The organism is Sinomicrobium soli, assembly GCF_003285545.1.
Lineage (GTDB): Bacteria > Bacteroidota > Bacteroidia > Flavobacteriales > Flavobacteriaceae > Sinomicrobium.
Window position 1 is genome coordinate 1 of sequence record NZ_QLNV01000008.1, and the last position, 57,671, is coordinate 57,671.

44 protein-coding genes, 2 tRNA genes and 1 other RNA gene are annotated in these 57,671 nt (G+C 48.6%); 31 read left to right on the top strand and 16 right to left on the bottom strand.

Features of this window, described 5'->3' with window-relative positions; all coding sequences use genetic code 11:
• Nucleotides 1-387: 387 nt before the first annotated feature.
• Nucleotides 388-461 (bottom strand) — tRNA-Met (locus DN748_RS11570).
• Between the two features lie 151 nt (nucleotides 462-612).
• On the opposite strand from DN748_RS11570, the gene DN748_RS11575 reads away from it, so the two are divergent.
• Both DN748_RS11575 and DN748_RS11580 read left to right on the top strand, forming a co-directional pair.
• A complete protein-coding gene (locus tag DN748_RS11575) occupies nucleotides 613-996 on the top strand; it encodes an START-like domain-containing protein (protein ID WP_112371997.1) in 384 nt (127 codons plus the stop codon).
• Nucleotides 997-1,051: 55 nt separating this feature from the next.
• Nucleotides 1,052-1,909, top strand: coding sequence for an aminotransferase class IV (locus tag DN748_RS11580; RefSeq protein WP_112372188.1), 858 nt, complete (start codon nucleotides 1,052-1,054; stop codon nucleotides 1,907-1,909).
• 75 nt (nucleotides 1,910-1,984) lie between these two features.
• Here the strand turns inward: DN748_RS11580 and DN748_RS11585 are convergent, their stop codons facing one another.
• The 5 genes from DN748_RS11585 to DN748_RS11605 form a co-directional block, all read right to left on the bottom strand.
• A complete protein-coding gene (locus tag DN748_RS11585) occupies nucleotides 1,985-2,545 on the bottom strand; it encodes a YqgE/AlgH family protein (protein WP_112371998.1) in 561 nt (186 codons plus the stop codon).
• A gap of 131 nt (nucleotides 2,546-2,676) precedes the next feature.
• Complete coding sequence (locus tag DN748_RS11590) at nucleotides 2,677-2,949, bottom strand: HU family DNA-binding protein (protein ID WP_112371999.1); 273 nt, start codon at nucleotides 2,947-2,949, stop codon at nucleotides 2,677-2,679.
• Between the two features lie 186 nt (nucleotides 2,950-3,135).
• A complete protein-coding gene (gene fmt, locus DN748_RS11595) occupies nucleotides 3,136-4,083 on the bottom strand; it encodes a methionyl-tRNA formyltransferase (RefSeq protein WP_112372000.1) in 948 nt (315 codons plus the stop codon).
• A gap of 21 nt (nucleotides 4,084-4,104) precedes the next feature.
• A complete protein-coding gene (locus DN748_RS11600) occupies nucleotides 4,105-6,021 on the bottom strand; it encodes a RecQ family ATP-dependent DNA helicase (RefSeq protein ID WP_112372001.1) in 1,917 nt (638 codons plus the stop codon).
• A gap of 78 nt (nucleotides 6,022-6,099) precedes the next feature.
• Nucleotides 6,100-6,660: an AAA family ATPase gene (locus DN748_RS11605; RefSeq protein WP_112372002.1), complete on the bottom strand. Its 561-nt coding sequence runs from the start codon at nucleotides 6,658-6,660 to the stop codon at nucleotides 6,100-6,102.
• A gap of 181 nt (nucleotides 6,661-6,841) precedes the next feature.
• Here DN748_RS11605 and DN748_RS11610 point away from each other — a divergent pair, with 181 nt between their 5' ends.
• From DN748_RS11610 to murA, 3 genes are all read left to right on the top strand, one after another.
• Nucleotides 6,842-7,129 carry a DUF493 family protein gene (locus DN748_RS11610; RefSeq protein ID WP_112372003.1) on the top strand — a complete coding sequence of 96 codons (288 nt, stop codon included), beginning with the start codon at nucleotides 6,842-6,844 and terminating at the stop codon, nucleotides 7,127-7,129.
• A 111-nt stretch (nucleotides 7,130-7,240) separates the two neighbouring features.
• Nucleotides 7,241-7,894, top strand: coding sequence for a DUF4290 domain-containing protein (locus DN748_RS11615; protein WP_112372004.1), 654 nt, complete (start codon nucleotides 7,241-7,243; stop codon nucleotides 7,892-7,894).
• Between the two features lie 77 nt (nucleotides 7,895-7,971).
• Nucleotides 7,972-9,282 (top strand): UDP-N-acetylglucosamine 1-carboxyvinyltransferase, encoded by a 1,311-nt coding sequence (gene murA, locus DN748_RS11620; RefSeq protein ID WP_112372005.1) that lies wholly within the window; start codon nucleotides 7,972-7,974, stop codon nucleotides 9,280-9,282.
• Nucleotides 9,283-9,820: 538 nt separating this feature from the next.
• Here the strand turns inward: murA and DN748_RS11625 are convergent.
• Nucleotides 9,821-11,995 carry an endonuclease MutS2 gene (locus DN748_RS11625; RefSeq protein ID WP_112372189.1) on the bottom strand — a complete coding sequence of 725 codons (2,175 nt, stop codon included), beginning with the start codon at nucleotides 11,993-11,995 and terminating at the stop codon, nucleotides 9,821-9,823.
• Nucleotides 11,996-12,220: 225 nt separating this feature from the next.
• On the opposite strand from DN748_RS11625, the gene pyrR reads away from it, so the two are divergent.
• The 8 genes from pyrR (at nucleotide 12,221) to DN748_RS11665 (ending at nucleotide 19,611) form a co-directional block, all read left to right on the top strand.
• Nucleotides 12,221-12,760, top strand: coding sequence for a bifunctional pyr operon transcriptional regulator/uracil phosphoribosyltransferase PyrR (gene pyrR, locus DN748_RS11630; protein ID WP_112372190.1), 540 nt, complete (start codon nucleotides 12,221-12,223; stop codon nucleotides 12,758-12,760).
• Nucleotides 12,761-12,854: 94 nt separating this feature from the next.
• Complete coding sequence (locus tag DN748_RS11635; protein WP_112372006.1) at nucleotides 12,855-13,784, top strand: aspartate carbamoyltransferase catalytic subunit; 930 nt, start codon at nucleotides 12,855-12,857, stop codon at nucleotides 13,782-13,784.
• 3 nt (nucleotides 13,785-13,787) lie between these two features.
• Entirely contained in the window at nucleotides 13,788-14,123 is a 336-nt protein-coding gene (locus tag DN748_RS11640) for a ribonuclease Z (protein WP_112372007.1), read from the top strand.
• A gap of 128 nt (nucleotides 14,124-14,251) precedes the next feature.
• The gene (locus DN748_RS11645; protein WP_112372008.1) at nucleotides 14,252-15,157 is read left to right on the top strand and encodes a ribonuclease Z; all 906 of its coding nucleotides are present in this window, start codon (nucleotides 14,252-14,254) and stop codon (nucleotides 15,155-15,157) included.
• Between the two features lie 177 nt (nucleotides 15,158-15,334).
• Nucleotides 15,335-15,982: a pyridoxamine 5'-phosphate oxidase gene (pdxH, locus tag DN748_RS11650; protein WP_112372009.1), complete on the top strand. Its 648-nt coding sequence runs from the start codon at nucleotides 15,335-15,337 to the stop codon at nucleotides 15,980-15,982.
• A 56-nt stretch (nucleotides 15,983-16,038) separates the two neighbouring features.
• Nucleotides 16,039-16,524 (top strand): SixA phosphatase family protein, encoded by a 486-nt coding sequence (locus tag DN748_RS11655; RefSeq protein ID WP_112372010.1) that lies wholly within the window; start codon nucleotides 16,039-16,041, stop codon nucleotides 16,522-16,524.
• 1 nt (nucleotide 16,525) lies between these two features.
• The gene (gene ppk1, locus DN748_RS11660) at nucleotides 16,526-18,628 is read left to right on the top strand and encodes a polyphosphate kinase 1 (RefSeq protein ID WP_112372011.1); all 2,103 of its coding nucleotides are present in this window, start codon (nucleotides 16,526-16,528) and stop codon (nucleotides 18,626-18,628) included.
• An 89-nt stretch (nucleotides 18,629-18,717) separates the two neighbouring features.
• A complete protein-coding gene (locus DN748_RS11665) occupies nucleotides 18,718-19,611 on the top strand; it encodes a Ppx/GppA phosphatase family protein (protein ID WP_112372191.1) in 894 nt (297 codons plus the stop codon).
• A gap of 44 nt (nucleotides 19,612-19,655) precedes the next feature.
• On the opposite strand, the gene DN748_RS11670 is transcribed toward DN748_RS11665, so the two are convergent.
• The 3 genes from DN748_RS11670 to ffs all read right to left on the bottom strand — a co-directional run bounded on the left by DN748_RS11670 (nucleotide 19,656) and on the right by ffs (nucleotide 24,944).
• On the bottom strand, nucleotides 19,656-23,387 hold the full coding sequence (locus DN748_RS11670) for an AAA family ATPase (protein ID WP_112372012.1): 3,732 nt from the start codon (nucleotides 23,385-23,387) through the stop codon (nucleotides 19,656-19,658).
• Between the two features lie 104 nt (nucleotides 23,388-23,491).
• On the bottom strand, nucleotides 23,492-24,736 hold the full coding sequence (locus DN748_RS11675; RefSeq protein ID WP_112372013.1) for an exonuclease SbcCD subunit D: 1,245 nt from the start codon (nucleotides 24,734-24,736) through the stop codon (nucleotides 23,492-23,494).
• Nucleotides 24,737-24,845: 109 nt separating this feature from the next.
• Nucleotides 24,846-24,944: signal recognition particle sRNA small type (gene ffs / locus DN748_RS11680), an RNA gene on the bottom strand.
• 106 nt (nucleotides 24,945-25,050) lie between these two features.
• Here ffs and DN748_RS11685 point away from each other — a divergent pair.
• Nucleotides 25,051-26,085, top strand: a complete 1,035-nt coding sequence (locus DN748_RS11685) for a glutaminyl-peptide cyclotransferase (RefSeq protein ID WP_112372014.1) — start codon at nucleotides 25,051-25,053, stop codon at nucleotides 26,083-26,085.
• A gap of 138 nt (nucleotides 26,086-26,223) precedes the next feature.
• Here the strand turns inward: DN748_RS11685 and pepE are convergent, their stop codons facing one another.
• Nucleotides 26,224-26,967, bottom strand: coding sequence for a dipeptidase PepE (pepE, locus tag DN748_RS11690; protein ID WP_112372015.1), 744 nt, complete (start codon nucleotides 26,965-26,967; stop codon nucleotides 26,224-26,226).
• A 154-nt stretch (nucleotides 26,968-27,121) separates the two neighbouring features.
• On the opposite strand from pepE, the gene DN748_RS11695 reads away from it, so the two are divergent.
• The 4 genes from DN748_RS11695 (at nucleotide 27,122) to DN748_RS11710 (ending at nucleotide 31,087) form a co-directional block, all read left to right on the top strand.
• Nucleotides 27,122-27,847: a carboxypeptidase-like regulatory domain-containing protein gene (locus DN748_RS11695; RefSeq protein WP_112372016.1), complete on the top strand. Its 726-nt coding sequence runs from the start codon at nucleotides 27,122-27,124 to the stop codon at nucleotides 27,845-27,847.
• A gap of 57 nt (nucleotides 27,848-27,904) precedes the next feature.
• Complete coding sequence (locus DN748_RS11700; RefSeq protein WP_161554546.1) at nucleotides 27,905-28,657, top strand: peptidase associated/transthyretin-like domain-containing protein; 753 nt, start codon at nucleotides 27,905-27,907, stop codon at nucleotides 28,655-28,657.
• A gap of 53 nt (nucleotides 28,658-28,710) precedes the next feature.
• Entirely contained in the window at nucleotides 28,711-30,789 is a 2,079-nt protein-coding gene (locus DN748_RS11705; protein ID WP_112372018.1) for a M1 family metallopeptidase, read from the top strand.
• A 225-nt stretch (nucleotides 30,790-31,014) separates the two neighbouring features.
• Nucleotides 31,015-31,087 (top strand) — tRNA-Pro (locus DN748_RS11710).
• Nucleotides 31,088-31,216: 129 nt separating this feature from the next.
• Here DN748_RS11710 and DN748_RS11715 read toward each other — a convergent pair.
• Nucleotides 31,217-31,897, bottom strand: a complete 681-nt coding sequence (locus tag DN748_RS11715) for a 2'-5' RNA ligase family protein (RefSeq protein WP_112372019.1) — start codon at nucleotides 31,895-31,897, stop codon at nucleotides 31,217-31,219.
• A gap of 263 nt (nucleotides 31,898-32,160) precedes the next feature.
• Between DN748_RS11715 and DN748_RS11720 the strand changes: the two genes are divergently transcribed.
• Complete coding sequence (locus tag DN748_RS11720; protein WP_112372020.1) at nucleotides 32,161-32,490, top strand: hypothetical protein; 330 nt, start codon at nucleotides 32,161-32,163, stop codon at nucleotides 32,488-32,490.
• Between the two features lie 222 nt (nucleotides 32,491-32,712).
• Nucleotides 32,713-33,894 carry an alpha/beta hydrolase-fold protein gene (locus DN748_RS11725; RefSeq protein WP_112372021.1) on the top strand — a complete coding sequence of 394 codons (1,182 nt, stop codon included), beginning with the start codon at nucleotides 32,713-32,715 and terminating at the stop codon, nucleotides 33,892-33,894.
• A 20-nt stretch (nucleotides 33,895-33,914) separates the two neighbouring features.
• Here DN748_RS11725 and DN748_RS11730 read toward each other — a convergent pair whose 3' ends face one another.
• A complete protein-coding gene (locus DN748_RS11730; protein WP_161554547.1) occupies nucleotides 33,915-37,856 on the bottom strand; it encodes a hybrid sensor histidine kinase/response regulator transcription factor in 3,942 nt (1,313 codons plus the stop codon).
• Between the two features lie 340 nt (nucleotides 37,857-38,196).
• Between DN748_RS11730 and DN748_RS11735 the strand changes: the two genes are divergently transcribed.
• From DN748_RS11735 to DN748_RS11775, 9 genes are all read left to right on the top strand, one after another.
• Nucleotides 38,197-41,205, top strand: a complete 3,009-nt coding sequence (locus tag DN748_RS11735; protein WP_112372023.1) for a SusC/RagA family TonB-linked outer membrane protein — start codon at nucleotides 38,197-38,199, stop codon at nucleotides 41,203-41,205.
• 13 nt (nucleotides 41,206-41,218) lie between these two features.
• A complete protein-coding gene (locus DN748_RS11740) occupies nucleotides 41,219-42,676 on the top strand; it encodes a RagB/SusD family nutrient uptake outer membrane protein (RefSeq protein WP_112372024.1) in 1,458 nt (485 codons plus the stop codon).
• Between the two features lie 29 nt (nucleotides 42,677-42,705).
• Nucleotides 42,706-43,941: a hypothetical protein gene (locus tag DN748_RS11745; RefSeq protein ID WP_112372025.1), complete on the top strand. Its 1,236-nt coding sequence runs from the start codon at nucleotides 42,706-42,708 to the stop codon at nucleotides 43,939-43,941.
• A gap of 49 nt (nucleotides 43,942-43,990) precedes the next feature.
• The gene (locus DN748_RS11750; protein WP_161554548.1) at nucleotides 43,991-45,373 is read left to right on the top strand and encodes a glycoside hydrolase family 2 TIM barrel-domain containing protein; all 1,383 of its coding nucleotides are present in this window, start codon (nucleotides 43,991-43,993) and stop codon (nucleotides 45,371-45,373) included.
• A 123-nt stretch (nucleotides 45,374-45,496) separates the two neighbouring features.
• The gene (locus tag DN748_RS11755; protein ID WP_201741471.1) at nucleotides 45,497-47,125 is read left to right on the top strand and encodes an FAD-dependent oxidoreductase; all 1,629 of its coding nucleotides are present in this window, start codon (nucleotides 45,497-45,499) and stop codon (nucleotides 47,123-47,125) included.
• 85 nt (nucleotides 47,126-47,210) lie between these two features.
• Nucleotides 47,211-48,569 carry a glycoside hydrolase family 2 TIM barrel-domain containing protein gene (locus tag DN748_RS11760; protein WP_161554549.1) on the top strand — a complete coding sequence of 453 codons (1,359 nt, stop codon included), beginning with the start codon at nucleotides 47,211-47,213 and terminating at the stop codon, nucleotides 48,567-48,569.
• A gap of 10 nt (nucleotides 48,570-48,579) precedes the next feature.
• A complete protein-coding gene (locus tag DN748_RS11765; protein WP_201741472.1) occupies nucleotides 48,580-50,913 on the top strand; it encodes a glycoside hydrolase family 3 N-terminal domain-containing protein in 2,334 nt (777 codons plus the stop codon).
• A 117-nt stretch (nucleotides 50,914-51,030) separates the two neighbouring features.
• A complete protein-coding gene (locus DN748_RS11770) occupies nucleotides 51,031-53,025 on the top strand; it encodes an FAD-dependent oxidoreductase (RefSeq protein ID WP_112372028.1) in 1,995 nt (664 codons plus the stop codon).
• A 67-nt stretch (nucleotides 53,026-53,092) separates the two neighbouring features.
• Nucleotides 53,093-54,550 (top strand): carbon starvation CstA family protein, encoded by a 1,458-nt coding sequence (locus tag DN748_RS11775; RefSeq protein WP_112372029.1) that lies wholly within the window; start codon nucleotides 53,093-53,095, stop codon nucleotides 54,548-54,550.
• 38 nt (nucleotides 54,551-54,588) lie between these two features.
• On the opposite strand, the gene DN748_RS11780 is transcribed toward DN748_RS11775, so the two are convergent.
• Both DN748_RS11780 and DN748_RS11785 read right to left on the bottom strand, forming a co-directional pair.
• A complete protein-coding gene (locus DN748_RS11780; protein ID WP_112372030.1) occupies nucleotides 54,589-54,849 on the bottom strand; it encodes a SemiSWEET family sugar transporter in 261 nt (86 codons plus the stop codon).
• Nucleotides 54,850-54,869: 20 nt separating this feature from the next.
• A complete protein-coding gene (locus DN748_RS11785; protein ID WP_112372031.1) occupies nucleotides 54,870-55,718 on the bottom strand; it encodes an SDR family oxidoreductase in 849 nt (282 codons plus the stop codon).
• Nucleotides 55,719-55,936: 218 nt separating this feature from the next.
• On the opposite strand from DN748_RS11785, the gene DN748_RS11790 reads away from it, so the two are divergent.
• Together DN748_RS11790 and DN748_RS11795 are read left to right on the top strand one after the other, a co-directional pair.
• Complete coding sequence (locus DN748_RS11790; protein WP_112372032.1) at nucleotides 55,937-56,161, top strand: hypothetical protein; 225 nt, start codon at nucleotides 55,937-55,939, stop codon at nucleotides 56,159-56,161.
• Nucleotides 56,162-56,187: 26 nt separating this feature from the next.
• The gene (locus tag DN748_RS11795; RefSeq protein ID WP_112372033.1) at nucleotides 56,188-56,634 is read left to right on the top strand and encodes a hypothetical protein; all 447 of its coding nucleotides are present in this window, start codon (nucleotides 56,188-56,190) and stop codon (nucleotides 56,632-56,634) included.
• 148 nt (nucleotides 56,635-56,782) lie between these two features.
• Here DN748_RS11795 and DN748_RS11800 read toward each other — a convergent pair whose 3' ends face one another.
• A complete protein-coding gene (locus DN748_RS11800; RefSeq protein WP_112372034.1) occupies nucleotides 56,783-56,992 on the bottom strand; it encodes a dodecin family protein in 210 nt (69 codons plus the stop codon).
• Between the last annotated feature and the right edge of the window lie 679 nt (nucleotides 56,993-57,671).

Consider the following 57,671-nt stretch of genomic DNA (forward strand, 5'->3'; position numbering starts at 1 on the left):
TTAGACATCGTTCGTTTTGTGGTCAAAATTAGAACACTATACTATACCGGGAAAGATGTACTTAGACGGACGGATACTATGTACGCGCGGTAGATTTCGGTAAGAATGGTTATAAGGTTTTTGACGGAAGTCCAATGGTAGCTCAAGATCCCGGTGTCACAAATGTTTATAACCATGACGAAAGTGGTGTGGAAGCATTGGATCGGGATGGAAACCTTGGGATAGTCTCTGATAACCCGGAAATTGCAGATATCTTCAAAGGTCTCAAATAAAAATCACCACCGCGAAGGTTATTAATATGAGGCAGGTATATGGGTTTTGAGAATTCCCCCAGTACCCAACATGAAAAAAGGCTCCCGATTTCCCGGAAGCCTTGTCATTACCGAGTAGCGAAGACGGGATTTGAACCCGTGACCTCAGGGTTATGAATCCTGCGCTCTAACCACCTGAGCTACCTCGCCATCTTCATCGGGGATAAACTCCGATTAGCGGCTGCAAATATAGAAACAAAATCGGGTATGACAAACACCTTTGGGAAAAAATATTTTATACTATAAATTTAGGTTTTATGGGAGAAATGGTTATATTGTCCAACTCAAAATACGAACAGATATGCAGGACAAAATAAAATACGAACTCGAGTTTCAGATACAGTCTTCTCCCCAGCTTTTATATCAATATATATCGACCCCGTCGGGATTGTCGGAATGGTTTGCCGACAATGTGAATTCAAGGGGAGAAATGTATACGTTTATATGGGACGACAGTGAAGAAAAGGCCAAACTTGTCCGCAAGAAAAGCGGTGAATCCGTAAAGTTCAAATGGGTTGCGGTCGAGGATGACTCGTTTTTCGAATTTAAGATCGTAGTAGACGAGATTACCAAGGACGTATCCCTGATGATCACGGATTTTACCGAAGAAGACGAACTGGACGAGGCCAGGATGCTCTGGGAAAACCAGATCGCGGATCTCAAGCATGTTCTCGGTTCTGCGTAATGATATTTGTGCATTAACCAGTATATTTGCCCTGAATTTAATTCGGGGTTTTTTTATGATCAATTTTAACGGTGAACTACTGCCTGACACCTCCCTTTTCCTGAACCAGCAGAACAGGGCTTGGCGTTATGGCGACGGACTTTTTGAGACGATAAGGGTGGTCAATTCCAAAATATTCTTCTGGGAGGAGCACTACCTGAGGCTGATGGCCTCCATGCGGATACTGCGTATGGAGATCCCCATGAATTTTACGATGGAATACCTGGAAGGCGAAATAGGGCGGACCATTTCGGAGAACAGCCTGAATACCGCAGCGGTTAGGGTTCGCCTCGGGGTATACAGGAAACCGGGAGGGCTCTATCTTCCGCAGTCGAGAGGAGTGGAATACGTGATAGAGACGGCACCTTTAAAAAATCCTTTTTATACCCTGGAAGAGAAAGGGGAAACCGTTGAACTTTTTAAGGATCACTGGGTGAGTTCGGGATTGCTTTCCACGCTCAAGAGCAACAACCGGATTATCAATGTGCTGGCTTCCGTTTACGCCGATGAAAACGGGTATGACAACTGTTTGCTGCTCAACGAAAAGAAAAATGTGGTGGAGGCTATTAACGGGAATATCTTCCTGGTAAAAGGAAACACGATCAAAACACCGCCGTTGAGCGATGGTTGTATTAATGGTGTCCTGAGGAAACAGCTGATCGGGATCATATCAAAAATGGAAGATTACACCCTGGAAGAAGCTTCGGTATCGCCTTTCGAACTGCAGAAATCCGATGAGCTCTTTACCACGAATGTCATCAGGGGTATCTGTCCGGTATCGGCTTATAGGAAGAAACGGTTTGCCACCGGTGTGAGCCGTAACCTTCTGGCAAAACTCAACCTTCACGTCCGCCTCGGAGGAGACAACCGGTAAATGCCCTTGGAGTCATTGGGTTAATGTGTTATTCAGGCAACTCAATAACCTAATAACTCAATAACTTAGTAACTTTTAATTCAGATTGGGGTTTTCAGGCGCATTGGACCAGAGGAGGTAATCTCCTCCGAATTCGATCATTTTCTCTTTCCAGAAGGAAGAGGCCGCTTTCCTGATGACGTTGGTTTTATAGGTGTTCTCGGCAACTATCCACGAATTGGACTGCAACTCTTTCTCGAGTTGCATGATTTCCCATCCTGCATAGCCCAGGAAGAACTTGATATCGCCACTCTTGATGTCCCCGTTGTTTATCAGCCCCGTGATCACTTCGAAATCGCCGCCCCAGTATATGCCGTGCGATATTTCGATACTGTTGGATATAAGCTCCGGGACCCTGTGAATGAAATACAGGTTATCCTGCTCTACGGGGCCCCCGTTATATACCTTGAGAGGCCGGTCTATACCGGGAACAATGTCATTGAGGCGAAAGGCGAGGGGTTTGTTGAGAATAAACCCTATGGAACCCTGTTCGTTGTGTTCGGCCAGCAGTACTACAGATCTGTTAAACGACACATCACCTATAATGGAGGGTTCGGCTATCAGCAGATGTCCTTTCTTGGGTTTTAAGGCAATCATAGGCACTTCTTTCCCCTAAATCTAAAGAAAAAATCAATAAAAACAAATTTTCCGACAGGGAAAGTGGGAGTAAATGATAAAAAAAACACCCGCATGGCAGGTGTTCCGAACATGTATTTTAAAGGGACTGACTAATTTACGGCCTTACTCAATTCTGCCCCTGCTTTAAATTTAACCACTTTTTTGGCTGCGATTTTAATGGTTTTTCCGGTTTGGGGATTACGTCCTTCACGGGCTGCTCTTTTGGAAACAGACCATGAACCGAATCCTACCAGGGATATTTTGTCTCCTTTTTTCAACGTTTTTTCAACGCTTCCCAGGAAAGATTCCAGAGCCTTCTTTGCTGCAGCCTTGGTGATACCGGCATCAGCAGCCATGGCATCGATTAATTCCGTTTTGTTCATAATATTAAGAATTTAAAAATTAATTGTTGGTTAAACATCGTTTAAAAGGTTACACAAATTTATACGGATTTCGTTATAACGCAAGTAAAACCGGGGTAAATCCCCCTTTTTGTTAATAACTTCGAAAAATTGTTGATAACGTGTAAGTTTTTTCTGCGGTAAATAAGCTTGTACAACCGCATGAGTTTAGTTTACAGTACATTCCGTGCTGAAAGTATAGCCGTTGAGCAGGTCTGAAACCGCCATTTTCCGCTTTCCCGGAAGCTGTACTTCCCGCAGGTGAATATACCCCCCCTTTACAGGGATCTTAAGGCTGTTCCTGGAACTGATAAGCTTTTTTTCCGGTTCATTATGGGAGGTAACCTCCATCACCGCATCCAGTATCTTCACTGGGATCTCTTCCCCGCGATCATCAAATACGGTCCACGCCCCCGGATAGGGACTCAAACCGCGTATATGATTGTATATTTCCCCGATGGGGCGATCCCAGTCTATCCTGCAGGTCTCCTTGTGGATCTTTTCGGCCTTCTTTAATACTTCGGGTTCGCGCTGTTTCTGCGGACGTACCCTGTTTTCAGCAATGGCCTGTACGGTATTGAGTACCAACCGGGCCCCTATGGTCATGAGTTTGTCGTGCAGGGCTCCTGCATTATCATCAGGAGCGATATCGGTCTTGTCGTACATGATGATCTCGCCGGTATCGATCTTGTCATCTATAAAAAAGGTGGTGACCCCGGTCACTGTTTCCCCGTTCATGATGGCGCGGTTGATGGGGGCTGCCCCGCGGTAATCGGGCAGCAGTGATGCATGAAGGTTAAAGGTGCCGAATTCGGGCATCTGCCAGACTTCCCGGGGCAACATCCTGAAGGCGACCACTACCTGCAGGTTGGCATTCAGGGCACTCAATTCGTCCAGGAAGCCGGGATCCTTGAGGTTCGAAGGCTGAAGGACCCTGAGGTGCTGTGAGACGGCATATTTCTTGACCGCCGGCTGTTGCAGTTTTCGCCCTCTCCCCGCGGGTTTGTCGGGGGCGGTAACCACGCCGGCAATACGATAATTGTTCTCTACAAGTATTTTCAGGCTCTCCACCGCAAAATCGGGGGTTCCCATAAAAACAATATTGAGGTTTCGCATACGTCTTGTTTTTTATCGGTTTCAATCAGGTTTTACCTGGTATTGGTTTTTGTCGTTAATACTTATTCTGCCTTCTTCGAGCAATCCCTTCAGTACCCGGAGGATATATTGTTCCCTGAAGGTAAGTGTTTCGGTCAGATCCCTGGAGCTCAGGGGCGCTGTTTTCAGCATCTTGAGAATTTCTTCCGCGATGATATTCCATATTCCGGCCGGAATACGGTCGTTCTTATGGCTTACGCATACCGAGCATATACCGCAATCCGGAGTATCTGTCTCCCCGAAGTAAGACAGTATCTGCCGGCTTTTACAGGTCTTGTTGTCACTGATATACCGTATTACGGAAGCTATTTCTTCCTGCTTCTGGCGGTTCTGCTTTTTGATCTCCCTGGCGATCATATTGATGGTTATATCGTCTTCCCTCGGTACGAGAAAGGTGATCCTCGCATCGGTGTTTTCGGCCTGGTAGGCGATTATCCCGTCTTTTTCCAGCTGTTCCAGGACAGTCAGTATTTCCTTCTCCGGGGTGTTCAGTTTTTTTGCGATCAGTTGCGGTACGATACGGGTCTCGCCTTCAAATACGCCACCATAGGTTCGCAGGATGGCCTGGGTGGCCCGAGCCGCTCCGGGATTCTTCTCCAGGTAGTGAAAAAGCCTTCCCGAAGATACCGTAAACCGGAGGGTTGTTTTTCTGCCAAACTGCTCCGAAAGCGAGATCACGGAATTCCTGTCGAGCAGTTTCAGGCTGTTGTACGTACGTGGCGGGCTCAACCGGTAGGTTGTGCAGAAACTGTTGAAATTAAAGGAAAATTCGGTGTTTTCCCCTTCTCCGTAGGGGATCTGGAAATAATTGTTCAGCTTGTGGTATATCAGCTTTACAAATGCAGTGTCCGGCAGCTGTTCCAGGAACTGCTTTTTCAGTACTGACTCATCCCCGCGATGTTTCAGTATTACGGCAAATGCCTTTTCGCCGTTTCTTCCCGCCCTTCCTGCTTCCTGGTAATAGCTCTCCATGTTTTCCGGAAGGTTCATATGGATTACGGTCCTGACATCCGGTTTGTCTATCCCCATGCCGAAAGCATTGGTCGCTACCATGACCTGTATGTTCCCGCCCAGCCAGAGGCGCAGTTTTTCCTCCTTATCGGCAGCGGGGATGCCCCCGTGAAAAAAACCGGCCGTAATGCCGTTGGCTTTCAGGTGTTCCGATATTTCAACGGTGGCCTTCCTGTTTCGTACGTATACAATGGAAGACTCCGGGTTTTTGTGCAATATCCGGAGAAGACGGTATAACTTGTCTTCTTCCTCAAATACCATATAAGCTATATTGGGCCTGGCAAAAGATTTCCTGAATACCGCTGCATCCTGAATATGAAGATTTTCCAGGATATCGTCGACAACCTTTCCGGTTGCGGAAGCCGTAAGCGCCACCAGAGGTACATCGGGAAACATTTCTTTAAGAATGCCGCAATTGCGGTAGGCGGGCCGGAAATCGTTTCCCCATTGCGATATACAGTGTGCCTCATCGATGGCTATCAGGCTTACCGGCATCTGTTTCAGGCGTTCTATAACCAGTTCCTGCTGTAATCTTTCGGGGGAGAGGTACAGGAATTTGTAATTTCCGTATATACAGTTGTCCAGGGTAGTGTCTACTTCCCCGTATGGCATTCCGCCGGTCAGTGCGGCGGCTTTTATGCCCCTGCTTTTCAGGTTTTCTACCTGGTCGCGTATCAGGGCTATGAGCGGAGATATTACGATACAGATGCCTTTTCCGGCCAGGGCCGGAACCTGGAAACAGACCGATTTTCCCCCGCCGGTGGGCAGTAATACGAGGGCATCCCGGCCGTCTGCAAGGGCATTGATGACCTGTCGCTGGGGGTGCCGGAAAGATTCGTGCCCCCAATACTTCTGTAATATGTGCAGTGGTTCTGTCGTGGTGCTCAGGGATTAATTATACATTGTTATAGATGTTGTTACGGCACTTCGGGACCTGTATATACGCCACCCGGACCAATAGCGTACTTACATCATGCCCGGACTGTGGTTGCCGCAGGTGTGCAGGATAAAATCCGCCCGGTCCTTAACCGTACCTGTCGGTACTTCCACAGGGTGATGCCCGTATGCAATATAGGCAGATTTTATGAAATTGTGAATAGCCCTGGCCTGCCCGAAATCTTCATAACGCTCGTTATCCGATACGTAAATGGCTTCCCAGGGAGGGAACAGGAATACCGTGTCGTACCTGCATTGCCTGCAGGTTTCGGCAAAGGACGGAGGGTAATCGGCTTCGGCATAGTGCATATAGGCGATGACATCGTGTACTCCCCGGTCGAGAAAGACCTTTTCCGCAGCCTGTTTGCCCGCTTCGTTATATTGTCGCTGGCGGCTCTGGATCAGTTTCTGACTGAACAGTAACGGATCGTTCAGAAAGAGCTGGTCTATGCCCAGTGTTCTCGCTTCCAGGATAACCTGCCTCGAAATTTCGGAAAAACAATTGTATCCCCGATGTTCCAGTTCGTGCATTACCGTGGTTTTTCCTGTTCCGGGGCCCCCGGTAAGAACTATTTTATGTGTCTGTGCCATATTGTTTTCAGAAAATGCAAAATAAACAAAAGCCGGTGTAACATGGAAATTTGTTTTTGACCGATGTGGTCTGGCATATTTACCCGGATAGTGTATCTTTGTTTTATCATACCAATGAAACCCCTGATTGGTATCGCCTCAAACCCGTAAAGAGGATATTCCAAATTATAACAGATTATATATGGCTTCAGAGAAAGAAGAACAGTTTTACAAGAGATTGAAGGAAGAGCTGGAGAACTATACCACCTGGCCGTCCAGGTACCTCTACAAGTTTATCGTACCTTCCGACAAAGAGAAAACCTCCGAAATAGAGCAGATTTTTGACAATACCGGTGCGGTGATCAACACGAGAAAATCGTCCAATGGCAAGTATACTTCCGTTTCGGTAGAAGTGGTTATGGAGAGCGCCGATGCGGTTATTGATAAATACCAGGAGGTCGGAAAGGTGGAAGGAGTGATATCTCTTTAGACATCTGCTCCTTATGTGGTAAAAAATCACTATTTTGCGGGCCGTTATCATTGACTTCCCGATGTTCAGTCTGAAACTTCATTTTAGGATTAATTAAATATCATATACATTTTGACAGACACTTTAGAATACAATACAGAGCGCCAAAGGCTTATTATTCCCGAATATGGGAGGCATATTCAGAAGATGATAGATTATGCGGTAGCCATTGAAGACCGCGATGAGCGCAACAAGGTGGCCAGGGCCATTATAGGAGTAATGGGCAACCTGAACCCCCATTTGAGGGACGTGCCCGACTTTCAGCACAAGCTGTGGGATCAGCTTTTTATCATTTCGGATTTTCAACTCGATGTGGATTCCCCGTTTCCCAGGCCGGAAAGGGAATTGCTGGAACAGAAACCCGATCCGCTGGGATATCCGCAGAACCACCCCAAATACCGGTTTTACGGCAATAATATCAAACGCATGATCGACGTGTGCAATAGCTGGGAAGAGAGCGATCTCAAGGAAGGGCTGAAATTCACCATTGCCAACCACATGAAAAAGAGCTTCCTGAACTGGAACAAGGACACCGTGGAAGATGAAGTGATCTTCGAACATCTTTACGAGCTCAGTGACGGCAAGATCAACCTGGCCAAATGGGATGAAGACCTGTCGGACAGCGACGACCTGATGCGGGGAAAATCCAAATACAGCGGAAAAACCGGTCAGAAAAGCAACCGCAACAACAAAAACAATAATAACAGGAACAAGAAACGTTATTAGAAACAGTTTAATGGTGGTCCCGGTATCATTTCGGCGTATACGATATTGATAACGGACTTCAAAAATCCTGATCTTTAATGGGTATATTTCGTATTGAAGGAGGGCATACGCTTCGGGGGGAGATCACTCCCCAGGGGGCAAAGAACGAGGCCCTGCAGATTTTGTGTGCCGTATTGCTGACCGATGAGCCGGTTGCCATACACAATATTCCTGATATCCTGGATGTGAACAAGCTTATCGGCCTGTTGCAGAGCCTGGGGGTCAAAACCGAAAAACTTGGAAAGGGAGCCTATCGCTTTACTGCAGACCATGTAAACATGGACTATCTGCAATCGGAACAGTTTAAGGAAGACGGCAGGGGGCTACGCGGTTCGATCATGATCGTAGGGCCGTTGCTGGCCAGGTTCGGAAAAGGGTATATCCCTAAACCCGGGGGAGACAAGATAGGCCGGAGAAGGCTGGATACCCACTTTGAAGGACTGATCAGGCTGGGAGCCCGTTTCAGGTATAACCGGGAAGAATACTTCTATGGCGTGGAAGCCGATCGCCTGCAGGGAACATATATGCTGCTGGATGAAGCATCGGTAACCGGTACTGCCAATATCGTGATGGCCGCCGTACTGGCAGAAGGAACCACAACCATTTACAATGCCGCCTGCGAGCCCTACCTGCAGCAGTTGTGTAGCATGCTGAACCGGATGGGGGCGAAGATCAGCGGTGTGGGGTCCAACCTGCTGATTATTGAGGGTGTAGAGAGACTGTCCGGAACCACCCATACCATGCTGCCCGACATGATAGAGATCGGGAGCTGGATAGGCCTGGCTGCCATGACACAGAGCGAACTGACCATAAAAAATGTGGGCTGGGGCAGCCTCGGCCAGATCCCGGGGGTGTTCGGGAAACTGGGAATTACCCTGGAGAAAAGGGACGATGATATTTATATTCCGGCCCATACCGATGGTTACGAGATACAGAGCTATATAGACGGTTCCATCCTGACGGTCTCCGATGCACCCTGGCCGGGGTTTACGCCGGACCTGCTGAGTATCGTACTCGTCATGGCCACCCAGGCAAGGGGAAGTGTGCTCATTCACCAGAAAATGTTTGAAAGCCGCCTTTTCTTTGTCGACAAACTGATCGACATGGGGGCCAAGATCATTTTGTGCGATCCGCACCGGGCTACGGTGATAGGCCATGACTTTAAGTCCAGGCTGAAAGCGACCACCATGAGCTCGCCCGATATCAGGGCAGGGGTAGCGCTGCTTATAGCCGCCCTTTCGGCAAAAGGAACCTCAACCATACACAATATCGAACAGATAGACCGGGGTTACGAGCACATAGACCGCCGCTTACAGGCCATAGGGGCGCATATAGAGCGGGTTTCTTAGTTTAGTTCTTAGTTGTTAGTTCGTAGTTTGAAAGTTTGGAAATGACAAAACGGTAGAAAATTGTCATCCAGAGAACTAACATTTGAGCAACCGCATCAATGGAGATGACGTTTTTGTCATCATATATCAAATGTGATAAACCTACACATAACTCCTCCCTTCAGACGAAGGGAGGTGGCTCATCTTCGATGAGACGGAGGGTTCTGAAAGCCCGGATCATAAGGATAATCCCAAACCTTTGGGGATATACGCCAAAGTTCGGGCCTGTCAAAACTCCCCGGCCAGCGTAGCTGCCCACCCCTCCCAGCCTGTCCGGCAGGCAGGTTCATCTGAAGAGGGGAGTCTTTGAGACGGAGTAACTTACGATAGATACGTCATGGGTAACGTAGTGAAGAATATCTGCCCCGGCCCAAAGGAACTTCAACAGCATAACGGCTCAAAAGAGATTTCTCCCCGACTAACTTGTCCCGAGCATAGGGGAAGGTGAATGACAAGCCACTACAAACATAGGATGACAATCTGCAACTACCCCTCCCGTCTACTTTTTAGCAGCCTGTACCAGTTCGAGCTGGTCCAGGTTTACATTGGTGGTAAAAATGCCGTAATTGACCACGGCCTTTTTCTTTTCAATGCTGTCGATAGTGCCTACTGCCTTTCCCTCGGGCATGCGGACGCGATCGCCTACCTTGAGTACCGGTTTCGGGATGTTTTTTTCCTTCAGGATATTTTCCTTCTTCTCCTTCTTTTTCTTTTCCCTGATCACCTCTACCTTTTTTTCCACCTCCCTGACCAGCTTTTCCTGCTGTAGTTTCTCTTTCTTTTTTGCCTTTGGAGGGCTGGGATTGCGTTTGCTGTTTTCGGTTTCCACGATCCGCAGGAATTCCGAGATCAGGGGCCTTTTTTTCTTGTCGTTAAAATATTTTTCGGCAATATCGTTGACCTTGTTCCCGAGGTATATCATGCGCTGGTTGTGATCGAACAGCTGCTGGTAGCTTTCGAGTTTGTGCTGTATCCTCTGGTTGAGCCCCTCCAGGCGGCTGGCCTCTTCCCGGGCACGTACTTCCTCGTCTTTCAGCTGCCGGGAGGTTTTTTCCATTTTGTTCCTTTCTTTCTGCAGCTTGGCTATGGTAGCGTCAAAACGCACTTTTCCCCTTTCTATCTTTTTCTTGGCCCTGTTGATCAGGCTGTAGGGGATGCCGTTTTTCTGTGCGACCTCAAAAGTAAAGGAACTCCCGGCTTCCCCGATGATAAGGCGATACACCGGTTCCAGGCTTTTGCTGTCGAAGAGCATATTGGCATTAGACGCATACGGCAGTTCGTTGGCCAGCATTTTCAGGTTGGCATAATGCGTGGTGATAATGCCGAAAGCTTCCCGGTGATAGAATTCTTCGAGGAAAGTTTCTGCCAGCGCCCCCCCGAGTTCCGGGTCACTTCCCGTCCCGAACTCATCGATCAGGAAAAGGGTCTGCGCATTGCATTTTCGCAGAAAATAGTTCATGTTTTTCAGGCGGTAACTATAGGTGCTCAGGTGGTTTTCTATAGACTGGTTATCCCCTATATCGGTCAGGATACGGTCGAACAGGCACATGGTGCTTCTCGGGTGTACCGGTACCAGCATACCGCTCTGTAGCATGACCTGTAACAGCCCCACGGTTTTCAGGGTGATGCTCTTCCCCCCGGCATTCGGCCCGGAGATCACAATAATGCGGTTTTCCCGGTGCAGGGCAATGGTTTGCGGATGGGTTTTTTCTCCTTTCTGCGCATTCGTGAGAAAGAGCAACGGATGATAGGCATCGATAAGGCGAATTTCCTTCTCTTCCGTAATTTCCGGCAATACCGCATGCATGTCGCCGGCGTATTTTGCCTTGGCGGCGATAATATCCATATCCGAGAGAAATTCCCGGTATGCCGTCAGCAGCGGGGCATAGGGCCTTAAAAAATCGGTCAGCTCCCGCAGTATTTTCTTTATTTCTTCTTTTTCGTCGTATTCCAGGTTGCCCAGTTCCCGGGAATATTTCAGCGTGGTTTCGGGTTCGATATATACGATACTCCCGGTCTTGGAATTTCCCATAATGGCACCCTTGACCCTTTTGCGGTACATGGCTTTTACGGCCAGTACCCGCCTGTTTTCCACCACTGTTTCCCGGATGTCGTCGAGATAGCCCGAGGCATTACAGTTTTGCAGGGCACTTAGAAAGCTCTGGTTGATCTTTCCCCTTACCTCGTTGATGGCCCTGCGGATATTGGTCAGTGCCGGGGAAGCGTCGTCCCTGATCTCTCCGAAACGGTCTATAACGGCATCTGTCTTTTCGATAATATCCCGGGTGAGATAAATGTTTTCTGCCTTTTTGTGAAGTGTAGGGTAGTATTCCCTGAATTTCCTGAAAAAGAGGATATGGGTGTTAACAGTTTGGGAGATACCTGCTATTTTCCTGAAACTTCCCGTTTCTATGACGGTGTTCTCGATGTCGAGCAGTTTTATTTCCTGGTCGATGGAGTCGAAATAATGCCCGGGGATACTGTTGTCGTTTTCAAAGGAAGCGACGTATTCAAAAGTCTGTTGCAGGGCATCCAGCAAAAGTTCCTTTTTGGCAAACGGGAGTATGTCGGGTGCTTTTGCTTTTCCCGCGGAGGTGGTACACCGCTCTTCGATATGGGATAATACCGTAGAGAATTCGAGGTCCTGCAAGGTTTTGCCGTGGATCTTATGCATGGTGTCTGTAGTCATTGTTCGGGTTTAGTGAATTGCAAAGATAATCAGGATACGGAAAGTATGGATATGCCCGGCAAAATAGCTGTCCGGTGGACCGTGGTTTTACAGGTTTCAGATTTGTGGCCGATGGGTCCGGGTTGCCGTTTACGAGGTAAAATAAATGGATGCCGCCTCCGTAAGTTTCATATAAATCCGTATTTTTACAGGCGAAATACGATGGGAAACATGAGTCAAAAAGTTCTGCTTTCTTCCAGGGAAATTCACATTATACTGCATCGACTGGCTTGTCAGCTTATTGAAAACCATCTCGATTTTAAGAACACCGTGCTTATCGGTATCCAGCCCAGGGGAAAATACCTGGCCGACAGGCTGGCGCGCCTGCTCCGGGACGAATACGGAGTGAGGGACATACAGCTGGGATACCTGGACATTACCTTCTACAGGGATGATTTTCGAAGGGGGGAAAAGCCCCTGGAGGCCAATAAGACCCAGATCGATTTTCTGGTGGAGAACAGCAAGGTGGTCTTTATAGACGATGTGCTGTATACCGGCAGAAGCATAAGGGCCGCGCTGACGGCCATACAGTCGTTCGGAAGACCGGCGGAAATAGAATTGCTTACGCTTATCGACAGGCGGTTCAGCAGGCATTTGCCCATTCAGCCGGACTACCGGGGCAGGCAGGTGGATGCGATTAACCGGGAGAAGGTAAAGGTGATGTGGGAAGAGAATGAAGGCGAAGATGTCATATACCTGGTCGATAATTAGGCGGTGACGTGACAGGAAGGGCAAAGACCGGGCATCATGCCGGGAACATCTTGTACGGCTCCGTACCCGAAATTACAAAATACAACTCTAAAATATGAGCGAATTAAGTGTCAATCACTTATTGGGGATCAAGTATATCAAGGAGGCGGATATTCAGCTTATTTTCGAAACAGCCGATCATTTTAAAGAGGTGATCAACAGGCCCATTAAAAAAGTCCCCTCGCTGAGGGACATCACGATAGCCAACCTGTTCTTCGAAAACAGTACACGTACCCGTCTGTCTTTTGAGCTGGCGGAAAAGAGGCTTTCTGCCGATGTGATCAATTTCTCGGCGGCCCAGTCTTCCGTAAAAAAGGGAGAGACGCTTATCGATACGGTCAACAACATCCTCTCTATGAAGGTGGATATGGTGGTCATGCGGCATCCCAATCCGGGGGCCGGGGTATTTCTGTCTCAAAATATTCAGGCCAGTATCGTCAATGCCGGGGACGGAGCTCATGAGCATCCTACCCAGGCCCTGCTCGATTCCTATTCCATCAGGGAGCGGCTGGGGGACGTCGCCGGGAAGAATGTGGTTATTGTAGGCGATATACTGCACTCCCGCGTAGCCCTGTCCAATATCTTTGCACTTAAGTTGCAGGGAGCCAATGTCAAGGTGTGCGGACCGCTTACCCTGATCCCCAAATATATCGGGACCCTCGGGATAGAGGTCGAACCCGACCTGCGCAAGGCCTTGCAATGGTGCGATGTGGCGAATATGCTCAGGGTTCAGAACGAACGTATGGACATCAGCTATTTTCCTTCAACCAGGGAATATACCCAGCAGTTCGGGGTAGACCGGGCCCTGCTGGATTCCCTCGACAAGGAGATAGTGATCATGCACCCCGGCCCCATAAACAGGGGGGTCGAGATAACAAGTGATGTGGCCGATTCCAAACAGGCCATTATACTGAACCAGGTAGAGAACGGGGTAGCCATACGCATGGCCGTTATTTACCTGCTGGCTTCAAAGATTAAAAATTAGCCTATGATTTTTGACAAACAGAACAATAATACGACGATCGTAACCCACGAAAAGGGAGGAGTGAACGATTTTTGCCTGCGGCTGGAAGAGGTTTACGACAAGCTGGCAAGCGACCACCTGGTGGTCAACCTGTTTTCTCTCGACCGCCTGGAGGCAGCAGATCTCGGAGCACTGACCGGGATTTCGGCAAGACACCGCGGCAACAACAAGTCCTTTGTAATTGTCACCAATAAGATAAGTCCCGACGAAGTCCCGGGCGAACTGGTAGTGGTACCTACCTTACAGGAAGCCCGTGACATTATAGAAATGGACGAAATAGAACGCGACCTGGGGTTATAGGAATCCCTGTTGCGGAACGGCCGCGAACCGAAGAAAAGCCCAAAAAAAGGGCAGGAGCCGGCGAGTAGCCTGATACCGGGTTGTTTCCGGGAAGGAAATGTCCTGGTCATCTTTTAATATATTTTCGAATGAAACTTACTATTCTGGGATGTTATTCTGCGACGCCGAGGGCTTTTACCAACCCGACCTCGCAGGTATTGGAAATAAAAAACCACCTGTTCCTGATCGATTGCGGAGAAGGAACCCAGGTACAGCTCAGAAAACACAGTGTGAAGTTTGCCCGGATCAGGAAGATCTTTATTTCACACCTGCACGGGGACCATTTCTACGGGTTGCCCGGGCTTATATCCACCTTTGTACTGCTGGGAAGAGAAGCAGCCCTGGACATATACGGCCCGAAGGGGATTAAGGAGGCCATAACCCTGATGCTGAAACTGGGGAATTCGTGGACCAATTTTCCGCTGATCTTTCACGAATTGTCCTCAGCGGATTCCGAATGTATTTTTGAAGATGAAAAAGTGGAAGTACACACGGTTCCGCTCCGGCATAGGGTGTACACCAACGGTTTTGTGTTCCGGGAAAAACCTGGGGAGCGGAAACTCAACATCGATGCGGTGCAGGAGTACGGGATAGACCGGTGCTATTACCGGAATATCAAGAACGGAAAAGACGTACGGCTCGATAGCGGCGAGGTGGTGGCCAATGCCCTGCTGACCTTCGATCCCGCAGCCCCGAAAAGTTATGCCTTTTGCAGCGATACCATGTACAAGCCCGATATCGTACCGCTTATCGAAGATGTGGATGTGCTGTACCACGAATCGACCTTTCTCGAGGATCACAGCGACCTGGCCGTGACAACACGGCATTCTACGGCCCGGCAGGCTGCAGAGATCGCCAGGATGGCCGGGGTGGGAAAACTTATCCTGGGGCATTATTCGATACGGTACCCCGGCCTGGAAGGATTCCGCCAGGAGGCCGCGGCCGTTTTCGAAAACGTGGAACTCGCCGACGACGGAAAGGTGTTCACATTCTGAAAAACTGAAAAATCACCAGTTGCAGGCTCTCAGGTTCAAATGGAATTCTGAGTTAAGAAATCTCCCCGTCTCCACATCCCCGAATTTCAAATCTTTCCGATAAATTACCCCCTCAAAAACCGGGTATTACGGGCTAAACGGTATCTTTGTATAAAATCTTTCCTAAACAGAGATACCATGCAAAAGGATTTGAGTCATTACCGGAAATCATACGAAAAACGGGAGCTTTCCGAAGACAGTACCCCGGCCGGTCCCATGGAGTTGTTCCGGACCTGGTTTTACGAGGTGGAGAAAGCCGGGGGAGTGGAGGAAGCCAACGCGATGACAGTATCGACCATCGGGCCTGACGGTTACCCTAAAAGCCGGGTTGTGCTGCTGAAGCGGTTTACACATGAAGGTTTTGTGTTTTACACCAATTACCACAGCGAAAAGGGAAAGGCCATTGCAGCCAACCCGAAGGTCTGCCTGTCTTTTTTCTGGCCCAATACGGAACGCCAGGTTATCGTGAAGGGCACTGCCGGGAAACTGGCGGAGAATCTGTCTGACGGATATTTCGAATCGCGCCCGGAAGGAAGTAAGCTCGGGGCCCTGGCCTCGCCCCAGAGCCAGGTGGTAGCAAGCCGGGAGGTATTGGAGAAAGCTCTTAAAGACCTTGAAGCGGAATACAAGGGGAAGGAAATTCCCCGTCCGGAGCACTGGGGCGGGTACCTGGTCTCCCCGGTGTCGGTAGAGTTCTGGCAGGGGCGCCCCAACCGGCTGCACGACAGGATAAGATATACACTCGAAAACGGGGTCGACTGGAAAAAGGAACGCCTTGCGCCTTGATATTTTACAAATAAAAGTGTATACTTATATCGGCTAAGCCGTAAACCACAGGTCTTATGAAACAACTTACCATCGTCAGACATGCCAAATCGTCCTGGGAGCACGAAGTACAGGATAAGGACCGCCCGCTCAAGGACAGGGGGATAAACGACGCCCTTTTAGTGTCATCGCATGTACGCGACCGGATGGAAATGCCGGATATGGTATTTTCCAGTCCCGCAAACAGGGCGTTGCACACCTGTACCATTTTTATGAGGACACTGGGTATTCCGTGGGACAAACTCCGGTTGTCTGACGAGCTTTACGACTTTTCCGGGGCCTCGGTAGGCAGGTTTGTCAAGGCGGTGGACGACAACTACGACAAGATCATGATCTTCGGGCACAATCACGCCCTGACCACGGTTTCCAATAATTTCGGAGACCTCTTTACCGATAATGTTCCCACCAGCGGGCTGGTACGGATCACTTTCGGGGTAGAGCGATGGTCGGATATCCGGGATGGTAAAACAGACCTGATGGTCTTTCCAAAGCATTTGCGTTAATATGAACAAAACAGAGATCAGGAATCAATATATAAACAGGGAACTGAGCTGGTTACAGTTTAATGCCCGGGTATTACAGGAAGCGGTGGACGAAAGTGTTCCGCTGATCGAGAGGCTCCGTTTCCTGGGGATATTTTCCAATAACCTCGATGAGTTTTTCAAGGTCCGTTACGCTACCGTAAAACGCATAGCCCTTGCCGGAAGAAAGGGGAAGAGTGCCCTGGGAGGGGAAGTGGCAAAAGACCTGCTCGACGATATTACCCGTATCGTGATCCGTCAGCAGGCCGAAAGCCAGGAAATACTGCGGTATATCGAGTCGCAGCTCAAGAAGGAGAATATTTTGATTATTGATGAAACGGAGGTTTCCGAATCCCAGAAAGCGTTTATTACCGATTATTTTGTGCAAAAGGTAAGTCCTGCACTGGTTACCATTATCCTCAATGAGCTGGCCGAGTTTCCCCTGCTGAAGGACAGCGCGGCCTACCTGGCGGTTAAAATGGTGATGAAGAGGGAAGGAGCGGAACATGGTATACGAAGGATACTTGCTCCCGGAACCGGGGAAACCCGTTATGCACTTATCGAGATCCCCAGGGATGCCAACAGGTTTGTAGTGCTGCCCAAGGAAGGGGACAAGCAGTATATCATCATGCTGGACGATCTGGTGAGGTACTGCCTGCCGCTGATTTTCAATATTTTCAGTTACGAGTCCCTTTCGGCACACATGATCAAGATAACGCGGGATGCCGAACTGGATATAGACAATGACCTGAGCAAGAGTTTTATCGACAAGATATCGAGCAGTGTCAAGGGAAGGGAGATCGGGGAGCCTGTCCGTTTTGTGTACGACGAAAAGATCGGTAAGGATACCCTGGGATTTTTAAAGGAAAAAATGCGCATTACCAATACGGATAGTGTCATTCCGGGCGGGCGTTACCACAATCGCCGGGATTATATGGATTTTCCCAGCCTGGGCAGGGAAGACCTGCTCTACAGGAAATCGCCGCCACTGCCGGTAAACGAGTTGAGTCTGCAGGGAAGCCTGCTCGATAAAATAGCCCAAAAGGATTACCTGCAGTTCGCGCCGTACCACACCTTTGCCTATGTGATACGTTTTCTGCGTGAAGCCGCCCTCGATCCCCGGGTAAAGAGTATCAAGATCACGGTTTACCGGCTGGCCAGGCACTCCCAGGTAACCAGCAGCCTTATCAATGCAGTGAAGAACGGCAAACAGGTTACGGTACAGATCGAGTTACAGGCACGTTTTGACGAAGAGGCGAATATAGAATATGCCGAACAGCTTCAGAGCGAGGGCGTAAAACTGATCTTCGGGGTACCGGGGCTTAAGGTGCACAGTAAGATATGTGTTATTGAGCGTGAAGAAAAAGACAAGGTCCGCCGCTACGGTTTTATCAGTACCGGGAACTTTAACGAATCGACTGCAAAAGTATATACCGATTACACCCTTTTTACGTCTAACCAGGCCATCCTGAAAGAGGTGAATATGGTATTCGACTTTTTCGATACCACCTACAAAATACGAAAATACAAGCACCTGGTGGTCTCTCCGCATTATACCGGGAAGACTTTTTCCAAACTGATAGACCGGGAAATAGCCAATAAGAAGGCGGGGAAGGATGCGTATATCAAGCTGAAGATGAACAGTATCACCAATTATAAGATGGTAGACAAGCTGTACGAGGCGAGCAGGGCGGGAGTGAAAATACAGATGATTGTCCGCGGAGCCTGTTGCCTTATTCCCGGAGTGCCGGGTATGAGCGAGAATATCGAGGTGATAAGCATCGTGGACAAATTCCTGGAACACCCCCGGTTGTTTATATTCGGGAACGGGGGAGACCCGATGGTATATATCTCGTCGGCCGACTGGATGACGCGGAATATCGATTTCAGGGTGGAAGTGAGTTGCCCGGTATACGATGAGGATATCAGGAAGGAGCTGATCGAAACCTTTGAGATCGGGTGGAGCGATAATGTAAAGGCCAGGGTAATATCTGTTGCGCAGGACAATGCCTACAGGAAGAAGGGACATCCCGAAGTACGGTCCCAGGTAGCGACCTATGAATATTATTTACACAAGCTGAAATAGGAATTATTACGAGTATTATATAACAACAGGCACGGGTCTGGCAGTCCGGATCCGCGTTGCGGGGCAACAGTGCCGGGAACAGGAAATATATGATCAGGATCAGAAAATTTGCGGCGATAGATATTGGTTCCAATGCCATAAGATTGCTGATAAATAACGTTATCGAAGAAGAAGGAAAAGAACCGCAGTTCAAGAAGAGCTCCCTGGTGAGGGTCCCTATCCGGCTCGGGCAGGATTCGTTTACGGTAGGGGAGATCTCCGATGGAAATGCCATCAGGATGATTGAAGCCATGAAAGCCTTTAAGCTCCTGATGAAGGTACACGGCGTGGAGAAATACCGGGCGTGTGCCACTTCGGCCATGAGGGAGGCCAATAACGGTAATGAACTGGCGGAAGAGATCGGGAAGAAATCGGGGATACATATCGAAATTATCGACGGGAGAAAAGAAGCGGCGATCATCGCTTCTACCGACCTCCACCAGCTTATCGACAGTGAAAAATCGTATCTCTACGTCGATGTGGGTGGAGGAAGCACGGAATTTACCATTTTTACCCACGGCAAGATCGCCGTGTCCAAATCTTTTAAGATAGGCACCGTAAGGCTGTTGAACGAGATGGTGGAGGAGAATGTATGGAAGGAGATCGAAAAATGGATAAGAAGCAATACCCGCAAGCTCAAGAACCTTTCCCTGATCGGTTCGGGGGGCAATATCAACAAGCTGTACAAGATGTCCGGCAGGAAACCGGGAGTGCCCTTGTCCTATATCTGGCTGAATGCACAGTACCAGTTCCTGCAGAGTATAAGCTATGAAGACCGTATCTCGGAACTCGGGCTCAACCCGGACAGGGCCGATGTGATCATTCCGGCCACGCGTATTTTTCTCTCCGCCACCAAGTGGAGCGGGGCCAAGAAAATACACGTGCCCAAGATCGGGCTTTCCGACGGTATTGTCAAGCTGCTCTATTACAGTGAAAATTCATAGCGTAGTCTGTGAAACACGGCGGAACACGGTCAGGTTCTGTATCATTACCATCCGGTAACTTCCACCCTGCTTTTTCCGTTTCGCTGCTTTCTCACATTGATCCGTACGGGGATGCGTTCCGTCATTTCCTGGACGTGTGAGATTACTCCTACCTTTCGTCCCTGGTTGTGCAGACGTTCCAGGGCATCCATGGCAATGTTCAGGGTGGCCGGGTCCAGCGAACCGAAGCCCTCGTCTATAAACAGCGATTCCACTTTCATCCGGGTGGAGGAGAGTGAGGCCAGTCCGAGAGCAAGGGCGAGGGAAACGAGGAAAGATTCCCCTCCCGAAAGCGAGTATACGGTACGGACCTCATCTCCCATGTCCCTGTCGAGTACCTGTAGCCCCAGCGAATCGGGGATGCGCTGCAATACATAGCGCTTGCTCAGGATCTCCAGGTGTACATTGGCGTATCCCAACAATACGTCAAGCGTATACTCCTGGGCGATCTGCCGGAACTTCTTGCCGTCTGCCGACCCGATCACCTCATTGAGCCTTGCCCAGTTATCGGTAACGGTCTGCTGTTTTTCAATGTCATTGACAATCCGGGAGAGTCCCTGTTTACGGGTTTCGTTGTCCCGGAGCTTGTAATCGACCTCGGCGATACGGACCCTGTTTTCCTCCTGTACCTTCCTGGCCGTATTCCACAGTCCGGTAACTTCTTCCCGAGATCGTTCCGAAGGGCGTTGGGCGTGGTGTCTGTCCAGTACCTCCTGTCTTTCGGTAACGACCGAGGAAGCCTGGTTCACGGCATCCGAAAGCCGGCGCAGGGCCTTGTGCTCTTCCTCGATCCATTCCGGCGAATAACCGAGCAGTGGTTCCAGTTCACTCATCGCCGGTTTCCCGGAGTATTCCCCTTGCTGGGCTTCGAGCCATGAGCTTATTTCATTCATATACCTGCCTTCCTGTTCCCGGAGCCTTTCGGTTTCTTTTTTTACCTCTTCACTCCGGGCGTTCTCACGTGTCAGGTCGTTTCTGAGTTTGTCTTCTGCCGTCTTGACCCGTTCCTGCTCCTCCCGGGCCGAGGCTACCCGTTTTTCAAGTTCAGTTTCTACTTCATCCGGCGACCTGCCTTGGAGAAGCAACCGGCGTTCCCGGAGCATCTGGTCGTATTCCGATTGCAGCCCGGCCAGTTGCTCTGTCTTCCGTTTTTCCGTTTCTCCTGTTAGGGTTAACTGCTCTTCCAGGTTTTTCAGGCTGGTTCTGGCTACTTCCAGTTCCCGCTGCCGGGTATTCAGTTCCTCTGTACGCTGCTTCCATTCCCCGGCAAAATCGGTAATACGGCGGATAAAGGTCTCCGGGTCGTTCTGCCAATGTCCGTACCATTCTTCCGAAGGAAAGTACGGGTCGAGGAGTTCCCTGGTCTGTTGAAGTGTTGCCGACAGTTTTTGCTTTTCCCGCTGCCGGGTTGCCTGTTGTTCTTCACAGAGAGAGCGTTCTTTTTCCTTGTCTTTCAGGGCATTTTCCACAGCAGCGATCTCCGGTCGCTTTTGCTCCAGTTTCTCCTTTTCGGTATCCAGTTGCTTTCTGGCCGCGTGATAGTCCCTGACCTGCCGCTCCAGGTGTTGCAGTTTCCCTTTTTGTGCGGCCTGTTCTTCTTTTATCCATCCCGATCTCCGGTCTTCCGGGAGGGCGACCAGTCCGGCATAGGAATTGAAATCCCGGCATTTTTCCTCTGCCCGGCGTATCTTTTCGTCCGTAGACGATAGTTCTGTTTCCAGGCCCGGGATATTTTTTTTGTGGAGCGCCACGGCCTGTTCCAGTTTGTGAAATGTACCGAGCAGGTCGCTGTGGCGGTTCTCTACCGTCTTGTGGGCTGCTTCCATTTCGCCCAGCAACTGGTCGGGCAGGGGAGCATGTGTGGCATAGGGGTGTTCCGTACTTCCGCATACCGGGCAGGGTTCGCTGGGGGCCAGGTTCTGCCGTAACCGGTCTACGTTTTCCGCAACGGTCAGCCTTGCTTTTTCGAGGATCTTCCGGGAGGTTTCGAATTCGATGCCCGTTTTTTCCAGCTCCCGGGTGGTGGCCGAGAGCTTCTTCCGGCTACCGGAGTATTCGCTGCGTGCCGTATCCAGTTTTTTGGCAATCCTTTCTCTGTCCTGTAAATGGCCATGCCATATACTCCATTGCAGTTCTGCAGATGCAAGGTCTGTTACCGTGGCATTGAGGCGGTCCCGTTGGTCCTCAAGAGCTGTAATATCGGTTTGTGACAGGGTATCCTGCAGTTTTTTACAACGGTTGTCCAGGGCTTGCAAACCGTCCCGGTACGCCTTCTGTTTGTCGGAGAGGCGGCTGTGATCTTCCCGGACCTGTTCCAGGTGCTGTTCCAGTTTTTGCAGCTGCGATTGCAAAGTGTGCATGTCCCGGAGCAGTGTGCCCGCATCCCTTAGTTTGGAGATGATGAACTGCTGTTCTTCGGCCACCGTTTTCCTGGACTGGTGTTCCTTTTTCCATGCATCAAGTGTATTTACCCGGAGTTGTATGGCTTCGGTATTACGGGTATGCGTTGCCAGTTTCTCTTTTTGCCTGTTGTGATTCCCGGCGGCCTCCTCGCTTTCCTTTTTTGCTTTTTCCAGTTGTTGGCGGCAGGTGCCGATCCTGATATCGGCATCCCGGGCCTTACCGATCAACGGTCGGGTCTCTTCCTGTGTACTAAGGGCGGATTTTAATTGTGATACCGCCTGGTCCGATTGTTTGTCGAGCCTGTTTTTCTGTTGTTCCAGTGCTGACAGGGTTTCGGATATCAGTTTCTGCTGTTGATGTTTCGATTGTAATTGCTCCCTGGTATATTTCAGGTTGTCCACGGTGGGTTTTATGACCTGAAACTGGGTGATCCTGTCCAGTTGCCGTTCTCTTGGTTCAGCTTCTTTCCGGGCCAGGAGGGCCTGTTCGTAGACCTGTCCGGCTTTTTCCCGTTCCTCGAGCAGTACTTTCTTTCTCTCGTGCCAGTTGATCTCCCGGGCCAGTAGTGCTTCTTCCTTTTGCTGTACCCCGATCATGGCCTCGCTTTCCTTTTTGAGCTCCAGCAGCTTCGCGATCTCTTCGGATGGGAGTATGGCGATGTTCTCCTGCCTGATGCGGAGATCGCGCAACAGCTGTTCCTGCTCCCTGTAGTGTTCAAAAACCTGTTTTGAGATCCTCGAATATACATGGGTCCCCGTCAGTTTTTCGAGCAAAGACGACTTCTCGTCCTTTCCGGCTTTCAGAAAGGCTGTAAAATCGCCCTGGGCCAGCAGTACAGACCGTGTAAACTGTTCGAAATTAAGCCCTACACACCGCTCTATCTCCTCCAGCACTTCAGTCTTTCGCCCCGGGATATCGGTATGGGTACTGATATTTTTCAGGTGTATATGAAACGGTTGCAGGCTTCCGTCTGTCCGGTTGTAAGCTCTTCTTACACTCCATGTGGCCCGGTAGTTCTGCTTGTCGACACCTTCGAAGTCAACTTCGGCAAAGCCGTCGGAGGTACCGTCCCTGAGAATTCCCCGTACATCGCCCTGTTTTATGGTATTGTCCCCTACGTCGTTGATGTCTATTCCGCCTTCTGCGGTTCTGTACCTGGGCGTTTTCGCATACAATGCCAGGCACAGCGCATCGAGAATGGTAGATTTTCCGGCCCCGGTAGGTCCCGTAATGGCAAAGATCCCTGCCGATTTCAAGGGCTCCCCGGTAAAATCTATTTCCGTTATCCCTTCGAGGGAAGCCAGGTTCTTGATGCGGACACTGAGTATTTTCATGTGACTGGATTGGGTTAAATAGATATTCGGTTATTAAGTTATTCAGGCAACATACACGAGATCAATAATCAGATAACCAGTGATTAAACAATGATTTATCAGGGCTAATGGCCATCTTGTTCCGGCAGTTCCCCGTTTACCCGGTGAAACAGTTCCCGGAGTTCTTCGGGGAGGGCATTGCCGTACCTGGAGTGATATACCTTTTCCAGGACTTCGAGAGGTTGTAGTTCCTTTAACTGGTCCGGGTTGGTTACCGTATCGTTACCGGCGGTGTTCGTCACCGTATAACGTACATCGATCCTGGTAAGGCGTACGTCCTTGTCCCTGAGGGCGGTTTCGATGCGGTGGCGGAGGGAGGGTTCCGGCCCTTCGAGCAACACCCTTACTTCCAGATAGGGGGGAGGGGCATCGCTCCCGGAGATATCCGGCAGTTTTGAGATGGCTTTTAATACCTCTTCCAGTTTTTCCGGGGCAGGAGGAATCCTTTTAAGCGGTACCGATACGGGAACTTCCAGGCTGCGGATATTTACGGCAGTATGGTTTTCCAGGTCGAAAAGAACGACCTGGTGCCTGTATGTTATCTCGGAAAACGACATGGGAAGCGGGCTTCCGCTATACCTGATATGATCTTTGCCCCCGATCCGCTGGGCTTTGTGGATATGCCCGAGGGCCACATAACAGATATCCTTGTGAAAGGCTGAAGCCGATACACATTCCACCCCGCCCATGATAAGCCGTTCGGCTTTGTCCATATCACTGATCTCGGCCTGGCGTGCGTGAAGATGCCCCATGGCGATAACGGGCTGTTCCGGCTGCTTAAACCGCAACAGGTGCTCGTAAAGTGCCGCATACAGTGCTGCGACCCCGTCGGTGTAGGGATTGTCGCTGTCCGGTACCTGGGGATAATCTCCCATACGCAAAAAGGGAACAGCCATGCACCAGGCTTCCGTTTTCCCGGTTTTTCCCTGTATGGGGATGAGCAGCTTGTCGTAATCGATAGTGCCGTCATCCTTTTTTTCTACGATTCCCGTAATATGGATATTGGAAGATTCCAGCAGTGGTTTCGGGGATTCCAGCCGGGAAGCAGAATCGTGATTGCCCGCCGTGATGATCACCTGAAGATCGGGGCAAGCTGTAGTGGCACGGCGGAGAAAGTTATAGAACAGCCTTACCGAAGCGGCGGAAGGATTGGCCAGGTCAAAAACATCCCCGCTTACCAGCAATACGTCTACCTGTTCTTCCTGTAGCGTGTTTTCCAGCCATTCCAGGAATTCCCGGTGTTCGCAGGTCCGGTCGTACTCGTGAAAAAGCTGGCCGATATGCCAGTCGGCAGTATGGAGGATCTTCATGACATCGGGAGATTTATATTGATGGTTTTTGCTACCTGACGATCGATGCAAGATAGCTGTTTTGCCAGGAAAAAGCAACGGGTAAAGAAGGGTGACTTCAGGGTACAAAAAAAGGCAAGCTACCTACATCGCACCGCTACGACCGCATACCCTTGCTGCGTTCCCACCCTGGGGGATTCTGCAGGAGCTGGTCGTGTAGGACTTGCCGGGTGCAAAGTTATTACTTTTTTATATTTTCCAAAAGGTTTTCCCGTTTTAATTTTATTGAATAAATTGGCACTTTCAATTGGACAGTTTCTCAAATATCACGAGTAATGCTTAAGTGGTTTAACATCAATATCCTGCTCTGTTTTTTTGTAGCCTGTAACGGCGAACACGCTTCGTCAAGGCGTTTTTCCGTGACACTGGAAGGCGGGGAAAAAGTGTCGTACAACAAGCCTGTACAGGTAAAAGTATCATCTAAAAAAGATATTGCCATCGATTCGGTGGCTTATGTCATAAACGGTGTTTCCCTGAAACAGGAAAACGGCGGGCTTACCCTGAAGAACGCCCCGCTGGGGCACCAGGAGCTCGAAGCAACGGTATATTACGGGGATTCTTCCGATAAGATATCGGTACCCATAACCATTCTGGCCGACAGGGAACCGGAATTGTATACCTATGAAATTATAAAGGAATACCCTCACGACGGAGAGGCCTTTACGCAGGGGCTGGAGTTCTACCGGGACACCCTTTATGAAAGTACGGGAAGGCGCGGGCATTCTTCCCTTCGCAAAACAGATTATGCCACGGGTAAGGTATGGAAAAAGAAGCCCTTGGAACAAACGTTGTTCGGAGAGGGGCTTACGATCATGAACGACAGGATCTACCAGCTTACCTGGCAGGCCGGCAAGGGACTGGTTTACGACATGGATTTTAACCTGCTCAGCGAATTTGACTATGGGAACAGCAAGGAAGGCTGGGGATTGTGTAATGACGGTACCCGTATTTTTAAAAGTGATGGTACCTCGAAGATCTGGATCCTGGACCCGGAGACCCTGGAGGAAAAGGGGCATATAGAAACGGTAACCAATACTTCGGTATTCTCGATGGCCAACGAGCTGGAATATGCCCATGACAGGATATATGCCAACACCTGGCAGAAAGACGGCGTAATGATCATCAATCCCGAAAACGGGATTATAGAGGGGGTTGTCGACCTTCGCGGACTGAAGGACAAGGTGACCCAGAAACCCGATCTCGATGTGCTGAACGGTATCGCCCATTTTCCGGAACGCGATACTTTTTTCGTCACGGGAAAGAACTGGGACAAGATCTTCGAAGTGAAAATCGTCCCGAAAGGAAAATAAACGGTATTTACGGCATGTTTTGGCCAACGTGCATTATTACCGTCCTTTATTATTCCCGCATAACCCATTATCCCATTGCATTGCCACATTATCACATATTATCAAATTGGCACATTGTCACATTATCAAATTATCACATTACCCCATTATCTCATGTTCAAGAAAGGATAGCTGCGATCCTTCCGGCAGTTCATAAGCCTCCTTTCCCTGTTCAAATACCCTGGCCGGTAATTCGCCCTCGAGGGTAATATGCTCTCCCGATACATGGAGCCAGCTGCCTTCCCGCAATCCTACTACAGCCTGTGGATTGATCTTGTGAAATTCCCTGATGCGCGTTTCCCGTGTTTCCCCCATATGCGTACTTCGGGTATCGGGGTCGAGGTAATGCGGGTTGATATTGAAGGAAACCGCCCCGAGCGTATCGAAGGAAGGGGGATAAACAATGGGCATGTCGTTGGTGGTCTGCATGGTCAGCCCGGTGATATTGGCCCCGGCACTGGTACCGAAATAGGGCAGCCCGCCGAATACAGCCTCCCTGAGTGGCTGTACAATCCCGTTTTCATACAGCTGCTTTACGAGTAAAAAGGTGTTCCCTCCCCCGGTAAACACCGCCCTGGCATTCCGGATAGCCCGGACGGGATCGGAAAAAGTATGTAACCCGATGACTTTTTTGCCTATCTCTCCCAGTCCCCCGGCAGCGGTTTCGGTATAGGCATCGTGCGTCATCCCTCCCGGACGGGCATAGGGAATGAAAATAATCTCGTCCGTACCGGCGAAAAAAGTTTGCAATCGCGGTAAGATGTAAGATAAATAAGGGCTTCCGTGAACTGTTGAGGTACTGGCGATAATTAATTTTCTGCGATTTGTCTGTGGTCGGTTCATCTACTGACGGGTATTTTTTGTAACTTTAAATGGACACCGGGGCATTTAACAAAAATTTAATTGCCACAGTGTTTTTTTTACGGTAATCTTGTGTTTCGTTATATGGCATTCACTACCGTATATTAAAAGCTAAAGTAAAAACAAAAAAAGCTCCATGCAAAAAATACTATGTACCCTTCTGTTCCTGTGTGTCCTGATTGCCGGTGCCCAGGACGGCAGAACCATACTCCGCGGAAAAGTGATCTACAGGAATTCCGGTGTACCCAATCAGAATGTCATTAACATAGATACGGAAAAAGCCACGATAACAAATAAGGACGGTGAATTCGAGATCTATGTACAGCAAGGCGACCACCTGGCGTTCTCTGCGGTGAATTACAGGCTGAAAACGGTAGAGATTACTGAGGGGATACTGGACAATAACCGCCTGGTCGTCGAGGTAAACGAACGGGTAAATGCCCTGGATGAAGTGGTGGTAACTCCTGATAATGAAGAGAAATTTCTCGAGCTTAAAGGAGAGGAATTCAAACAGTTTGATTATGCCGACGACTATTCCACGGAAGCACAGAACATGGCGACTCCTGAAAAACGGTTGCAGAACGGGATTAATTTTGTCAATATCTTCAAAGCCCTTTTCGTCAAGGATAAAGAAGAAGACCAACAACTACAGCTTAGGGTCAGCGAGGTACTCCGGCAAGTTTATGACGATGAGTTTTTTGTGCTCGACCTGAAAATACCCGAGGATAAAATAGATGATTTCCTCTTCTACCTCGACGACAGGATACCGAGGCAGTCCCTGCTCCGGAAAGAAAACGAATTTGAACTTATCGACCTCCTGGTACAGGAAAGTGAATCTTACCGGGAAACGCTTAAAGAGTAATCCCGGAAGGTATCAAAATTTCGATGGCCGTTGCGATATAACCGTAAAAATAGGTATTTGTTGATGCTGTGTTCCCTGTGCCTGTACGGTGTACGGTCGCAGGCGCAAGACAGGCTGAGGGGAGCGGTGAGCTCCTTGTCGTCTGAGACTTCTGCCATACATGTGTTGAACACCTCACGGCATAAAGCTACGATCACCGATGCCAACGGACGGTTTGAAATTCCTGCCTCGGAGGGAGATTCCGTAGTGTTTTCCGGGGTACAGTTTTACAGGGAAACCATTGTCGTTACTGCAGATATGCTGACCAACCCGGATTTTACCGTGTACCTGCGCGAAAAGGTTACGGAACTGGATGAAGTGGTGCTCAGGAACCTGACCGGAAACCTCACTACCGACATGAGGCGTATAAAAACGGATAGCGTAACCTCTTTCTCCCTCGGATTGCCCAATGCCCATAAGGTACCCCTCCCCAAAACGGAACGCAAGCTGCTGGAAGCGACCACCGGGGGCGGGTTTATCCCTTTGAACCCGGTTATAAATGCCATTACCGGCCGTACGAAGCGGCTGAAAAAGTATGTGCGGCTGGAAAGGGAAAACAAGGCAATGGAGGAAATACGGCAACGGGTAGGAGATCACTTTTTTGACGAAATGGGAATTCCCGAAGTGCATATCAGCGATTTTCTCTTTTATTGCCAGGCACGCCCCGTATTCGGTTACCTGAAGGATAACCCCGATATCATGGCAGTTACCGATTCCCTGCGGATATATGCGGAAAAATACCTGGAAGATCAGGAAGCGGATGCTGATTAGGTTATATTTGGTTAACTTGCAAATTGTTTCATTCACTAACACCATTTATACCGATGACCGTTTACAGATTGTTTATGTACTGCTTTGTCTCCCTGCTGGTTAGCGGCGTTTTCGCCCAGGAAAAACCGGAAAAGGGGCATGAAAACACCAATAAATTCCGGCAGATGTACCGGGAATTCGCCACCCCCAACAGGTACCGTACCGCTGCCGGGGCGCCCGGTTCCGCCTATTATCAGCAAAGGGCCGACTATAAAATGGACATAGAGCTGGACGACCGGGATAAGAGACTCTATGGCGAAGAGACCATTACGTATACCAATAACTCTCCGGATGCCCTGGAATATCTCTGGGTACAACTCGATCAGAATATCCGTTCAGAAGATTCACCTGCCCTGCTCCGGGACCCGGAGCATATACCCCCCGTTCAGAAGGAAGAAGAATTTGTGGCCAACCACATGAAGGCACCTTTTGACGGCGGATTCCGTATTGAACACGTGAAGGATACAGGGGGAAAGGCCCTTCCCTATACCATCAATTTTACCATGATGCGCATAGATATCCCGGAACCCTTGCTGCCCGGGGAAAAGATGTCTTTCTCCATAAAATGGTGGTATAATATCAATGACCATACCATTGATGGCGCCCGCAGCGGATATGAATATTTTGAAAAGGACGGTAACAGGGCGTATGTCATAGCCCAGTTTTTCCCGAGAATGGCTGTATATGACGATGTGGAAGGCTGGCAGAACTACCAGTTCTGGGGCGACGGGGAATACGCGCTTCCTTTCGGGAACTACGAAGTAAACATCACCGTACCGTCCGATCATGTTATGGATGCCACGGGAACACTGCAAAACCGTAAGGATGTATACTCCAAAGCCATGATACAGCGGTATGAAAAAGCAGCAAAGTCTTTCGACCGGCCTGTTGTCATCGCTACCCAGGAGGAAGCAGAAGTCAGGGAAAAAGGATTTTCCGACAAGAAAAGCACCTGGAAATTCAAGGCGGAAAATGTGCGCGATTTTGCCTTCGCCACCTCCAGGAAGTTTATACTGGATGCCATGGCCGTAGCGATAGGGGGGAAGACCGTCATGGCCCAGTCTTTATACCCCAGGGAGGGAAATCCGCTCTGGGAAGCGTATTCCACCCGGGTCGTGGCGCATACCCTGAAGTCGTATTCCGGCTATACTTTTGAATACCCCTACCCGAAGGCCGTATCCGTTCACGCAAAGGATCAGGGAATGGAATACCCGATGATCTGCTGGAACCACGGACGCCCGGAGGCAGACGGTACCTATTCCGACCGGGTTAAATACGGAATGATCAGTGTGATCATTCACGAGGTAGGGCATAACTTTTTCCCGATGATCGTCAATTCGGACGAACGGCAATGGGGCTGGATGGATGAAGGGTTGAATTCCTTCCTTCAGTTCCTTACCGAACAGGCCTTTGAGGATAATTACCCCTCCAGGAGGGGAAACCCTTCCGGGATAGTAGATTATATGAAGGGCGACCAGGATTTTATAGCCCCCATTATGAGCAATCCCGAAAACGTGTACCAGCTGGGAAATAACGCTTATGGAAAGGTGGCCACCGGGCTCAATATGCTCCGTGAAACGGTGATGGGACATGAATTGTTCGATTATGCCTTCAGTACCTATGCCCGGCGATGGATGTTCAAACACCCCACACCGGAAGATTTTTTCCGCACCATGGAAGACGCCTCCGGAGTGGAACTCGACTGGTTCTGGAGGGGCTGGTTTTATACCACCGATTGGGTGGATATGGGGATAAAGGACGTGAAAAAGTTCAATATTTCCTCCGAAGTCCCCGAAAAGGTTAGGGAAACCATGAAAGCGGATAATATTACCGGTATGCCCCGGTATTTCTACGAACTTACTTTTGAAAAGCCCGGAGGGATGCCGATGCCCCTTATCGTGGAATATTCCTATGCGGACGGAAGCAGGGAAACCGTAAAATACCCGGTAGAACTGTGGCGCAGGAATGATAAGGAGGTAACCCGGATCATCGCTTCCGAAAAGGAACTGACCGGTATTGCAATAGACCCGAAACAGGAAACTGCAGACACGGATCTTACCAATAATTACTGGCCCCGGAGGGAAGCCAGGTAGAAGTCTGGCTGTTTCGGGGAGAAACAGTAATAGTAAAAGAAACAGAGCAGGGCAGGCGGTAATTTACGGCTGCCCTGTTTTTTGAAAACTCACACAATCAGTAAGGTAAATAAAAGCTCGAATTTTTGTTTCCCGTTTGTGCTTTCACTTTATAATTTTTCTGTATATTCGCGCAGAATTCCGGAAAGCACAAGGCTTTTCAGAATTGTTCAGCCACAGGGCAATCGGGGTGTGGCGCAGTTGGTAGCGTACACGCATGGGGTGCGTGTGGTCGCTGGTTCGAGTCCAGTCACCCCGACTTGACGGAACAAAGAAGAAAAAATCTTTTTTGTTCCGTTTTTGTTTGGGTCTATTTCCTTGTTAATGTAGTAGATAAATTCCACTACTTTGTTGATTCTTTTGGTTCGGAAGGAAAATCCGTTTGGGTCTATATTTCAAATTCGTATAGTTTTTTTACAGATTCTTTTCTTTGATACCAATCATTATAAACGAGTTCTAATTTTTTTACTTCAAAAGAGCCAAAATCACGGTCAACATATCTGTCTATTATTTTTAAAAAAAGGTCTTTTTTTTGAAAATGTTTTCTAAATCGTACAATTGTTGAATGTGCAGTTTGGATAGGGTATCTTTTATCTAAACTCTGTTCGAGAGTAGTGTTTTTGAATTCGGCCCTTAAATTGTTTCTGATTTCGTTCAGTGAGTCATTATTAGTGAATCCTTGTAGCATAATGCAAGAATCGGATGCAGTCAAGCCCTTAAATTGAATCTTAAGGTTTTTATTATCCGGTAAGCACTTTTTTATTAGTTCGATGTATCTTGGTAATTCTATTTTTTTAATATCAAAACCATCGTAACAGGATATTATAGACATAACTGTAATATGAATGTCGGAATTTGGATAATAATACTGATCGGGTTCAGCTATTTTTAGTTCGTTCAATAATTTTTGAATATTGTCTTTTGTTTTATCCGGTGGCCTGATAAGAAGGGTTATTCCAAATCTTCGGTCAGATTTTGAGTCTATCAAATCGTCAGTTTTGTATCCGTCAGATAAAATTTTGTGGATTGATTCATTATATAATTTCCTGTAGTGTTCCTTTAAATTCATAGATTCATCAATATCTGTACAGTATCCGGATGGTAGCTCAATGGTGCTGTTTATAAACAGTTAAATGGCTGTTATGGTCTTAAAGTTACGAATTTTCGGGTAAGAACTGATATCAGCTTCCGGTTGCAATATCTTTTCTCCATTACTGGTTGCCCGACGTTACCATACGGAGCTTTTTTAGATATGCTTTATGAAAAAAGCGGTTTCTTTTGCATTATTAAAAACAATCTGAGCATTACAATCCCTTAAAAGCCTGGAGGATTTTGCCTTGGCAGGAGGTACCAATTAATCACCGCGAGTCCATCGATATAGACCTGTTTTGCCTCGGTATTATCGGATATAAAGGATTTTATAAGATAGAAGAAGAAGTAAAACATGTCTATGGAAATCACGCTTTTGGTTTTATTGACCCTGCCAATATTAATGACCAATTTACATTTTTACGTTTCTTTATCAGACAGGGCCCAGAAACAGACGAAAAAGCAACAGGGCACCCCAGCCGACGTCGTTGGGTAACTTTGGTTGCGGACCCCGGACCTCACGACCAAAAAGGTGTAATAAAAATAAACAACTTCCCCATTTGCGGGGAGTGAATCTGTGGTGCTGGAATCTGCGGTATGGCAAAAACAAAACCATGACGCGGAAAAAGAATATCACCATCGGGGAAAACAGCAAGAGATTTTCCCTTTTTTGGTTAAATTAGTAATCATATAGGATATATTATGGGAATTGCTGTTTCAGACTGAATTAAGTAGGTTTCGGGGTGACCTTAACGAATTAAAAAACCTGTTAAAGAATATGAAAATCATCTGATTATGCCAATAAAAATTTATTACTTTCTTCTTGCCATGCTTTTACCTTTTATGACCTACTCTCAATTAGACAGTATTCCGGTAAATAATGATAAAGCCTTCCTGATACGCTCAAAAGAGCTTAACGAACCGAGAAGTATATGGATGCATCTACCCGCTGATTACGATTCAACCAAAAAAACCTATCCTGTACTCTATTTATTGGATGGTGAGGGGCATTTTAAATATGTTTCCGACCTTGTGGACTATCTTTCAGCTTACGATAGGAATAGGATTTCTGAGATGATAGTGGTTGCCATTCCCAATGTTAACCGGGGAAGAGACTTTACACCTGTTCAGTTATTCACTGGAAAAACAGGCCAATCGAGAACATCAGATACTGACGGCGGATATAACTTCCTGCAATTTATACAGAATGAACTTGTTCCCTATGTCGATACTAATTACAGGACTGCTCCTTATCGAGTTTTAGCGGGGCATTCCTTGGCCGGGCTTTTTAGTTTATATACAAAGACAACAAGCCCTGATTTGTTTAATGCAACAATACTCATGAGCCCGGCCATTGATATTGATGGCGGAAATACAAAAATCCTTGATGATTTTAAATCGTTTTTAAAAGGTCATCAGAATTTTCAGGATAAATTTTTTATCTCCATTGGAAATGAAAATACTCAGGCGGTTGATGCCGTTGTCGGGCAATTGACAAAGTTTACATCTAAAAGTATGGATTGGGAATTTAAAAAATATGAAGACGAAAATCATTTTTCGGTGACTTATAAAAGCATGTTTGATGCCCTTAAATTTATCTATAGAGATTGGTTCATAGATAATTACAGCACAGCAAATATGACCTATGATGAAATCCGGTCACATTTTGATAAATTGTCCGAAGAGTTTGGCTATACTATTGTACCTGGAGAAGATCTTATGAATAACTATGGTTATAAACAACTTAGATCGAATAATATAGATGACGCTATTAAAATATTCGAGCAGAATGTAAAAAACTATCCCGGTTCATGGAATGCTTATGATAGCATGGGCGAAGCGTATATGAAAAAAGGCAAAAGACAACTGGCCATAGAAAATTATGAGAAATCAATAGCTTTAAATCCTGATAATGAAGGAGGAAGAGAAATGCTGGAAAAACTTAAAGCAAACGGCGATGAAAAACGTAAAGATTAAAGTGATCTGCAAAGCAGGGTTCAAAACCCTTCTTTCACCTCCTTATTAACTGTCGACGGACTCGTTCCGAACTGTTTTTTAAAACAGGTAGAAAAGTAGTTAGGGTCGGAAAATCCGATTTTATAGGAGACGTCGTTAACGGGAAGGTTTTCCCTGACGATCAGTTCGTATGCGATGTTCAGTTTATATCTCCTGATATAAGACATGGGAGTGAGGCCGGTTAGGGCCTTGGTTTTCCGGGTTAAGGTCGTTTTACTGCAATTCAGCTCTTCCGCCAGAACTTTAACCGAGATTTCCTGCATGCTCAGGTTGTTTTCTATAAACCCGTTAAGGGTTTCTATGAATTCCTTGTCATACGGGCTGATCGTGTTTTGTTCGTCGTCGAGCGTATCGAGGCCCTGGAATTTTTTGCGCAGTTTTTTCCTATTACTGATGATGGAATTGACCGTAGCGGTAAGAAACTCGAACTTAAAGGGTTTGGTAACATACGCATCCGCTCCGTGTTTCATTCCTTTTACCTGTTCGTCAAGCGAATTCTTTGAAGTAAGCAGAATGACCGGGATGTGTGATGTGGCCCGGGTATCCTTGATCTTGTCACATACGGTATAGCCGTCCATTACCGGCATCTTGATATCGCTGATCACAAGATCAGGGTTTTTCCTGTAGGCCAGTTCAAACCCTTCCTTGCCGTTAAAGGCCGACAGTACCTTAAAATGGGCAGACAGTTCCCGTACCAGGAAGGTATTCATGTCGGTATCATCCTCGATAACCAGTATGGCAGGCAGGTTGTTTCTGGTATTGGTCACCGGGGTATTACTGTCGGTATATGACACAGAGCCTTCGGTGAGGTAGTTGTAATTGCCGTAACTCCGGGAAACGATCTCTTCCGGATTGAAGTCACTTTTTTTACAGGGGATATCCAGGTGAAATGCTGTTCCCTTTCCCGGCTCTGACGAAACCGACAGGCTTCCGCGGTGCGCATCTACCAGCCCTTTTACGATAGACAGCCCCAGTCCGGTGCCGTGCCTGTTCTCTGCATCTGACCTGGACTGGTACCGGTCGAACAGGTGTTCCAGTTCTTCTTCCGAAAGCCCTTCACCACTGTTAAAGACCGTAATTTTTAACGAGCTGTCAACATCGACAGTAAGTGTGACCTGCCCTCCTTCGGGGGTAAACTTTACGGCATTTGAAAGGAGGTTCCAAAGTATACGTTTGAGCTTTTCCGTATCGATGTACACGGGCTTTTCGCTGTGCGACACTACGGAGAGATCAATACACTTCTGTTTGCACTTTTCGAGAAAGGAGCTGTAAATATCCTCGTTGAACCGCGTAAGGTCGGTTTTGGAGATGACGAGTTTAAGGTTGTGATCACTGTTGATCTTCCGGAAGTCCAGGAGGTCGATGATCAGGTGGTACAGGCGGTCCGTATTTCGCTTTATAAGGTTCAGGTTTTCCCGGGTATTTCCGGAATTTGTCTCCTGTTCCATCAGTCTTTCCAGGGGGGCGGCGATCATGGTCAGCGGAGTTTTGAAATCGTGGGAGATGTTGGTGAAGAACTCCAGCTTTTTTTCGTTCAGGTCCTTCATGGCCTGGATCTTTATTTCCGATATCTCCAGTTCCTTTTTAACCCTTGCCCTGTACATCAAAAAACGGTTAAGCACATAAATTCCCGATACGGCCAGGACGAAATAAGTGATGTAGGCCCATGTACTTTGATACCACGGAGGCGTGATAATGATGGAGAGATTGGTAGGAGGAGAACTGCTCTTGTTGAATTTATCTACCGATTTCACCTGGAAAGTATATTCCCCGGGGGCCATGTTGGTATATGCTATCTGCGGGATCTTGTCGAGTGTGGTCCAGCTTTCCTGCAGGCCGAGCATCCGGTATTGAAAGGTATGGTGTTTTGTCGGCGTTTCACTGTCGTTGAAAAAATGAATGGTGAATGAATTCCTTTTAAAAGGGAGTTTTAAACGGTCTGTAGTTTCGAGGGGCTGTGTTAAAAGGGAATCGCCGGCTTTTTTTATACTGGTGTTGCGAAAGGTTATATCGGAGATAAACACCCGGGAATGATCGGTGATCTCCGGCTTCTTCAGCGGGTCGAATTCGATAAACCCCTTTACGGTTCCGAACAGTAGCTTTCCGTTTTGGAGCAAAGCGGAAGCAAAGGGGGAAAACTCATTGGCCGGTAACCCGAAGTTGCGGTCGTAGGTATCGATACCATTGTCCCTGTTCAGTCTGGACAAACCAGAAATACTCGATATCCAGAGATTTTGTTCTCCGTCTTTTTCTATCCTGAGCAGAAAATTGGAACTGAGCCCGTTTTCATTGGTATAGGTCCGTATCGGTTTTCCCTCCCGGTTGATATGCACAAGGCCATGCCCCCTGGTGGCCAGCCACAGGGAACCGTCAGGGTCAAAGCTAAAATCGTTCAGTTTGCTTTCCGGCCGGTAGAAACTGCGCAATACCCTGTCCTTGCTGTCGAGGTAGTAAATATCGCCGTTGTATTCATAGGAATAAATACGGTTTTCGTATTGTCTTATTACCTGCGACTGGTAATTGAAGAGCGTATCTCCGGAAGCCCTGACTATGGGAATTTTTGAAAAATCATGCGTTTTCAGGTCCAGTACCCCCAATCCCTTGTACATCGAATTTATGACAAGAGTATCAGGGGAAACCTGGTCTATGAAATTGATGTTCTGCCCGTTCATGATGCCTTTGGTAAAGGGGTAGAGGGTGGAAATGTGGTTTCCTTCCCCGGAGAACTGCCCCAGCCCCCCGTCGTAGGTGCCTATCCAGATATCGCCCGAGCCGGCTTCACCGATAGCCAGTATTTTCGATCCGTGCATCAACGTCATGCAATCGTTATAGCCTATTGCAAATTCTACCCGGTCCTGTCCCTTCATTTTCAGGAATCCCATATTGGTACCCAGCCAGAGGTTCTGCTCCGAATCTTCATAGCAGGCCGTAGCATGGGTAGACAGGGGGAGCTTCCGGTCGAGTCCCTTGTCGCGGGTAATATTCTTAAAAAACGTTTCCCGGCTGCTCAGGTAAGCCAGTCCGGAATCGTAGGTGCCGGCCCAGAAATCCCCGTTGTTTAGCACAAGCAGATTATATATATTATTACTCTCGATAAACTCTTCATTGTTCGTATGACTGAACAGGTGGTTACCCAGGACAAAATCCCGGTTGAGTTCGAAAATCCCGTTTCCGTCGGTAGCGACCAGTACGGATGTTCCGTTCTCTTTGATATCCTTGATGGGATAGGTATTGGGAAGGTCTATTTCAGACAGTCCGTCCGGCCCGTAGCGGAATATCCTGCCACCGGGGGTGGCCGCGAGGACCTCGTTGCGGATAACTTCCAGGCAGTTTATCACCTGTCCCTGCAGGACCCTTCTGGTCTCGACAAGCTTTCCCGGTTCCGGTTTGAAGATTCTCAGACCCAGCTGGTTTCCCAGTCCGAGGAAAAAGTGTTCCCCGTAATAGGCCATCTTTCTGAGGTTTCCCCTGAAATCAGTTTGAAAAGCGGTGGTCGTATAGTCGGGGTTCACCTTGTACAGGTGGCTGGGGGTAATGAAGTAAATGGCTCCGCCGTCAATCCCGATGATATCCTTGACATTGCCCCCGAAAATGTTCCGGAAGGTACCCTTTACCCGGTCCAGTACATAGATGCCTTCACCCGAGCCGATCCATACCCGGTTTTTATCATCTACCAGTATCTTGTTGATATCCTTGCCGTCAAGATCGTTGTAGTTCCTGAAATTTATTCCGTCATACCGGGTAATGCTGTTTTGGGTCCCTATCCACAGGTAACCGTATTGGTCCTTTGCAATGGCCTTGACCTTGTTTTGGGGCAACCCATCCAGTTCCGACAGGGAGAATGAATTTTTTACGGATTGACCCCTGAGCGGCAGAAGGCCGTAAAAGAGAAAAAGAGAGCCTATGAGAAAAATTCGTTTCATAAAAACATCATTCATCCTGTCGTTTGACATGATTCAGCTACTATAGGATATTTAACATTTTTTTATTACAAAGACCCGGGGTAAACGCTGTTTATTTTGGGGATTTATTATTTATAACGCTTTTTATTTTTCATAATAAATAAAGTGTAATGCAAACATAGCGGATTTTATATTGTGATTGACGAGTAGCGCGAATATAGAGATTGATTGTCAAATTAACTTAAAAAATTGTAGATATAGATGTTTTTTTAAAGATTTTGGGGTCTATTTTAAAGGTTTTTTGCGCATCAAATAAGTTTCTTTGTCTGGTGATTAGCTAACGAACTAAACTTTAACATTTATGAGAATCCGGAATTGTTTATTTCATTTTCCAGTTTTACTGGCTTTTATGGTCTGTACGGGCTTATCGGGGCAGACCGTGATCAGTGGAAGCGTATTTTCTTCACAGGACGGGGAACCTTTGCCCGGTGTCAATATTGTAATACAGGGAACCTCGGAAGGGACCGTGACCGATTTCGACGGTAAATACAGCCTCACTGTCCATACGGAAAATCCTGTATTGGTGTTCAGCTACGTGGGTTTTAAAAGCCAGAGTGTTGCCGCAGGGAACAAAACAGTGGTGGATGTCGGTATGGAAGAAGACCTCTCCGCACTGGATGAGGTTATAGTGGTGGGCTACGGTACCCAGAGGAGGAGAGATGTTACCGGGGCAATTTCTTCCATCAGTACAAAAGATGTGGAAGGCGTTCCCGTACGGAGCGTGGACCAGGTGCTGCAGGGCAGGGCTGCGGGAGTTTCTTTTGTACAGAGTTCGGGAATGCCCGGTGCCGGTGCTTCCATAAGGATACGGGGAGGAAACTCCATCAACGGTAGTAACGAACCCCTTTATGTGATCGATGGTGTGCCCATTACGGTAAATATCGGTGATGCCGCTTCATTAAACCCGCTTAACAGCATTAACCCGAGCGATGTGGAATCTATTGAGATACTGAAAGATGCATCTGCCACCTCTATTTACGGTTCCCGGGGCGGGAACGGGGTAGTATTGATTACCACCAAAAGAGGGAAATCGGGAAAAGGAAGAGTGAATGTAAATTATTATTCAGGTATCCAGAAAGAAACAAAAAGGTATAACCTGCTGAATGCAAAGCAGTTTGAAACTTTGGCCAATGAAGCCAGTATTGCAGATGGCGGCCCCATACTGTACGACCCGGCACTCCACCCGGCAACTACCGACTGGCAGGACGCCATGTTGCGCAATTTTGCCCCGGTACACGATGTGAATGTGTCTGCAAACGGCGGAAAGGAAGGGAGCACCTATATGGCATCGTTCGGGTATTTCAAGCAGGAAGGGATTATAAAAACTTCAGATCTCGAACGCTATTCGTTCCGCCTGAATATGGACCAGGTCATATCCGATAAGGTGAAAATAGGGAATAACCTGTCGGCCAGCTATGTGCAGACCAACAGGGCCAATAACGGTTCCCTGTTCTCCATGCTTACCCTGCCTCCCAATCTGCCGGTAAAACAGCCGGATGGCAGCTATACACAGTTCAACAATCTCGGTATTGGCTTCAATAACCCCATAGCCCTGCTCAATGATTATAAAAACCTGACCAAGACTTTCAGGGCCATAGGCAACCTGTTTGTCAGTGTGGAGCTTATGGAAGGGTTGACGGTCAAGAGCAGCTGGGGGCTGGATTATATCAATAACAGGAACGATACGTACCTTCCGCAAACGGTATATACCGGGGCATTGATAGGAGGGGACGGCTCCGTTTTTACGGGGAGGTCCATTACCTGGCTGAATGAGAATACCGCAAATTTCGTACGGTCTTTTCAGGATCACAAAATAGATGTCCTTGTAGGTTTTACCCAGCAGAGTTCACGGTATGAATCCCTGGGAGCTTCGGCTACCGGTTTTTTAAACGACATCACCAATACCAACTCTTTGGGACTGGGCGATCCCGAGGCGGCAGTACTTCCCTCGTCTTCTTCGTCGAACTGGGTGATCCACAGTTATATCGGAAGGGTGAATTACAATTTCAGGGACCGCTACCTCCTGACATTGACCGGCAGGGTCGACGGGTCGTCGAGGTTCGGTTCGAATAACAGGTACGGTTTCTTTCCTTCTGCGGCCTTCTCCTGGAGAGCGATTGATGAAGCGTTTATAGAAAACCTCAATGTGTTCAGCGACATGAAAGTGAGAACCAGCTACGGGATCACCGGAAACCAGGAAGGGATCGGGAATTACCCGGCGATCGACCTGTGGGGAGGGACCCAGTATGTGATCGGCGACCAGATCGTATCCGGGATTACCCCGTACCAGATGGGAAACAGGAACCTTAAATGGGAACGTACGCAACAGCTGGACGTAGGCCTGGAACTCGGGTTTTTCAACAACGATCTCACGCTGGTCACCGACCTTTACTACAAAAAGACCAACGATCTGCTGCTCAATGTCCAGGTGCCGGCCACTTCGGGTTTTACCGAAGGGACCAGGAATATCGGGTCGATAGAGAACCGGGGGGTGGAACTGACGGTCAATGCGACTCCTTTTCACGGCGAAAAACTGAACTGGAACAGTAGTTTTAACATTACCTTCAACAGGAATGAGATCCTCAACCTGGGCGGGGAAGAAGAGATACTTCCTTCGTCTTCACCTACCATACTCCGCTTGGGTGAAAGCCTCGGTACCTTCTACGGGTATAAGTCGGAAGGGCTTTTTCAGAGCCTGGAAGAAGTGGTTTCTTCGGCTCAGCCTACGGCCCGGCCCGGAGATGTGCGATATGTAGATTACAATGGGGACGGGGTGATCAACGATAACGACCGGCAGATTATAGGTAATGCCCAGCCGAAATTTTTCGGGGGTTTTTCCAATACCCTGAGTTATAAAGGATGGGAGCTGACCTGCCTGCTGCAGTATTCCTACGGGAACGATCTCTATAACCTCAACCTGAGAACTCTCGAAAACCTTACCGGACTACAGAACCAGCGCACCACGGTAATGGACCGGTGGACTGCAGACAACAGGAATACGTATGTTCCCAGGGCCACGGCTACCAAACCCATGGATGTATCTTATGACCGTTATGTGGAAGATGGGTCCTATTTAAGGCTTAAGACTTTACAGCTGGGCTACAATATCCCTTCCGGTATTATCGACCGGCTCGGGCTCAGCAATGCACGGATCTTCATCAATGCACAAAACCTGGTGACCTGGACCAACTACACCGGCCTCGACCCGGAAGTCAGCAGGTATGGTTCCGACAATATCAACCAGGGCTTCGACTCCGGTGCATACCCTAATACGATGACTATCACTACCGGGGTTAATATCAATTTCTAATACCAAGAGAATTATGAAAAAAATACTGTTTACCGTTCTTGTCATAGTCTTGTACGGTTGTTCCAAACTGGATATAGAACCGGATGGGGTAAATACTTCCGACAACCTGTTTAAATCGGCCAAAGATGCCCAGGCCACGGTAAATGCCATATATGCGGCCCTGCAGACCCACGATGTGTACAACCAGTTCATGGAAGTAGTCCAGTCGCAGGGAACCGATGATGCCGAATGGGGATACGGGCGCAATACCAGCAACGGGGATAAACTGCAGATGGATAAATTCCAGTTCGACGCTTCCTCCGGCCTGGTCTACCGATTCTGGGAAAACCATTACAAGAATATCAACCGGGCCAATATAGTCATTAAGAACATTCCCGGAATGGAGCTCGATGAGGAGGTTAAAAACCGCTTTCTGGGGGAAGCCCGTTTTCTCCGTGCCCTGATGTATTTCAACATGGTAAGGCTGTTCGGAAAAGTTCCCCTGCTCACTTCGCCTACCGAGGTGCTTGAAAACCTGGATGTGGCAAGGTCGGAAGTCGAAGAGGTCTACGACCAGATAGAAGCCGATCTGCAGTTCGGAAAAGAACACCTGCCTTCCCAGTACAGCCCTTCCGACTACGGGAGGCCTACCCGGGGAGCAGCAATGTCCCTGCTCGCAAAAGTATACCTGACCCGGAAAGATTATCAGAAAGCAGCGGCGGAGGCCCGGAGCGTTATGGACCTTAAAATATACAGCCTGTGGCCTGAGTATGAAGAGGTGTTCGACATTGCCAATGAGAATACCGGGGAGTCTATTTTTGAGATACAGTTTACCAATACCCAGGGAACGAGTTCTACCGTGAGTTCATCCTACCAGGGGTTTTTCAAACCTCCTTCCAGTGTCTTGCCTCCCGGTCCGGAAGGCTTTGCCGGGTACGGGGATAATCCCGTTACCGAAAACCATTACCTGTCTTATGCTCCGGGAGATAAAAGAAGGGAAGTTAACGTATTGTACATCCCCACGGCACCTTCCTCAATTCAGTATCCCTACTACGTGAATAAATACCACGACCCCAATGCCATCACGGTGGAAGATGGCGGGAATAACTACTACATCCTGCGATATGCCGATATCCTCCTGATGTATGCCGAAGCAGAGAATGAACTGAGTGCGGGAAGTCCGCAGGCCTATGAAGCATTTAACCAGGTAAGGCGGCGGGCCTTCGGTTACCCGGTACAGGCACCGTCTCCGGCCGATCTGACGACAGGGCTGAGCCAGGAACAGTTCAGGGATAGCATCATGCTGGAACGGAGACATGAATTTGCCTTTGAAGGACAAAGGCGTTTTGACCTGCTCAGGTGGGGAAAACTGCTGGAAGCCATGAATGCCCAGGACCCTACCATAGATATACAGGACAGGTATGTATTATTTCCTATCCCGACAGATGAACTTCTGCTCAACGACCTGCTCGACCAGAACGAAGGGTACTAATATTCACAAACCGACTAAAACGAATTCAAATGATGAATATCAAAACAATAAGATCTGCTTATCCGCTGCTGCTGTTACTTACGGTGTTGATGCAGCTTGCGTGCGACGACAAGGAGTCGCTGAGCCAGATAGGGGACCCGGAATTTTATGTGCGGTTGCCGGATTCGCTACCGTCTACGGCCTATCCGGACAACCCGCTGGAGATCAGTGCGGAAGTGTTTTCCGAAACCGGCTTGTCCAAAGTGGAGACCCGGATGGATTTTCAGGCTGTGGAAAACAGTGAACAGCTTGCCTTTGACAATGAATATGAAGGCATTTACAATTTTACCTTTGTTCCGGGAAGGGAAGACCTCGGCAAGCAGCTGGAGTTTGTGATCGTTGCCTATAACAAGGCCGGGCATACCTATGCTGCTCCCTATTCCGTTTCTGTGGTGGCCGAACCGGTCATCATCGCTATCAACCTTCCCGAAAACCTTCCCGACTCCCTGGAAGTAGGGGAAATGCTTGAATTTGATGCCGTTATTAATTCCGGAGACGAACTGGCAAAAGTAGAAACTTTCACCGGAGATATGGTGCTGGAAGACCTTAGCGTAGAAGATTTTGAAAACCCTTTCCATATCGCCTATCCCTTCAGTTACGAATTCCTGGAAGAAGATGCCGGCGAAGACATGACCTTTACCATCAGGGTCACCGATGTGGAGCAGAAAGTCCGTGAAGCCCTGTTTACCGTATCCGTAACCGGGTTGCGGGTACCCAAACCGGTGATATCGTATGAGGATGTTCACCTGGGAATGCAGTCCAGTACGGCCTACGGTCCTTTTGCCAATTTACCTGACAATGAAATATACGCGGTCCCGGATGCGAAAGTGAATAGCGCTTCCATAGATCTCGGGGTATTCAGGAGTAGTTCATCGGGGATAAACATTTTTTCACCTTCCTATGAAAATGCCGCCACTTTTATCTACAACACCACCAACTGGGGAGGGGACAACCTCGCTTCCTGGACCGTACGCAATGCTACCGAAATAAGGAAAATAGCCCCTGGATTGCTTACGGAAGAAGCATTTGAAAGTATGGCGGATGACGAACTGATGATTAGCGTATTCGAGGCGAGCGGTCCTTCGGCAGAAGCGGTTACCGGGGTGTCTTCCGGTGATATTTTAGGATTCAGGACATCGGAAGGAAAATACGGGCTGATCCTGGTAAAAGATCTCGTGGCACAACCGTCAGGGTCCATGACCTTCGATTATAAGATACAGCAATAATGGTATGATGACATGGAAAGACCATTTATTAACTCGTAACCCGAATAGTATGAAGCCGAAAAAAATACTTTTCTGCCTGTTCATGGGAGGACTGATCTCCTGTGACGGAGATATGACAGCACCGGATAACACCCCTTTGGGAGATACTGAAAACGCGACACTCACTACAGCTGTTCCTGCCGTAGTGGAGGTCGTACAGGAAAACGGGGCGTGGACACTGAAGCGTAACGGACAGCCTTATATTGTAAAAGGGGTAGCTGCCGGAAAATCTACATATCCCGATGCGGATTATTACCTGGAGATGCTGGAATCATTCAGCGGGAATACGGCGAGGACCTACAGCGTAAATGAATATACGCAGGATGTACTGGATGCCGCCTATGCCAACGGGATCAATGTGTGCCTCGGGCTCTGGATAGGGAGAGAAACGGATGGTTTTGATTATAACGATACTACCGCGGTACAGCAGCAACTCGATAATTTAAGACAGCAGGTGCTGCAATATAAAGATCATCCTGCCTTGCTGATGTGGGGTATAGGGAATGAGGCAGACGCTTCGTATACCAATCCCAAATTATGGGATGCCGTGAACGATATCTCCATGATGATCCATACCGAGGACGGCAATCATCCCACGACGACCATGCTGGTCAACTCGTTGCCTTCTAAAGTTACAGAGATCATGAACAGGGCATCCGACCTTGACTTTCTGTCTGTTAATTCCTATGCCCCCAATCTCCCTGCAGTACTGGGTAACCTGCAGACAGCCGGGTGGACCAAGCCTTATATGATTACCGAGTTCGGGCCGAGAGGGACCTGGCAGATGGGCCCCGAACCGGCCCGTATCCTGCCTTGGGGAGCCCTGGTGGAGCAAACCAGTACCGAAAAGGCAGAAGATTACCGGAGCAGTTATAACCAGCATATCAAGGCCAATTTTAATAATGGCTGTCTCGGGTCATTTGCATTTGTCTGGGGGCACCAGACCCACGGGGATGTCCCTACCTGGTTCGGGTTTCACAATACCGAGGGCAGGTCCTTCGGGGCGGCGGATATTATGAAAAGGGTATGGTCTGACTGGTATCCGGCAAACCGTGCTCCCGAGATCACCTCGAGGAATAACATGACCCTGGAAGGAGAACATGCGGAAGATGCCGTTTCCCTGACCAAGGGAAATCTGTACCGGGCCAAGGTGGTGGCTACCGATCCTGACGGAGATCCGCTTACCTATGATTGGGTCCTTGTTCCGGAAGGAGTGGCGGGGCCCGACGGAGGGCCTCATCCGGGGCTGCCGGGATGGGTGCTTACCATATCCGGTAACGAAGCCTGGTTCAGGGCATGGGATACCGGCAATTACAGGTTGTATGCCTATGTGAAGGATGACCATAATAAAGTAGCCAGTGCCGTCATCCCTTTTCAGATCAATGAACAGTAAGACCTATGGCTGACTTTGGCCTGCCCGGGGATTTCGGGATATGAGCAAAAGGGATTTAAGAACATTTCGAAACGTAAGAGAACTCATTTGGTGAGTAAAGTGTAACCATAAAACAGGATAACATTGAAAAAGATTATTTTAATACTGGGAATGACCATCGGGGTCTTAAATGATATGAATGCCCGGGAATATGATATTTGTGTCTACGGCGAAACCTCTGCCGGGGTTACGGCCGCCGTACAGGCCGGCAGAATGGGAAAAAGTGTGGTCCTGATATCAAACTCCGCCCATGTGGGAGGTACCACGACCTCGGGGCTTACCGCTACCGATATTAACTCGCATTTGTCCATCGGCGGGCTTTCCAGGGAGTTCTACCAGAGAATTTACCGGTATTACCTCGATGCTGCCACCTGGAAAAACCAGGAGAGGGACGCATATTTTCAGTCCATCGTAAAAAGGGTATTTAAAGGGAAAAGCGATCCGCTGAAAATGCAATGGGTATATGAATCACACGTTGCGGAGCAGATCATGAGAACCATGCTGCTGGAAGCGGGAGTCAGGGTGCTTTTTAACGAGCGGCTGGACCTGGAAAACGGGGTGGTCAAAAAGGAAAACACCATCCATAAGATTACGATGGAAAGCGGAGAGGAAATTACAGCAAAAGTGTTTATAGATGCCACCTACGAGGGCGACCTGATGGCAAAAGCAGGAGTTTCCTATACCTATGGGAGAGATGCCAACAGCGACTATAACGAAACGTATAACGGGTATCGCCCCAATGAGATAGTCGGCCTGGAGGAGAAGGGGATTTCGGTAGACCCCTACAGGGTTAAGGGAGATCCTGCATCCGGGCTGCTGCCTTTTATAGAAGCTGATGCGGGGACTGTGCCGGGCAGTGCAGACAAACGTATGCAGTCGTACTGCTACAGGCTTACGCTTACCGACGACCCTGCCAACAGGGTACCCATCCGTAAACCGGAAAACTACGACCCGCTGTGGTTTGAAGTACTTGCCCGCCAGCTGGAACTCGACCCTGCCATTCCCCTTAGAAAAAAGCTGATTACACTCACTCCCATGCCCAACAGGAAGACGGACACCAACCATCTTGATTTCGTCGGTGCGAATTACAGCTATACGGAAGGAAGTTACGAAGAAAGGGAAAAGATTGCAGCCCTGCACAAGGATTACGCCCTGGGGAAACTCTGGTTCCTGGCCAATGATCCCAGGGTACCGGAACACATACGTGAGGAGATGAGTGAATGGGGACTGGCCCGGGATGAATTTGTGGATAACGGGAATTTTCCGCACCAGCTCTATGTCCGGGAGGCCAGGAGAATGCTCAGTGATTACGTGATGACCGAACACCATTGTACCGGGGAGGAAATAGCCCCGGAATCCGTAGGGCTGGCAACGTACTGGCTGGATTGCCATTATGTGTCTATGGTAGTGGACCAGGAAGGAAACCTCAGGAAAGAAGGGACGTACTGGATGAACACTCCCAATTACCCGGTGAGCTATAAGTCTATCCGCCCCAAGGAAAAGGAATGTGATAACCTGTTGGTACCTGTCTGTCTTTCCGCCTCTCATGTCGCCTTCGGATCGATAAGGATGGAACCCGTTTATATGGTGCTCGGGCAATCCGCAGCTACGGCAGCCGCCCTGAGTATAGACAGGGAATGCAGTGTGCAGGATGTTCCTTACGAGGTTTTGAAGTCCAGGCTGGTCAGTGACGGCCAGATATTGAAGCGATAAGGCAGGACGGGGGAGAAATTTTGAAAGTTGAATTATAAATGTGGAACAACATAACTCTGATTTTAAGACCGATCAAATGGAAAATATGATAAAGAAAATTATAAATCCGGTGCTGGTCATCGCATGTCTTTCGGTAATCCCGGCTTTCCTTGCGTGTGAGAATGACGATCCGCAGGTAACATATGAATTGCCGGAAGAGGAATATCCCACTGAAGGGCCGGTCAAGGCCGAAATAATCTATGAAGGAGAGGTGCCCAGACTGTACAGGAACGGAAAACCGTATTATGTAAAGGGAGCAGCTTATAATAATTTTATGGACCTGGTCCCGGAATACGGGGGAAACTCTATCAGGACCTATAGTGTGGATGAAAATACCCAGGCTGTGCTGGACAGTGCACTGGCCAATAAACTCACCGTATGCCTCGGGATCTGGGTAAACCGGGAAACGGACGGGTTTGATTACGATAACGCACAGGAGGTAGCGGAACAGAAAGAACGCGTACGGGAGGAGGTCCTGCGGTTTAAGGACCATCCGGCAGTGCTGATGTGGGGTATCGGGAATGAAGTAGATGCACAGTATACCGATTATAAGGTATGGAATGCCATCGGGGATATTTCCGATATGATCCATGAACTGGATACCAACCATCTGACCACTACCGTACTTGCGGGGGCGGACCCGAAAGATATTGAGGAGATCATGGAGAGGGCGCCGTCGCTGGATATCCTGGGGGTCAATTCCTACAGTGCCATCGGTAATGTACAGAAAAATACGGCTTCCGCAGGCTGGACCAAACCCTATATGATTACCGAATGGGGCCCGAAGGGAACCTGGGAAAATGTTTCAAAGACCTCGTGGGGAGGCATACAGGAACTCAGCAGTACCGAAAAGGGAGAAGTATACAAGAATACTTATACCAGCCATATTGCAGCAAATTTCAACAGGGGATGTGTAGGTTCCTATGCCTTTTTATGGGGATACCAGCTCCACGGGGCGGTTGCTACCTGGTATGGTGTTTTTACCCCTAAAAAGAAGCCGCTTGAAACTGCTCATGCCCTGTACTACTCATGGAGCGGGTCCTATCCGTCGAACAGGGCCCCGAGAATTGAGAATTCGGGAGATATCCTATTGAACGGTCGGACAGCAGATGAAAGTATTGTGGTAAAGGCAGGGGAAGACAACTTTACCCATGTGAGGGCCGTAGACCTCGAGGGGGACGAACTGACCTATGAATGGCAGATCGTACGTGAAGGGTTTGTGGTCAGTGATGACCAGGAGTTTGAGGGTTCCCTGCCGGGACTGGAGGGACTGTTTGAGGATAACAGTAAGAGAAATGCCCGGTTTGTAATGCAAGGTGAAGGCACGTACAGGCTGTATGCTTTTGTATATGACTCCGAGGGCAACGTAGCCAGTGCAGTCATCCCCTTTAAAGTGGAAAAATAATATTCTGTTTATGAAGAATACTTTTAGAACAGGGCGCCCCGGAATTCTCATGGTCGCTGTAATCATGAACTTTACCGGTTACTTCTCCGTATACGGGCAGGGAGAACCGGGATACCTGGATCCGGGACTTCCGGTAGCGGAAAGGGTCGAAGATCTTCTGGAGCGGATGACACTGGAAGAAAAAGTAGGGCAGATGAGCCAGTATGTAGGGCTTTTTCACCTTGAAAAATCGGCAGATCTCGATACCCCGATCGACCTGATGGCGGATGATGCCAATGCCTTTTATCCCGGGTTGAGCGGCAAGGGGCTTTACGACCTGATCGGGAAAGGAAAGATCGGGTCATTTTTGCATGTACTATCTGCAAAAGAAGCCAACCAGTTGCAGAAAGCAGCGCGGCAGACCAGGCTCCGGATACCGTTGCTTATCGGTATAGATGCCATTCATGGCAATGCCCTTTACGAAGGTGCCACGGTATACCCGACGCCTTTGTCTATGGCCTCTGCCTGGGATACCGGCCTCGTACGTGAAATAGCCCGGCAGACCGCCCGCGAAATGCGGGCCACGGGAACGCATTGGGCCTTCTCCCCGAATATAGATGTTGCCAGGGACCCCAGGTGGGGCAGGGTCGGGGAAACCTTCGGGGAAGACCCTTACCTGGTAAGTGCCCTCGGGGTAGCCATGGTAGAAGGTTTGCAGGGAGATGATTTCGGGCAGCCGGGTAATGTACTGGCCTGTATCAAGCATTTTGTGGCAGGAAGCGAACCCGTAAACGGTTTGAATGCCTCCCCGATGGACGTAAGTGAAAGGACATTGAGGGAGGTGTACTTTCCCCCGTATCGGAAGGCAATCGAAGCCGGGGCGTTTACGGCCATGGCCGCCCATAACGAGATCAACGGAGATCCCTGCCACGGTAGCAGATACCTTCTGACCGATATCCTGCGCAAGGAGTTTGGTTTTGACGGTTTTGTAGTCAGCGACTGGATGGATATAGAAAGACTGAAGACCGTGCACAGGGTGGTGGAAAATCAGAAGGAAGCCTGTTTCCGCGCTGTTGATGCCGGAATGGACATGCATATGCACGGTCCTGATTTCCTGGAACCGGTGGTGGAACTCGTACAGGAAAACCGTCTGGCAGAGGAAAGAATAGATGCAGCAGTCCGCAAGATACTGGAAGCCAAATTCAGGCTCGGCCTTTTCGAAAACCCCTTTGTTGATGAAGCGGAGGTCCCTCACCTTATCCGTACGGCCGGGCACCAGGCTACAGCGCTGGAAGCCGCACGGAAATCCATCGTCCTGCTGAAAAACGAAGGAGTACTTCCCCTTAACCCCGATAACGTTAAAAACATCCTGGTTACCGGCCCTAATGCCGGTAACCATACCATTCTCGGGGACTGGACTTTTGAGCAACCTTCCGGGAATATTACCACGGTGGCAGAAGGCTTTAAGGCCATAGCCCCGCCGGGTGTAAAACTGGATTATTACGATATGGGCAAGCAGGTCACCGAAGTTACCGGGGCCCATATCGAAGAAGCGGTGCGCCGCAGCAGGGAGGCCGATGTGGTAGTAGCAGTGGTAGGCAGTAATTCCCTGAGGTATGAAAGCAGGTTCAAGACCAACGGCGAAAATGTGGCCCGGGACAACCTGGACCTTGTAGGGATGCAGCAGCAACTCATAGAAGCACTTTACCATACCGGGAAACCTGTAGTGGTGGTGCTGGTGAACGGCAGGCCCCTCGGGGTGGAGTGGATCGCAAACCATATCCCGGCGGTTATAGAAGCCTGGGAACCCGGGAGTGCGGGCGGACAGGCCATAGCCGAAATTATCTTCGGAGAGGTCAACCCCAGCGGAAAACTCCCCATAACCATCCCCCGTAATGTAGGGCAGGTGCCTTCGTATTACAATCATAAAAACGCGCATTATGTGAAGAAGTACAAGTGGTCGGAAACAGGGCCGCTCTACCCGTTTGGTTTCGGCCTGAGCTATACCGGGTTTGAATACTCCGACCCGGTGCTCTCCGCAGAGAAAATAAAAGCCGGGGAAAAGGTCACGGTAAGGGTAAGCGTATCAAACACCGGGGAGCGTACCGGGGAGGAGGTCGTACAGCTTTATGTACGTGATCTTTACAGTTCGGTGACACGGCCTTTAAAAGAGTTAAAAGGATTTAAACGGATCAGGCTTGAACCGGGGGAGCGTAAAGAGGTCGTTTTCGAACTGGACGAGGAGGCTTTTTCCTTTTACAATATGGATATGGAGCGTATCGTGGAACCGGGCGCATTCTTTATCATGACCGGAAGTTCCTCGGCAAACGAAGACCTGAAAACAGCCGAACTTGTGGTGGAATGAGGTGGTTGGAAGCGCGAAGCTCAAAGACGGGGAGACAGGGAGTTTTTTAATTTTGGAAACCTGTAACCTGCAACCCAAACCCCCTGCATCAAACCAATTATATTAAATTTACTCGTAATGAAAACAAAATTCTATATACTCCTCTTTGTTATCAGTATCGCGACAGGCTGTACCCGTGAAAAGCAGGCGGAACCATCTTATGACCTGGTCGTATACGGAAGTACCTCCGCCGGGATTATCGCCGCGTATACGGCTAAGATGAAAGGGCTGGAAGTGCTGCTGGTTTCTCCCGATAATCACCTGGGCGGACTTACCACGGGGGGACTCGGTTATACGGATATCGGGAATAAATACGCGATTACCGGGCTTGCCCGTGATTTTTACAGGCGTATCGGTGCCGAGTACGGTGTTTTCGAGCGGTGGATATTCGAGCCGCATACCGCATCCGGGGTCTTTAATGATTACCTGGAAAAAGCGGATGTTCCCGTGCTGTACGGATATCAACTGGAAAAGGTAGAAAAGGAAGGGGCTTCCATAAGCGCCGTACTGCTCAGAAAGGGAAACAGTGAAAAGTCTGTCGGGGCCGGTGTTTTTATCGATGCTACCTATGAAGGCGACCTGATGGCCGGGGCCGGGGTTTCCTATACGATAGGGCGGGAAAGTAATGAAACCTACGGAGAAACCTATAATGGGGTACAGTTGAGAAAACGGCACCAGTTCCCTGATCTTATAGACCCGTACAAGATTAAAGGAGACCCTTCCAGCGGCCTGCTCTGGGGCATCAGCCCGGAAAAAGTAGCATCAGATGGTACGGGCGATCAGAAACTGCAGGCCTATAACTTCAGGATATGCCTTACAAACGATAAGGGAAACCAGGTGCCGGTTACGGAACCCGAAGATTATGATGCCTCGCGTTACGAATTATTACTCCGGCTATTCGAAGCCCAGCCCGATAAGCGCAAACTCAACGATTATTTTATCTGGAGTAAAATGCCGGGCGGTAAGACCGATATCAATAACCGGGGAGGATTTTCCACCGATATGATCGGGATGAATTACGATTATCCCGAAGCCTCGTATGAAGAGCGGGAGGACATTGTCAGGGCCCATGAAAATTATACCAAAGGGCTATTGTATTTCTATAAGACCGATCCCCGCGTTCCGGAAGAACTGCGTATGGAGATGCAGGAGTGGGGATATCCGAAAGATGAATATACGGATAATGGCAACTGGTCTCCCCAGCTTTATGTACGCGAAGTAAGGCGGATGGTCGGGCAGACCGTAATGACACAGCATCATTGCGTGGGGGAGCAGGTGGTAAACGATCCGGTAGCGCTGGCCGCCTATACGATGGATTCGCATAACTGTCAGCGGATAGTGGTCGAGAAAGAAGGTGTGCCCATGGTAAAGAATGAAGGCAATGTGGAGATCGGGGGATTCGGACCTTACCCGATCGGATATGGCGCTATTGTACCTAAAGAAGAGGAATGTGATAACCTATTGGTCCCCGTGTGTTTATCGGCAAGTCATATTGCTTATGGTTCTATCCGTATGGAACCCGTGTTTATGGCTCTCGGACAGGTTGCGGCCCTGGCCGCCGCAGAGGTTGTGAACGGGAAAACAACAGTACAGTCGGTAGATTATAGGAATATCCGGAAGGAGTTGCAGGCAGACCCGCTTTCCGATGGTTCGCAACCCGAGATCCTGGTCGATAACACAGACGAAAATGTAACTGTCGAGGGCGACTGGAAAACAGTCTCCGGAAACTGCTATGGACAGAATGCCCTGGAGATCGGAGGTAAAGGTAAAGTGACATTCAGTCCGCTGCTCCGGTATACGGGCACTTATGAAGTATTTGTGTATTTTAGTAAAATAAAAGGTATAGCCCCCGGGACCACGGTGGAAATTCATGCCGGCAGTACCCCGCAGCAGTATACCATTGTGGCAGATGACGTAGAGATCACCGGTCAGACCTCGGGCGAATGGATATCGGCAGGAACTTTTAGCCTGGAAAAGGAACAACCTTTTGAGGTTACCATTTACGGGAATGTAAAGGGAAAGGTACGGGCCGATGCCGTTTTACTGGTACCTCAAAAAGACATTGCACCATGAGTATAAAACTTCTTTTATTTTTTCCGGTGATCACCTCCGGTTTTTTTGAATCAAAAGACTTGATGATATGGTAACCCTTTGTATTTCAATAGGTATTCTGACGGCAGGTTACTGGATTTACGGCAAGGTCCTGGAAAAGGTTTTCGGGGCAGACCCGGAACGGCCTACACCTGCAGTATATAAAGCAGACGGGGTAGACTTTGTAGAAATGCCCTTGTGGAAGATCTTCCTGATACAATTTCTCAATATTGCGGGGCTCGGCCCCATTTTCGGGGCAGTAGCCGGCGCCCTCTGGGGGCCGGTCGCCTTTTTATGGATCGTACTGGGCAGCCTTTTTGCCGGAGGGGTGCACGATTATTTCTGTGGCATGATGTCGGTGCGCCATAACGGGGAAAGCGTGTCGGAAGTTTCCGGGTATTACCTCGGAAACTGGATCAAACAGTTTATGCGTGGCTTTACCGTATTGTTGATGGTTATAGTAGGTGCGGTTTTCCTGCTCGGGCCCGCAAAGATACTGGCCGGGATGACCGAAGGGACTATAGGCCTTTTCGGATGGACCATGATTATCCTGGTATACTATATCCTTTCTACGATCTTACCTATCGACAAGATTATCGGCAGGTTTTATCCTGTGTTCGGGTTTGCCCTGGTATTTATGTCTTTGGGGCTTTTTGCCGCTATGATACTGAAAGGGATGGATGTTCCCGAACTGGGCCTGTCCAGTTTTACGAACTCTCATTATAAACCGGACGATTTCCCCGTGTTCCCCATGCTTTTTGTCACTATTGCCTGTGGGGCCGTTTCCGGGTTTCACGCCACGCAATCGCCCATGATGGCAAGGTGTATAACCAATGAAAAACAGGGGAAGAAGGTCTTTTTCGGGGCCATGCTGACCGAGGGAGTGGTGGCCCTGATATGGGCAGCCATCAGTATGAGTTTTTTCGGGGGAGTAAAGGAACTGAATATGGAAATGCTTCAGAACGGAGACAATACCGCATTGGTCGTGAACCAGATCTCCAACGGTGCCCTGGGCGTTCTCGGAGGGCTACTGGCTGTCCTGGGAGTGGTGGCTGCTCCGATTACTTCGGGAGATACGTCATTCAGAAGCGCCAGGATCATTATTGCGGATGTGTTGAAAACAGATCAGAAATCCGTTAAGAACCGATTGCTGATCAGTATTCCCCTTTTCCTGGCCGGTTACCTGCTTACGCTCGTTAATTTCGGGGTGATATGGAGGTATTTTGCATGGACCAACCAGATGCTGGCCACTATAGTGCTGTGGACGGTTACCGTATATCTTATACGCCAGGGGAAGAACTACTGGATAGCCCTTGTTCCTTCGGTGTTCATGACTGCGGTGGTAACAGCCTATATTTTACTGGCCCCGGAAGGCTTTTCCCTCCCGGTAGACCTGTCGGTTACTTCAGGTATTATAACGGCCTTTGCCGTGATGGCAGTGGTACTATTCAGGGTACAGGGAATCCGCAGGGAGAAATTCAAACCGGAAGAATACGTAAAACCTTGAGGCGTAAATATTGTTATGTAAAGTTCCCGTACCGTTTTTTATTTCTTGCCGTATTTTATCATCAGGTACATCATAAAACTATTCAATACCAGGGAAACCCCATTGGTTAAAATAACCGGAAAATCATTTTGAATGATGCCGTACAACACCCAAAGCGATAATCCGGTTATCAGGATAATGAACATCAGGGGGGATACATTATCCACTTTTTTTTGCTTCCAGGATTTTCTTATTTGCGGGATTACCGCAATTGTCGTGCAAAACCCTGCCAGTAACCCCAGAATGACGATATAGTTCAAGAGATTGCATTTTTATCCGGTCAGCTACCGATGATTTCCCCTCCGTTTATATGAATGATCTGGCCCGTAATATAGCTGCTGTCCCCGCATCCCAGAAACACATAGGCAGGGGCCACTTCACCGGGTTGCCCCGGCCTGCCCAGGGGAGTGTTTTTCCCGAATGTTTCGACATGGTCCAGGGTAGCGGGGATCAGGGGGGTCCAGATGGGGCCCGGTGCCACTCCGTTGACCCGGATCTTTTTTTTCGCCAGCATTTTGGAAAGGGCACGGGTAAAACTCACTATCGCTCCCTTGGTACTGGCGTAGTCCAGCAGGTGATCGCTGCCCCGGTATGCCGTTACAGAAGTGGTGTTGATAATGGAAGCTCCTTCTTTCAGATGGGGAAGGGCTTCCCTGACTATGGAGAAACAGGGATAGATATTGGTTTCGAATGTTTCCTTCAATTGTTCGAAACTTATCTCCGCAACCTCATCCCTGGCGTGTTGTACGGCAGCGTTGTTGATCACAATATCAAGCCTGTCAAACTTTGATATACATTGGTCTACCACTTCCCGGCAGAAATGCTCTTCTGCCAGGTTTCCGGGAATGATCAGGCATTCCTGTCCTTCCTTTTCCACCATTTCCCTGGTGTCTTCCGCATCCTTGTCTTCTTCGAGATATACAATACAGACGCTGGCGCCTTCCCTGGCGTAGTGAACGGCAATACTTCTGCCTATTCCGCTATCTCCGCCGGTAATCAGGGCTACTTTGTGTTCCAGTTTTCCGCTTCCCCTGTATCCTTCCCTTATCACCTCAGGCCGGGGATGCATTTTGTGCTCCCTTCCGGGTTGCGACTGGCGCTGGGGCGGAAGTTTATGTGGCTTGTTCATAAGACTGTTTTTTTGGGTTTTCTACTGTTATACACGCCCGGGTAAAACAGCAATGAAAGGTCGGTTTTATAAACGGGAAAATGTACCTCGATTGATTATAAAATTGACCGGGAAGAGAATTGGCTGTAAAAAACGGTGATCGTATCAGAAGTTATTCGGATAGCGCTAAAAAGATATTTTTTACCAGGCTACTTTAGCAGTACACAAAAACAGACATTATGGAAAGGGAAGCCTTTTATTACCTGGACAGCGAAACCGGGTCTGACGGAAAACATCACGTACATGTTTTCAGCTGCAAGCTGAAGGAAAAACTTTTTCCCATAAAACTGGGATGGCACGAAAACGCCGGGAAAGCGCTTGAAAAAGCGGGGCGATACTATGCTCATGAAAAAGTCGGGCTCTGCAGGAAGTGCATAGAAGCCGGCAGTCCGGGAAAAGTATAATACACATTTTAAAATATTAGGAGGGTATGGAAACAGCAGAACTGATTTTAACGGGTATCGTCAGCACCAGTGTGATGACCTTATTCAGCTATGTTTATGCCAGATTGCGTTTTTCCGTATTCAAGGAACCGGAGCTTCTGAATATTCTGATAAGAAACTCCTCGAAGATACCTTTCACACCTGGGAGAAACAGTGCATTGGGCTGGGTGCTTCACTATACCATAGGGATGATCTTCGTATGGATATTCGACCTCCTCCTGCAGGCAGGCCTGATCACCTTTTCGATGGCAATTTCTGTGGTGTACGGAATAAGTATCGGTGTCATCGGTGTGTTTGCCTGGTTACTGATGTTCGCTTTAAGTAATAATCCTCCCCGGATACGGTATGGGGAGTTTTTTGTTCATCTTTTGCTGGCCCATCTTTTATTTGCTGTATCCATGGGACTTATTTACCTCGGGGACTACCTGGGATAGCTGTTTTCAGCGGTGTGAAAAAAATGCAGAAGTTACTCAAGGAGAGATTAAGGATTGAATTGAAAGAAACGGGAGGGAGGCTGTAATACGGGAAAAAGCAGGAAGAAATGAAAGACTCTCCTCCTGCTTTTATTATACCTTCAGGGGATTATGACCTGTTTTCCACGCTGAAAGAGATTTTGGCATTTACACCATAGGAGGTGATCTTGTTATTCTCTACTTTAGCTTTCATTTCCTTGATGTAAACAGATTCGATATTCTGCACGCTTTTGGCAGCTTCCTTTAAGGCATTCTGGGTGGCATCGTCAAAACTTGTTTCGGAACTGGCGATGACTTCAATAACTTTTACGATCTTCATAATATCTGACTTATCTGGGTTAAACAATTATTTTTATCTTCTGAAAAAGCCGATCCTGCGATAATATGTTGCGGCTCCGTTCCAATAGGCAGACAGGATGCTGGAGCCGAAAATGGGGCCACACCCCGCCCAGGGTATCGGTGGTCATTAATATTTTCAGTGTTTTTTGTGCCGGTGCTGTTAATGATGTTGTGGGGGGCATATCAGTATATTAAGGATTAAGACCTTGACAAAACCTTCGGGCCTGCTGACCAGGTCACGGCAGGCTTTTGCGGTTTCCGGCAGGGGTTTTTGTAGTTAACAGGTCATCTGATTTCATCTGACGCCCGGAATCCGGATAAAAACCTTCTGCTAAACTATTGGAAGTTGCAGATGTAGATGAATGCTTTCGAACAAAAAATTGACTCAAACATATTTTGCGGAAAACATTATCTCTCCTTCTGGAAATACAGGAACACGGGAGGGGTGTACGGAATGAAACGCAAAAGGGGAACTTGTGGAAATAATGGATACGATCCCTGAAAAAAATAGCTCTTATAAATAAAAAGAAACAGATACCGGGAAAAGAAATATATCTTGATAACCGGCTTGTTTCGCAATGGTTGTAATTTTTATTGGTGAGATGTTATTCGGGCAACAGCTCCATAACGATCACGGCAGCCAATGCGAAACAGAAAAT

Coding starts and splice junctions, on each gene's coding strand:
- DN748_RS11575 (WP_112371997.1), top strand. CDS start 613: ATGCAGGACAAAATAAAATACGAACTCGAGTTTCAGATACAGTCTTCT.
- DN748_RS11580 (WP_112372188.1), top strand. CDS start 1,052: ATGATCAATTTTAACGGTGAACTACTGCCTGACACCTCCCTTTTCCTG.
- DN748_RS11585 (WP_112371998.1), bottom strand. CDS start 2,545: ATGATTGCCTTAAAACCCAAGAAAGGACATCTGCTGATAGCCGAACCC.
- DN748_RS11590 (WP_112371999.1), bottom strand. CDS start 2,949: ATGAACAAAACGGAATTAATCGATGCCATGGCTGCTGATGCCGGTATC.
- fmt (WP_112372000.1), bottom strand. CDS start 4,083: ATGCGAAACCTCAATATTGTTTTTATGGGAACCCCCGATTTTGCGGTG.
- DN748_RS11605 (WP_112372002.1), bottom strand. CDS start 6,660: ATGGCACAGACACATAAAATAGTTCTTACCGGGGGCCCCGGAACAGGA.
- DN748_RS11610 (WP_112372003.1), top strand. CDS start 6,842: ATGGCTTCAGAGAAAGAAGAACAGTTTTACAAGAGATTGAAGGAAGAG.
- murA (WP_112372005.1), top strand. CDS start 7,972: ATGGGTATATTTCGTATTGAAGGAGGGCATACGCTTCGGGGGGAGATC.
- DN748_RS11625 (WP_112372189.1), bottom strand. CDS start 11,995: ATGCATAAGATCCACGGCAAAACCTTGCAGGACCTCGAATTCTCTACG.
- pyrR (WP_112372190.1), top strand. CDS start 12,221: ATGAGTCAAAAAGTTCTGCTTTCTTCCAGGGAAATTCACATTATACTG.
- DN748_RS11635 (WP_112372006.1), top strand. CDS start 12,855: ATGAGCGAATTAAGTGTCAATCACTTATTGGGGATCAAGTATATCAAG.
- DN748_RS11640 (WP_112372007.1), top strand. CDS start 13,788: ATGATTTTTGACAAACAGAACAATAATACGACGATCGTAACCCACGAA.
- DN748_RS11645 (WP_112372008.1), top strand. CDS start 14,252: ATGAAACTTACTATTCTGGGATGTTATTCTGCGACGCCGAGGGCTTTT.
- pdxH (WP_112372009.1), top strand. CDS start 15,335: ATGCAAAAGGATTTGAGTCATTACCGGAAATCATACGAAAAACGGGAG.
- DN748_RS11655 (WP_112372010.1), top strand. CDS start 16,039: ATGAAACAACTTACCATCGTCAGACATGCCAAATCGTCCTGGGAGCAC.
- ppk1 (WP_112372011.1), top strand. CDS start 16,526: ATGAACAAAACAGAGATCAGGAATCAATATATAAACAGGGAACTGAGC.
- DN748_RS11665 (WP_112372191.1), top strand. CDS start 18,718: ATGATCAGGATCAGAAAATTTGCGGCGATAGATATTGGTTCCAATGCC.
- DN748_RS11670 (WP_112372012.1), bottom strand. CDS start 23,387: ATGAAAATACTCAGTGTCCGCATCAAGAACCTGGCTTCCCTCGAAGGG.
- DN748_RS11675 (WP_112372013.1), bottom strand. CDS start 24,736: ATGAAGATCCTCCATACTGCCGACTGGCATATCGGCCAGCTTTTTCAC.
- DN748_RS11685 (WP_112372014.1), top strand. CDS start 25,051: ATGCTTAAGTGGTTTAACATCAATATCCTGCTCTGTTTTTTTGTAGCC.
- pepE (WP_112372015.1), bottom strand. CDS start 26,967: ATGAACCGACCACAGACAAATCGCAGAAAATTAATTATCGCCAGTACC.
- DN748_RS11695 (WP_112372016.1), top strand. CDS start 27,122: ATGCAAAAAATACTATGTACCCTTCTGTTCCTGTGTGTCCTGATTGCC.
- DN748_RS11705 (WP_112372018.1), top strand. CDS start 28,711: ATGACCGTTTACAGATTGTTTATGTACTGCTTTGTCTCCCTGCTGGTT.
- DN748_RS11715 (WP_112372019.1), bottom strand. CDS start 31,897: ATGAATTTAAAGGAACACTACAGGAAATTATATAATGAATCAATCCAC.
- DN748_RS11725 (WP_112372021.1), top strand. CDS start 32,713: ATGCCAATAAAAATTTATTACTTTCTTCTTGCCATGCTTTTACCTTTT.
- DN748_RS11730 (WP_161554547.1), bottom strand. CDS start 37,856: ATGAAACGAATTTTTCTCATAGGCTCTCTTTTTCTCTTTTACGGCCTT.
- DN748_RS11735 (WP_112372023.1), top strand. CDS start 38,197: ATGAGAATCCGGAATTGTTTATTTCATTTTCCAGTTTTACTGGCTTTT.
- DN748_RS11740 (WP_112372024.1), top strand. CDS start 41,219: ATGAAAAAAATACTGTTTACCGTTCTTGTCATAGTCTTGTACGGTTGT.
- DN748_RS11745 (WP_112372025.1), top strand. CDS start 42,706: ATGATGAATATCAAAACAATAAGATCTGCTTATCCGCTGCTGCTGTTA.
- DN748_RS11750 (WP_161554548.1), top strand. CDS start 43,991: ATGAAGCCGAAAAAAATACTTTTCTGCCTGTTCATGGGAGGACTGATC.
- DN748_RS11760 (WP_161554549.1), top strand. CDS start 47,211: ATGATAAAGAAAATTATAAATCCGGTGCTGGTCATCGCATGTCTTTCG.
- DN748_RS11765 (WP_201741472.1), top strand. CDS start 48,580: ATGAAGAATACTTTTAGAACAGGGCGCCCCGGAATTCTCATGGTCGCT.
- DN748_RS11770 (WP_112372028.1), top strand. CDS start 51,031: ATGAAAACAAAATTCTATATACTCCTCTTTGTTATCAGTATCGCGACA.
- DN748_RS11775 (WP_112372029.1), top strand. CDS start 53,093: ATGGTAACCCTTTGTATTTCAATAGGTATTCTGACGGCAGGTTACTGG.
- DN748_RS11785 (WP_112372031.1), bottom strand. CDS start 55,718: ATGAACAAGCCACATAAACTTCCGCCCCAGCGCCAGTCGCAACCCGGA.
- DN748_RS11790 (WP_112372032.1), top strand. CDS start 55,937: ATGGAAAGGGAAGCCTTTTATTACCTGGACAGCGAAACCGGGTCTGAC.
- DN748_RS11795 (WP_112372033.1), top strand. CDS start 56,188: ATGGAAACAGCAGAACTGATTTTAACGGGTATCGTCAGCACCAGTGTG.
- DN748_RS11800 (WP_112372034.1), bottom strand. CDS start 56,992: ATGAAGATCGTAAAAGTTATTGAAGTCATCGCCAGTTCCGAAACAAGT.